This window comes from Streptomyces sp. NPDC029292 (assembly GCF_055569295.1).
This window is the reverse complement of record NZ_JBVHXR010000007.1, coordinates 56360-99305: the sequence shown is the minus strand read 5'-3', so window position 1 is coordinate 99305 and position 42946 is coordinate 56360. Positions and strand designations below refer to the sequence as shown.

The following is a 42946-nucleotide window of genomic DNA, read 5'->3' as shown; positions in this document are numbered from 1 at the left end:
CCTACCCACCAGAGAGGGGGGGGGGGGAGGGTTTTGATTTTTTTGGGGTGGGGGGACGGGGGGTGGCGGGGGGGGGGGGGGGGGGGAGGGGCCACCCCCCGGGGGGGGGGGGGGGGGGGGGGGGGGGCCCAACCCCCCCCCCCCCCCCCCCCCCTGCCCACGGACCTCGCTCACCCCCGCCCGGCCCAGGGCCCCCGCTCACCTCCGCCAGGGCAGCTCCGCCGTAATCCGCGTCGGCCCGGCCACGGGCGAATCGACCACGAGGATGCCGTCAACCGCGTCGAGCCGCTCGGCGAGCCCCGCCAGGCCGGACCCGGCGGAGACATCGGCCCCACCCACCCCGTCGTCGACGACCTGAAGCATCAGCCGGTTCTCGACCCGCCAGACATCCACCGTGGCCTGCCTGGCCCGCGCATGCTTGCTGACGTTCTGGAGCAACTCGGAGACGGTGAAGTACGCGATCCCCTCGATCGCGGGCGCGGGCCGCGACGGCAGATCCACCTCGACCCGCACCGGCACCGTGCACCGCGAGGCCACCGCGGACAGCGCCGCGTCGAGCCCGCGGTCGGTCAGCACGGCGGGATGGATCCCACGCGCCAGATCCCGCAACTCCTGCAACGCCGTCTTCACCTCGCCGTGCGCCTCGTCCACCATCCGCGCCGCGGCCCGCGGGTCCTCCGTCAGCTTCTCCTTGGCCAGCCCCAGGTCCATCGCCAGGGCGACCAGCCGGGCCTGCGCCCCGTCGTGCAGGTCACGCTCGATGCGGCGCAGATCGGCGGCGGCGGTGTCGACGACGACCCCCCGGTCGGACTCCAGCTCGACCACCCGCGTCGCCAGCCGCGACGGCCCGAGCAGCCCGAGCACCATCAGCCGGTCCACGGTCGTCAGCGCCCGCACGATCCACGGCGTGGCCATCGTGAAGAGCAGCCCCACCAGCGCGGTCACCGTGATCTCGAAGGGGTTGTTCAGGTAGATGCCGTGCGTCTCGTCCCCGTAGATCTGGAGCCCGTCCTGCCCCGCGTACATAGGGAAGACCCAGAACCACAGCGGATACGTCAGCAGCGCCCACCCGTACACCCAGAAGTTCAGCGCCACCACGAAGGAGAACACCGCCCAGGGGAACTGGAGCACCGCGTACAGCAGATGCCGCCACGACGTACCGCTCTTGAGCATCGCCCCCATCCACGCCATCGCCCCGTGCTTCTTCAGCCGCAGGGGCTCCGGCTCGGCCACCTCGACCCCGAGCAGCCCGCGCGCCCGCGCCCGCTCCAGCGCGCCGAACCCCCGGCAGCCCGCCAGGGCCGCGGCCAGCACCGGGATCCCGAGGAAGGTGACCAGCAGGCCCGCGCCCAGCGAGAACATCGTGACGGCGAAGGTGAACATGATGATGCCGAGCGGGAGGCTGAGCATCACATAGCCGAACTCACGCCAGCTGCGGGCCTCGATCGGCGCCCGCAGCGGGGCCGGGAGACGGTGCCGCCGCTCACCGGCGCCCGCCCCGTGGAATCCGGGCCCACTCCGGTGCCCGTACCCCTGTCCGTACTCCGTGGCCATCGGTCTCGTCCGTTCTACTCGTCCTGCTCGTCGGCTCGTACCTCAACCCTGCTGGCCACGGCGCGCTCCGGCCATGGAGCGGGTCGGCGTCTTGGAGCGGGGGTTTTCCCTACCTCGCGAGGGCCGGAGACCTCGAGATGGCTGGAGAACTTGAGAGGGCCGGAGACCTCGAGATGGCTGGAGAACTTGAGAGGACCGGAGACCTCGAGACGGCTGGAGACCTCGAGAGGACCGGAGCCGTCCGGACGAGGGCGGGCCGGAGCCGTCCGGACAGGGGGCGAGCCGGAGTCGTCCCGACAGAGGGCGCGCCGGAGCCGTCCGGATCGCTACCGCGTGGGTCGTATCGGCTCGTCCTGCCGGTCCCGCCACGGCAGCTCCGCCGTGATGACGGTCGGACCGCCGGCCGGCGACTCGATGATGAACAGGCCGTCGACCGCGCCGAGCCGGTCCGCGAGCCCCGCCATCCCCGTGCCGCCGTCGAGGCCGGCCCCGCCGCGCCCGTCGTCCCGGACCTGGATGAGCAGCCGGTCCTCGGCCCGCCACACGTCGACGGACGCGGACCTCGCCCCGCTGTGCTTGCTGACGTTCTGCAGCAGCTCGGAGACGGTGAAGTAGGCGATGCCCTCGATGGCCGCCGCCGGTCTGGTCGCGAGGTCGGCCGTCACCTTCACCGGCACCGTGCAGCGCGAGGCGATCGCCGACAGCGCGGCGTCCAGACCCCGGTCGGTGAGGACCGCCGGGTGGATGCCGCGGGCCAGGTCGCGCAGTTCCTGGAGGGCGAGCTTCACCTCGCCGTGTGCCTCGTCGACCATGGCCGCCGCCGTGTCGGGGTCCTCCAGGAGCTTCTCCTTGGCCAGGCCGAGCCCCATCGCGAGGTTGACCAGCCGGGCCTGTGCCCCGTCGTGCAGATCGCGCTCGATGCGCCGCAGGTCGGCGGCGGCGGTGTCGACGACGACCCCCCGGTCGGACTCCAGCTCGGCGATACGCTGCTCCAGCTCGTCGGAGGGCGACAGCAGCCCGCGCACCATGGCCCGGTCCACGTTCGTCAGCCCCCGCGCGATGAACGGCAGCACCGGCCACAGCAGAAACAGCGATATGAGCGTGACGGTGAAGGTCACGATGCCCCAGGGCAGCCGTACGAAGTCGTACAGCACCGTCCGCCAGCCCACCGGATCCTTCAGGCTCGTCCACAGCCAGGGGAAGAAGCCCGTCCGGCGCACCCGCAGTGGGCTCGGCTCGTCGATCCGCACCCCGAGCAGCACCCGCGCCCGCGCCCGCTCGGCCTTGCCCAGCTGACGCGCGCCCAGCAGACCGCCCGCGAGCAGCGGCAGCCCGATGACCGTCACCGCGAGCCCCGCGCCCGTGAACATCAGTGTGACGACGTACACGAACCCGAAGATCGAGACCGGCAGATTGGCCAGCAGATGCGCGATCTCCTTCCACGTCTGCCGGTCGAGGGCGAGGCGTGCGGGAGGCAGCCGGTCACTGTCGGACGTCCTGTCCGACGGGACGTCCGGCGGGATGTCCGACGGGACGTTGAGCGTGATGCGTTCGGTCATATCCGCTAGCGTGCCCGGCGGCGCGGCGCCGCGCCATGAGGTGGACCGCCAGGATGCACTGGGGAAAACCCCACCCCTGGGGCCGACACCTGGGGCGGACCTGGGCACCTCCGCGCGTGCCCAGCCGTGACGGGCTGCTTACCGTTTCTTTAGCAGGCCCTAGACTCCCGTCCGTACAGATCGTCGAACACGGCGCATCGCAGAGTGCGCGACGGGCGCATCATAGGGTTGAGTGTCAGGGAGCGAGGGCTGACGTGCCGGAACCGACCGTTGTCACGGCGACCGGGGCTGTCGTCGCGGCGGACTACTTCCAGTCCTACTCGGTCGTCGGACTGCTGGCCGTCGTCGGCGTGCTGTTCGTCGCCGTGGCCTTCGGGGCGGGACGCCTGCTGCGGCCCGTGGTCCCCACCCCCGAGAAACTCCTGACGTACGAGTGCGGCGTCGACCCCGTCGGCGAGGGCTGGGCCCACACCCAGGTCCGCTACTACGTCTACGCGTTCCTGTACGTGATCTTCGCCGTCGACTCGATCTTCCTCTTCCCCTGGGCGACGGTCTTCGCCGCCCCCGGCTACGGCGCCGCGACGCTCGTGGAGATGTTCATTTTCCTCGGCTTCCTCGCCGTCGGCCTGCTGTACGCATACAAGAAGGGCGTCCTGACATGGACGTGACCCCCGAGACCCCTGGGCAGCCGGTTCTTCTCCCGGAGCCGAAGCGGCTGGGCGCGCTCTCCCGACTGGCCCCCGAGCCGATGAAGGTGGTCCTGAACTGGGGCCGCCGCTACTCGCTCTGGGTCTTCAACTTCGGCCTCGCCTGCTGCGCGATCGAGTTCATCGCCGCGTCGATGGCCCGGCACGACTTCATCCGGCTCGGCGTGATCCCGTTCGCGCCGGGCCCCCGCCAGGCCGACCTGATGGTCGTCTCCGGCACGGTCACGGACAAGATGGCCCCGGCCGTGAAGCGCCTGTACGAACAGATGCCCGAGCCCAAGTACGTCATCTCCTTCGGCGCCTGCTCCAACTGCGGCGGTCCGTACTGGGACTCGTACTCCGTCACGAAGGGCGTCGACCAGATCATCCCCGTCGACGTGTACGTCCCCGGCTGCCCGCCCCGCCCCGAAGCCCTGCTCCAGGGCATCCTGAAGCTCCAGGAGAAGATCGCCCGGGAGTCGCTGGGCGAGCGGTACGGGTCGCCGCGGCCGTCGGCGGCCGCCCTGCAGAGCGGGCTGGTCCAGCCCCCGGTCCCGGGAGGCGCCCGATGACCGGCTGGCTCCCCGCCCCCGTCGAGGAACTTTTCGGCCCGGAGGCCACGGCCGAGGAGTCGTACGAGGTCCTGACGGTCGACGTCCCTCCGGCGTCGTGGATCGCCGCCCTGGAGACGGCCCGTGGCGTGCTGGGCTGCACCTACTTCGACTGGCTGAGCGCCGTCGACGAACCCGGCACGGGCTTCCGGGTCTGCGCCCACGTCGTGGCGCTGTCCCCGGTACGGCGCCTCCTCGTCCGTACGACCGTCCCGCACTCGGCCCCCGTCCTCGCGTCGGCCGTCACCGTGTACGCGGGCGCCGGCTGGCACGAGCGCGAGACCCACGAAATGTTCGGCGTGGACTTCGAGGGCCACCCCGGCCTCGACCCGCTCCTCCTCCCCGACAGCTTCGAAGGTCACCCCCTCCGCAAGGACTTCGTCCTGGCCGCCCGCGTCGTCAAGGCCTGGCCCGGCGCCAAGGAACCCGGCGAGTCCGAGCACGGCGGCCCCAAGCGCCGCCAGATGCTCCCGCCCGGCGTCCCCGACCCCAACGAGTGGGGCCCCCTCAAGGGCCAGCTGCCTCCGGCCCCGGCCCGCCCCGCCCGCGGAGCGGCCCGCACGCCCGGCGACCGCCCCGTACGCAGGGCACGAACAGCGGGGGAGGGCTCTGCAAGCCAGACACCTGGCGGTGCGGGTGCGGGTACCGCGGGTGCCAGTGCTGGTGCCGAGCCTGCCGCCCCGGCGTCGCCGCGCCGGGCGCGCAGCGCGAGCCAGGGCTCTGCCAGCCAGCAGGCCGCTGCTCCGGCTCCCGACCAGAAGGCAGCTCCGGCCCCCACCGAGCCGACGGCCCCCGCCGAGCCGACGACGCCCGCCGGAGCAACAGGCCCCGCCACCCCGCCGAGGCCCGCCGCGCCGCGCACCTCGGACGCCCCGTGGCACCGCGCCCGCCCGGCTTTCGACGAGCAGAAGCCGGAGCTGGAGCCGAAGCCAGAGCCGGAACCGAAGCCGGAAACGGAGCCGAAGCCGGAAACGGAGCCGAAGCCGGAAACGGAGCCGAAGCCAGAGCAAGGCGCCGAGGCCACTCCTCAACCCGAGGCTGCTCCGGAACCCGGGGCCACCCCGGAACCCGAGACCGCCCCGGAACCCGAGGTTGCCCGGGAACCCGAGGCCACTCCTCAACCCGAGACCGCCCCGGAACCCGAGCTTGCCCGGGAACCCGAGGCCACGCCACAACCCGAGGCCACCCCGGAACCCAAACCCGAAGCCACCCCGAACCCCCCATCCGCACCCACCCCTGACGACCCCGGAGGCACGCAGTGAACGGCGCTCTCGACGTCGCCCTGCGACTCCTCGTCGTCTTTGTCGTATTCCTGACATTCCCCCTGATCGTGGGTCAAACCGAGCACAAGGTGATGGCCCACATGCAGGGCCGCCTCGGCCCTATGTACGCGGGCGGCTTCCACGGCTGGGCCCAACTCGTCGCGGACGGCGTGAAGTTCGCGCAGAAGGAAGACGTCGTCCCCACGGGCGCGGACCGCCGCATCTTCCAACTCGCCCCCGCCGTCGCCCTCCTCCCGTACCTCCTGGTCCTCCTCGCCATCCCCATCGGCCCGAGCGAAGGCGCGGTCGGCCAGGTCGTCGACGCGGGCATCTTCTTCGTCCTCGCCGTCATGGGCGTAGGCGTCCTCGGCTCGCTCATGGCGGGCTGGGCATCGGCCAACAAGTTCTCCCTCCTGGGCGGACTGCGCACCGCCGCCCAGCTCCTCGCGTACGAACTCCCGATGCTCCTCACCGCCGCCTCGGTCGCGATGGCGGCGGGCACCGTCTCCCTCCCCGGCATCGTCGATGCCTTCGAGTGGTGGTGGCTGCCCTGGCAGATCGTCGGCGCGATCGTCTTCTTCGTGGCGGGCCTCGCCGAACTCCAGCGCCCGCCCTTCGACATGCCCGTCGCCGACTCCGAGATCATCTTCGGCGCGTACACCGAGTACACGGGCCTGCGTTTCGCCCTGTTCCTCCTCGCCGAGTACGCCGGAATCGTCGTCCTGTGCGGCCTGACCACCGTCCTCTTCCTGGGCGGCTGGCACGGCCCTTGGGGCGCGGACGGCCTCGGCTGGGTCTGGACCCTCCTGAAGAGCGCGATCCTCGCCTTCGTCGTGATCTGGCTGCGCGTCACCTACCCCCGCCTGCGCGAGGACCAGCTCCAGAAACTCTCCTGGACCCTCCTCGTCCCCCTCTCCCTCGCCCAGATCGCCCTCACCGGCATCGTCAAGGTGGTGATCTCGTAACCATGGCCCCCATTCCTGGCTCCGGCCTTGCCAAGGGCCTGGCCGTCACCCTCCGCACGATGACGAAGAAGACCGTCACCGCGCAGTACCCGGACGCCCAGCCCGAACTCCCGCCCCGCACCCGCGGCGTCATCGGCCTCTTCGAGGAGAACTGCACGGTCTGCATGCTGTGCGCCCGCGAGTGCCCGGACTGGTGCATCTACATCGACTCCCACAAGGAGACCGTCCCGCCCGCCGCCCCCGGCGGCCGCGAGCGCAGCCGCAACGTCCTCGACCGCTTCGCCATCGACTTCGCCCTGTGCATGTACTGCGGTATCTGCATCGAGGTCTGTCCTTTCGACGCCCTGTTCTGGTCCCCGGAGTTCGAGTACGCCGAGACCGACATCCACGAACTCACCCACGAACGCGACAAGCTCCGCGAGTGGATGTGGACGGTCCCGGCCCCGCCCGCCCTCGACCCCGCCGCCGAGGAACCCAAGGAGCTCACCGCCGCCCGCAAGACCGCCGAGAAGCTCGCCGCGGCGCAGGCAGCCCAGGCCGAACCCCGGACTTCCGCCCAGGCCCCCGAGCAGGGTGAACCCCCGGCCCCGGGCACGTCGGAGCCCTCCGATCCGAAGGAGGGCGAGTCGTGAGCCTCGCAGCAGCCACGGCCGTCGCGACGCGTGCCACGACCACCGCCGCCGAAAGCCACGGCTTCCTCTCCCCGACCGGCGTCGAGGTCGCCTTCCTCCTCGTCGGCCTGGTCACCTTCGGCGCCGCGATCGTCACCGTCACCACCAAGCAGCTGGTGCACGCCGCACTGTGGCTGGTGGCGACGCTCGGTGGCCTCGCCGTCGAATACCTCCTGCTCACGGCCGAGTTCATCGCCTGGGTGCAGGTCCTCATCTATGTCGGCTCCGTCGTCGTACTCCTCCTCTTCGGTCTGATGCTCACCAAGGCCCCCATCGGCCGCTCCCCGGACGCCGACTCCGGCAACCGCTGGGCCGCCCTGACCGTGGCCGTCGCCGCGGCCGCCGCCCTGGTCTGGGTCGTCGTCGACGCCTTCCGCACGACCTGGATGGATCTGGACGGCGCCGCCGCCGGCTCCACCGAGGTCACCGGAGCGAGCCTCTTCCAGAACTGGGTGCTCCCCTTCGAAGCGCTCTCCGTTCTCCTCCTCGCCGCGCTGGTCGGCGCGATCGTCCTCTCCCGCAAGGCGAAGGCGGACGCGGCGGCCACCACGAGCGTCCCCGCCGGCGGAACCGTCCCGAGCACCAGGAGCGGCCGGACCGTCCCGAGCGGCCGGAGCGGCCGGAGCGACAAGGGAGGGACCCGCTGATGCACCTCGCCTATCCCGCCGTGCTCTCCGCCCTCCTCTTCTGCACGGGCCTGTACGGAGTCCTCGCGCGCCGCAACGCGATCCTGGTCCTGATGTCCGTCGAGCTGATGCTCAACGCCGTCAACCTGAACCTCGTCGCCTTCGACATCTGGCTCTCCAAGACCGCCCGCGACACGCTCCACTCCGGCCAGGCGCTGACCCTGTTCACCATCGCCATCGCCGCCGCCGAGATCGGCATCGGCCTGGCGATCGTCCTCGCCGTCTACCGGGGCCGCGGCACCTCGGACATCGACAAGCTCCGCGACAGCGCCGAGCCGCACGGCCCCGAAGCCACCGTCACGGCAGACGAGAAGGCTGAGGCCACCGCGTGACCACGACCACCCTCGCCGTCCTCGTCCCCCTCCTTCCGTTCCTGGGCGCCGCGGCCGGACTCCTCCTCGGCCGCACGGCCCCCGGCTTCGTCCGCCCCCTCGCCGTCCTGCCGCCCCTCGCGTCGCTCGTCCTCGCCGTACTGGTCGCCGTACGCCAGGGCGGCGACCAGGCCATCGACGCCCACACAGAGCTCACCCCCACCGGCTCGGTCCCGATCGAACTCGCCCTGCACATCGACGGCTTCGCCGCCCTCGTCGCCGTCCTGGTCGGCGTCGTCGCCTCCTGCGTGCAGATCTACTCGACCGGCTACCTGCGCGACGACCCGCGCTACCCCTCGTACGCCGCTCTCGTCTCCCTCTTCACCTCCGCGATGCTGCTCGTCGTCTACTCCGGCGACCTGATCGTGCTCCTGGTCGGCTGGGAGATCATGGGCATCTGCTCGTACTTCCTGGTCGGCCACTACTGGGAGACCCCCGAGGCCCGCGCCGCCTCGATCAAGGCCTTCCTGGTCACCAAGCTCGGCGACGTCCCCTTCCTCATCGGCCTGTTCGCGCTCGCCACCGACGCCGGGTCCTTCCGCATCACCACGGTCCTCGGCACCGTCGCGAGCGGCGGACTGCACCACCCGACGCTGATCGCCCTGCTGCTCCTCGCCGGCGTGGCGGGCAAGTCGGCACTGTTCCCGCTGCACACCTGGCTCCCCGACGCGATGGCGGGCCCCACACCCGTCTCCGCGCTGATCCACGCCGCGACGATGGTCGCCGCCGGTATCTACTTCATCGCCCGGCTCCTCCCCGTCTTCCAGGCCTCTTCGGCCGCGATGCTCGTCCTCGCCGTCATGGCCGCCGTCACGATGGCGGGCTCGGCGCTCGCCGCACTCGCCCAGGACGACATCAAGCGTGTCCTCGCGTACTCGACCATCGGCCAGCTCGGCTACATGGCCGGCGCCCTCGCCGTCGGCGACCGCGGTGCCGCCGTCTTCCACCTCCTGTCCCACGGCGCCTTCAAGGCGCTGCTGTTCCTCGCCGCGGGCGTGATCATCCACGCCTCCGGCACCAACTCGCTGGCCGTCATGTCCCGTATGAAGGACCTGCGCGCCCGCGTCCCCGACGCCTACTGGACGATGACCGTGGCGCTGCTCGCGCTCGCCGCGATCCCGCCGTTCAGCGGCTTCTTCTCCAAGGAGGCCGTGCTCGGCGCCGCCGAGCACGTCGCCACCGGTCACACCGAGCACGCCCCCGTCGCCGCGGGCTGGATCGTCTTCGTCGCCGGCCTGATCACGGCCGTACTCACCGCCGCGTACGCCACCCGCCTGTGGCTGCTGGCCTTCCGCGGCCGCGGCGTCGAGGCCCCCGACCACGGCAGGCAGCCGCTCACCATGACCGTGGTGCTGTGGGTGCTCGCCGTACCGTCGCTGGCCTTCGGGCTGGCGTACGGTCCGCTGCCCCACTGGTTCGACGGCCGTGACCTGACACCGGTCCTCACCACCTCCGTCCTCGGTACGGGGCTCGCCCTCGTCGGCGGACTCGTCACCTACGGCGCCTGGCGGCACACCACCGTGATGGCCACGCGCGTACCCCTGGGTGCGGTCGTGGCCCACCCCGATGCCGACGCCGGAACCGTCGAGGCCGAGGCGATCGCGATGCACGCGCCGACCTTCGGAGATGTGGCTTCCGCGTCCGACCCGGCGGACCCGGGCCGACTGCTGCTCGGCCCGCTGCACCGCCACGCGGCCGTCGGCTTCCACCTCGACGCCGTGTACTCGGTGCTCTTCGTCCGCCCGGTCCAGGCCGGAGCCGCACTCGTACGGTTCCTCGACCGCGAGGTCGTCGACACCTACGTACGCGGCGCGGGCGCCCTACCCCGCTGGCTCGGCGCCGCCGTACGGCGCGCGCAGACCGGCAATGTGCAGACCTATGTGAGCGCGCTGCTCGCCGGCACCGTCGTCCTGGTGGTCGCCGCCCTCCTCGTCGCCACGGGAGCGTGAGCAGGCGTGATCGATATCAGTGAATCCGTGATGCAGATCCTTCTGGCATTCATCGTCGTCGGCCCGCTCATCGGGGCCGCCGCCGCTCTCCTGCCGGCCCCACCCGGGCTGAAGGGGAAGTCGCCCGAGCAGGCCGTGCTGCGGCACGGCGTGACCGTCACCGGCGCGGTGCTCATCGCCGCGATCGTCCTCGCGCTCGGCTTCGACCACGACCACCCGTCGCAGATGCAGGCCACGACGGACATCAGCTGGATCCCCGCACTCGACGTGCGGATCCACCTCGGCATCGACGGCATTTCCCTCCCCCTTCTGGTCCTGACCGCGCTGCTGACCTTCCTCTGCGCGCTGTACAGCTACTTCAAGATGCCCGCGGGACCGACCCCGAAGGCATTCGTCGCACTCGTCCTCGTCCTCGAGTCGGGCACTCTCGCGACCTTCGCCGTCCTCGATCTGCTGCTGTTCTTCCTCGCGTTCGAGATGGTGCTCATCCCGATGTACTTCCTCATCGCCCGGTGGGGCGGTGCGGAACGCCAGGCGGCTGCCTGGAAGTTCATCCTCTTCACGCTGCTCGGTTCGGTCGTGATGCTGCTGGGCCTGCTCCTGATCGGAATCAAGGCGGGCACATTCGACATGGTGGCACTCGCCACTGACAACGGCCGGTCGCTGACCACATCTGTGCAGGTCATCGCTGTTTTGGCGATCGGAATCGGGCTCGCGGTCAAGACGCCGATGTGGCCGCTGCACAGCTGGCTGCCGGACGCCCACACCGCCGCGCCCACCGTCGGCTCGGTGCTGCTGGCCGGTGTGCTGCTGAAGATGGGTACGTACGGATTCGTTCGAATTCTGCTGCCGATCGCACCCGACGGTATGCGCACCTTCGCGCCCTACCTCGCCGCCTTCGCCGTCGTCGGGATCATCTACGGATCCCTGGCCTGCCTGGCCCTCGCCAAGCAGGGCGCGAAGGGCGATCTCAAACGGCTCATCGCGTACTCGTCCGTCGGCCACATGGGCTTCGTGCTGCTCGGCATCGCGACCATGACCCCGACCGGCGTGAACGGCGCGCTGTTCGCGAATATCGCCCACGGCCTGATCACCGGTCTGCTGTTCTTCCTCGTCGGGGCGTTGAAGGACCGCACGGGCACGACCGACCTCGACACGCTCGCCGAGGAGAGCGGCGCCGCGCTCTACGGCAAGGCCCCGCGCCTCGGCGGCCTTCTCGCCTTCGGCGCCGTCGCTTCGCTCGGGCTGCCGGGCCTCGCCGGGTTCTGGGGCGAAATGCTGGCGCTGTTCGGCGCGTTCAAACCGGCCGCCGACCTCAGCCGCCCCGCGTATCTGACATTCATGTCGATCGCCGCCTTCGGCACGCTGCTCACCGCCGCGTACATGCTCGTCGTCGTCCGCCGCGTCTGCATGGGCGCCGCCCCGCAGCAGGACGCCCCGAAGCTCGCCGATGTCCAGAGCTACGAGTTCGCGGCCTGGACGCCGCTCGTCGCCCTCACCATCGTCGCGGGCCTGTGGCCCAAGGCCCTCCTCGGCCTGACCGACCCGGCCGTTCAGCAGCTCCTCGCAGGAGGCACCCGATGAGCTCCCTGGTCCAGTCCGTCGACTGGCTCGCGATCGCGCCGCCCACTCTCGCCGCGGTCGTCGGACTCGTCGTGCTCGTCGCCGACCTCTTCATCGGCGACGCGAAGAAGGCGGTGCTCGGCTGGGTGTCGGTCGTGGGACTCGCCGCGTCCGCGCTGATGTTGCTGCCCCTCCTGGATGGCGACCGTGCCACCTTCTGCCTGACCGGCAACGCGGACGTGTGCAGCTATACGGCGGACCGGTTCACCCTCGTCATCCAGTTCCTGGTCCTCGGCGGCGCGCTCCTGGCGGCCCTGCTGTCGGTCACGGCCCTCAAGGACGCCAACAGGGAACTCCCCGAAGGGGAGTTCTGGTTCCTGCTGCTCTCCTCGGCCGCGGGCGCCGCTCTGCTGCCCGCCTCCCGCGACCTCGCGACCCTCATCGTCGCCCTGGAAGTCGCCTCGCTGCCCGCCTTCGCGCTCGTCGGCATCAAGCGCGGTGACAAGAAGTCCTCCGAAGCGGCGCTGAAGTTCTTCCTGTCCTCCGTCACCGCGACCGCCGTGAGCCTGATGGGCGTCAGCTTCGTCTACGCCACGACCGGCACCCTCTACCTCACCCAGATCGCGGACAAGATCCAGCACGTCGACGGACAGTTCCACACGCTCGCCCAAACGGGCGTCGTCCTCACGCTCGTCGGCTTCGCCTTCAAGACGGCCGCCGTGCCCTTCCACTTCTGGGTGCCCGACACCTACGTCGGGGCGCCTTTGCCGATCGCCGCCTACTTGTCGGTCGTCGGCAAGGCGGTCGGCTTCTCCGGGCTGATCCTCGTCACCGTCGTCGCCTTCCCGTCGTACGCGGACGTCTGGGGCCCGGCGCTCGCCGGGCTGGCCGCCCTCACCATGACGGTCGGCAACGTCGGCGCCCTGCGGCAGCAGGCCACGCGCGCGTACAGCGCGGTACGGCTGCTCGCCTGGTCCTCCGTCGGCCAGGCCGGCTACCTCCTGGTGCCGATCGCGGCCGCCGCGTACTCCAAGGACGCCGAGAAGGCCATCGGCTCCACGGTGGCGTACGCCCTGATGTACGCCGTGGTGAACCTCGGCGCCTTCGCGGTGGCCGCCCTCGTCGCCCGCAGGAGCCCCCTGAACCGCATCAGCGACTACCGCGGCCTGTACGCGGCCAGCCCCCTGTCCGCGCTGATCCTCGGCTTCTTCCTGCTCTGCCTCGCCGGACTGCCGCCGGGCATCATCGGCCTCTTCGCCAAGGTCACCGTCTTCTCGGCGGCCGTCGACGCGGGACTCGGCTGGCTGGCCGTGATCATGGCCGTCAATGTCGTGATCGCGCTCTTCTACTACCTCCAGTGGACGACGCTGCTGTTCCGGGCCCCCGAGGGCGAGTCCGGGAAGCACCGCGTCCCGGCCCCGCTCACGGCGGCGATCGCCCTGACGGCGGTCCTGGGCGTCGCTCTCTCCGGGGCGCCCCAGCTGGTCCTGCGCTTCTCGGCCACCGGCCTGTTCTGACATTCGTGGGGCACGCGCGCGTGGAATGCCGTCCGCCATCACCCGGACGGCCCACGCCCGCCGGTGCGCGCACAAGGGAACTAGTGCTCCCCGTCTGGCGTTGACCAGTACGGGAGGGTCCACTGAAGAGTGGAAGCAGAGCATCAGCAAGCAAAGGGTTCCCCTGCCGCACCACTTGGAGGGCGTACCGTGCACCGCCGGCACAACGGGCTCAGGACCGCCGTACTCCTCGGGGGACTGTCCGCACTCATCATCGTCATCGGCAGTTTCTTCGGGCGTACCGGCCTCATCATCGCGCTGTTCATCGCGATCGGGACGAACGCGTACGCGTACTGGAACAGCGACAAACTGGCTCTACGCGCGATGCGCGCCCGCCCGGTGAGCGAATTCGAGGCCCCGGCCCTGTACCGCATGGTCCGCGAGCTCTCCACCCAGGCCCGCCAGCCCATGCCGCGCCTGTACATCTCACCGACGGAAGCGCCGAACGCGTTCGCGACGGGCCGCAACCCGCGCAACGCGGCCGTGTGCTGCACCGAAGGAATCCTGCGCATCCTGGACGAGCGCGAGCTGCGCGGCGTCATCGGGCACGAGCTCAGTCATGTCTACAACCGCGACATCCTGATCTCGTCCGTCGCAGGCGCCCTCGCCTCCGTGATCATGTTCCTGGTCAACTTCGCCTGGCTGATCCCGGTGGGCCGTTCGAACGACGACGACGGGCCCGGCATCCTGGGCATGCTGCTGATCATGATCCTGGGACCGCTCGCCGCGTCCCTCATCCAGCTCGCCATCAGCCGCTCCAGGGAGTACGAGGCGGATGCGTCCGGCGCCCAGCTCACCGGCGACCCCCTTGCCCTCGCGAGCGCGCTGCGCAAGCTCGACGCGGGCACCAAGCAGCTGCCGCTGCCGCCCGAGCCGCGCATTGAGACCGCCAGCCACATGATGATCGCGAATCCCTTCCGCCCCGGACAGGGAATGTCGAAGATGTTCTCTACGCATCCGCCCATGGCGGAGCGCATCGCCCGGCTCGAGAAGATGGCAGGTCGCCACCAGTGAAGACAATCCTGAACGTCATTTGGCTCGTCCTGAGCGGCTTCTGGCTGTTCCTCGGCTACCTGGTCGCGGGCGCGCTGCTGTGCATCACCATCATCGGTATCCCCTTCGGCATCGCCGCCTTCCGCATCGGCGTCTACGCCCTGTGGCCCTTCGGCTATACGACGGTGGAGCGCCGCGACGCGGGCGCGCCGTCCTGTATCGGTAACGTGCTGTGGCTGGTCCTCGCGGGCTGGTGGCTCGCCCTCGCCCACATCGTCACGGGCATCGCCCTGTGCATCACGATCATCGGCATCCCGTTCGGCATCGCCAACTTCAAGCTCATCCCGGTCTCGCTGCTCCCCCTGGGGCGCGAAATCGTCCGCACGGACCAGCCGTTCGCGTCGCGCTAGCGCCGCGGGGCGGGGGTGCAGCATCCGAAGTACGCGGTGGAGGCGTACAGCTCCACGAGCGCGGGGGAGCCGATCTGGGCTCTGTGCAGGGACGCCTCCGACGACATGTTCGCCGATCGGCGTCCTCCCGCGCGCACGCGCTACGAACTGCTGGGCTGCACGCCGGAGGGTGAAGCGGCCACCGCTGTCGAGCGGGCGCGGGCCGAAGGTTCAGCACCACTCGGTGACCTCACCCTGCGCCCGCTCGGAGGACCCCAAGACCGGCCCGAGAACGCCTGGCGCCTGGAGCACGTACGAATCGTGGGCGCCCGCCCCCGCTTGCCTGATGCCCCGGGGCTGCTGGACGTCACCGTAGAGGCGGCGGAGCTCCCCGCCGGCCCGCCCGAACCCCCAGGCCCGGCCCGGGGGTTCCTCCTGGTCGGCTCGGACGGTGAAGCCCGGGGCCGATGCGAGGACTGGGCGGCCGTCCCGCAGGATGTCTTCGTACCTGCCGAGCCGCCCGTCCGACTACTCGGCTGTTCCCCACGGGGAGCTCTGCGCGACGCGCTGGAGGCGGGCGAAGAGGAACTCGGCCACGCCAGGGTGTCGCGCCTCGATCGGATGGGCTGGACGATCGCCACCGTTCTGGAGGCGGAGATCACGGCGTGGATCCCCTCGGCGCACGGCCGTGGCCTCGTCGACCTCACGCTCGACCCCTGGTCGCAGCGTCTGCCGCGCGCTGCCCGCGAAGTCTGGGACCTGTGGTGGTGCGGACGCCCGACCGACCCCAATGCCTGGGCGCGCTGCAGCCCGCAGGGCCGCGAACTCTGGTTGAACAGGGCTAGGGAGGAGGACCTGCGGAGCGCCTGGGACCCCCATACGGCGCCCGGAGCCACCTATCACCTCGATGGCCGGCACATCACCGACGGGGCCGCCTTCTACTGTGCGCTCGGCGAGGCGGTGAACGGCCCGGGTGGTTACTACGGCCACGACCGCGACACGGTCGACGACTACCTGACCGGTGGGTTCGGCGCCGAACCGCCCTTCACCCTGGTGTGGCACGACGCCGAGGTCGCGCGCACCTGCCTCGGCGTGACACCGCACCGCAACGGCAGGCCCCCGACCTTCGAGGAACTCCTCGCCTTCCTCGCCGAAGAGCGCATCGACGTCCGCCTGGCCTGACCGTTTTCCCACCGCCTGGCGGTTATCCACAGGCTCGCCCGATTGTCAGTGGCGCGCTGCATCATGAATCCATGACCGAAATCGAGCAGTTGCTGGCAAGGGTCGGTACGGAGGCCCGCAACACCCGCCCGTGGGGCTGGCCTTCGCTCCCCGCGCCCGTGGACGCGGCCGCGGTCACCCGCGCCGAGGCCACCCTGGGCTTCGCCCTGCCGCCACTGCTCGTAGCGCTCTACCTGCGGATAGGGGACGGCGGATTCGGTCCGGAATACGGCTTGTTACCCCTGCTCGACAGTCCCCTGTCCGGCGAACCTGCCGCCGTCACCCAGTATCTCGCCCACCGCGAGAGCGGCCGCAAGGACCCGGACTGGCCCTGGCCCGAGGGCGTCCTGCCGATATCCCACTGGGGCTGCGGGATGTACGCGTGCGTGGACTGCCGCAGCCTCAAGGGCACGGTCCTGCTCTTCGAGCCGAACGCCGACGAGGCCGACCACGCGTGGTACGTGGACGCGCCCGACCTCGAGGCCTGGCTGCACACCTGGCTGGAGGGCTCCGGCTGGTACGAGGAGTCCAACGACGGCACGGACTTGGCCCCTTGGGCCGACTTCCGCATACGCACGGCGGCGGCGCAGGCCTCGTAGCCAACCGTCCTGCTACACGGCGGCGTCCTGCTATCCATGGGCGCGCCCCCACCCCGCGTCCGCGGCTACCGCGAAGCCGCCCACCGTCGTACGCCGTACGCCGCCGCGCCCACGCCCAGCACAGCCGCTCCCACGACCACCGAGACCCCCGGCAGCGCGAACGCCAGGACCACGCACCCGACCAGCCCCACCACCGGCAGGACCCGCGATGCCGGAGCCGAACTGAGCGTCCAGGCAGACGCGTTGGCCACTGCGTAGTACGCCAGCACACCGAAGGAGGAGAATCCGATCGCGCCCCGCACATCCACCGTCGCGGCCAGCGCGGCCACCACCGCGCCCACGGCCAGCTCGGCCCGATGCGGCACCTGGAAGCGCGGATGTACGGCGGCCAGGGCGCCCGGGAGATGACGGTCGCGGGCCATGGCCAGCGTCGTCCGTGACACGCCCAGGATCAGGGCGAGGAGCGAGCCGAGCGCGGCCACCGCGGCACCCACCCGCACCACCGGCACAAGCCCCGGTGCACCGGCCGCCCGCACCGCGTCGGCCAGCGGTGCCGCGGCATGCCCGAGCCCACCCGACCCCAGCACGGAAAGGACAGCCACCGAGACCGCCGCGTACACCACGAGCGCGATGCCCAGAGCCAACGGGATCGCGCGGGGGATGGTGCGCGCCGGATCCCGTACCTCCTCACCGAGCGTCGCGATGCGCGCGTACCCGGCGAACGCGAAGAACAGCAGTCCGGCGGCCTGAAGCACCCCGCCCACGCCCTCGGAGACCCCTACATCCAGCCGCCCGGCATCGGAGGCGTCCGAGCCGAGGCACACGACCACCACGGAAGCGAGAACCGCGAGGACCACCGCCACGATCACCCGCGTCAGCCAGGCCGACTTCTGTACGCCGCCGTAGTTCACCGCGGTCAGGGCCACGACGGCCGCGACCGCCACCGCGTGCGCCTGTCCCGGCCAGACGTACGCGCCCACGGTGAGCGCCATCGCCGCACAGGAGGCCGTCTTGCCGACGACGAACGACCAGCCCGCCAGGTACCCCCAGAAGGCCCCGAGCCGCTCGCGCCCGTACACATACGTGCCGCCGGAGGCCGGATACAGGGCCGCCAGCCGTGCCGAGGCCATCGCGTTGCAGTAGGCGACCACGGCCGCGACCGCGAGTCCGAGCAGCAGCCCGGACCCGGCCGCCCGTGCCGCGGGGCCCAGGGCCGCGAAGATCCCGGCGCCGACCATCGAGCCGAGGCCGATGATCACGGCGTCCCCGACGCCCAGGGTGCGCCGCAATTCGGAACCGGCCTGTGTCATGTGCCGCACCCTACTGATCGGTGCAACCGGCGGGCGCCGCGGTGACGTCCTGTTCATCAACACGCCACTGACACGCGCGCGACCCGCAGTGGGCGAGACGAACACAAGCACAGCCCGGCCCGAGGGAAATCACGGGGCCGGGACAGTGCAGGCACAGCACGAAAGGGCAGGTTCAGGGCATGGGCATCATCAGCTGGATCATTCTGGGGCTGCTGGCCGGAGCCATCGCCAAATTCCTGCTGCCGGGCCGCGACCCGGGCAGCTTCATCGGTACGACCGTCATCGGCATCACTGGCGCGTTCATCGGCGGCTGGATATCGGCCCGTTGGCTGGACCACCCCATCACCAAGCAGTTCTACGACGGCGCCACCTGGGCCGCCGCGATCGGCGGTTCGCTCGTCCTGTTGGTCATCTACCGCATCCTGTTCGGCGACTCGCGCCGCTGAGCGCGTCCCCCCGAGACCGCAGCCAGCAGGCGAGAAGGGTGGGCACCCCGGGTGCCCACCCTTCTTCGTACGCGCAACGAACCGACCACTGCCGACTGCCGCCAGGTGTACCGCCGACGGACGCAGCGACGGCTACCGGTAGTTCACGAACTGCAGCGCGAAGTCGAAGTCCTTGCCCTTGAGCAGCGCCTGAACGGCCTGCAGGTCGTCACGGCTCTTCGAGCTGACGCGCAGCTCGTCGCCCTGCACCTGGGCCTTCACGCCCTTCGGACCCTCGTCGCGAATGATCTTCGCCACCTTCTTCGCGTTCTCCTGGGAGATGCCCTCCTCGATCGAGGCGAAGATCTTGTACTCCTTGCCGGAGAGCTGGGGCTCACCGGCGTCCAGCGCCTTCAGCGAGATGCCGCGCTTGATCAGCTTGGTCTCGAACACATCGAGGATGGCCTTGACCCGCTCCTCGGAGTTCGCCTCCATGAGGATCTTCTCGCCGGACCAGGAGATGGAGGCCCCGACGTTCTTGAAGTCGTAGCGCTGGGAGATCTCCTTGGCGGCCTGGTTGAGGGCGTTGTCGACCTCCTGCCGCTCGACCTTCGAGACGATGTCGAAACTGGAGTCGGCCATGTCCTGTGGCTCCTTGTATCGGGGTGCGTAGGGGCGGCCGTCGAGCCCGGCGTAGGTCCCCGGCCGCATCCGCATAAGCCTAGCCACCCCCTCGCCTCCGAGCGCAGATCAATCGGGTGGCGAAGCACCCCCGAGCATCGGGTATCGTTTACGTCGTTGCCACGGAGCGCCGCAGAAAAGCGGTCCTCACGGCAGCAACCCCGGCGGTGTGCCCGAGCGGCCAAAGGGAGCAGACTGTAAATCTGCCGGCTCAGCCTTCCCAGGTTCGAATCCTGGCGCCGCCACACGGGAACAAAGGCCCCGTGACCTGCCCTCTACGCAGGTCACGGGGCCTTTGTCATGCGTTCCGCTGAGGGACGTACTGTCTCGCGTTGTCTCGCATTCGAACGCCCTGTCTCGGAGTGCGTGGACGGGCCGTGGACGGGATTTCTGGCGCCTCAGGTGGGCTTCCCTAGGCGGGCGGAGATCTTGGCGTTGGCGGCCTCATCTCCGTCGCTGAGGAACTTGGCGTAGACCCGGAAGAGGACGGCGACGCTGTGGCCGGCGCGCTTGGCCACGAGCTGAGGTTCCACGCCAGAGCTGAGCCACGTGGAGACCGCCGTATGACGAAGGTCATACGGTCGCTTGGCCAGCGGGGATTCCTGCTGCGCGGGTGTCAGGGCGCGCGATCGGGCTTCGGCCCAGACTTCGCCGTAACCGGTGTCCTGGATCAGCCCACCGCGCTGGGTCTGGAACAGTCGGCCGTCGGGCGCCGTGCCGTACGCGGTGACGTGCCACCGCAGCAGGGCGACCAGCTCAGGCGGGATCGGGACTGGTCGGACCGCCTTCCGCGAGCGATGCTTCAACCCTCGCCTGTCGTGTGCCTCACCGTTGTCCGTCCAAGCTGAGCCCGACCGGGGCCGTGTCTCCCTGAGCCGCAGCATGCCCCACCCACGGCGCGGTAGGTCGCAGTCCTGGAGCCGTAGCCCGATGACTTCCGCCGGCCGCGCCGCGGCGTAGTACATGCAGCCGAAGAACGCGATCAGACGGCGCCCACGGGGGCTCTGGTCCCGCACGGCGGCCAAGAGCTTGGCGGCTTGCTCGGGGTCCGGCACACAGGCCGGGTCCAACTCCTCTTCTACTTGCTCTGGCGCTTTCCACTTGAGGCGGGTGAGCGGGTTCTCGGTGAGGAGATCAGCCTCCACCGCGTACTCCAGGGAGTTGTGGAAGATTGCTCGCTTCCTCCGAATCGTTCCTGCCGCCGCGGTCTTGCCGTCCAGCTTCTTGGAAAGGGCGGTGAGGGTACTCCGTACGAGCACGCGGTCGGAGAGAGCGGAGGTGGGCAGAGACTTTCGCTTGAACCAGTCCAGCGCCTTTGCGACGTCGTCCGGGGTGTCTTCCACCCAACGGTTCTTGTTGAATGCCCAGCTATAGAGGGCGGTACGTACGACCCTGGCGTCCGGCATGCCCTTGGTGTCCTTCACCAGCGTGGGCGTCACGGTCGCCATGGCTTCGGCCAGCGTCCGCCGTGTCGAGGCGGGGGAGTCATCCCATTTCATCTCGATGTAGTTCCGGGCGTGCTCGTACCACGAGATGTCCCGCTCCTTGGCGACCAGGGACTTCGGTAGTCCGCTGTCCACGTCGAACGGCTCGCCCTCGCGGGCCGCGGTGATGAGCTGGGCCCGACGACTCTCCGCCAGGCCCGACGTGAGGAACGACTCCGAGTGCGGGCGCGTGCCCACTTTCCAGCGGAGTTGGTAGGGCTTCCGGTAGTCGCGCTTGCGGATAGCCCAGATCTTTACGGTGTAGCTCCACTCAGTCACGCGGCGTCCAGTTCTTCGAGGAAGGCGTCCAGGGCACTGCGGCGCACACGCACGCGACCGGTCGGCGTGAGCTTCGCCTCGGGACCGAGTCCGCGATTGCGCCAGCGGTACCAGGTGGCGCGGGTGATGTTGAGTTCTTCGAGTACGTCGGTCAGCGGCAGCCACTCGTCTACGGGGGAGCGGCGCCGGCGGGCAGCCGTGGTCATCCGGGGACTCCTTGGAGCAGAAGGAGGGGACGGGGGCTCTTGGGCCCCTTCTCTGAAGTCCGCTACCTCCGCTACCGCCGCTACGACGCAGGTCAGAGGCCTGTTCGAGGTAGCGGGAAGGGGTAGCGGTAGCGGCGAGGTAGCGGCAACCCAGGCCGGTTCCCGCTACCTCGTTGTTGCTGGTCAGGCCACGTTTTCCGTGCCCGGTAGCGGAGGTAGCGGACTTTCCGGGGGTGGGGGGCAGTAGCGGGCCCACGCGTCCCACAGATCAGCGGCGTAGTAGCCCTTGAGGACGCTCCCTGCGGTCTTGATGTTCCGGGATGCGATGGGCTCGTTGTCGGCCGTCATGTACTCCGCGAGCATCTTCGACAGCCGCCGGTTGTCGAGCGGCTTGCCGTGCAGGTCGGCCCAGGGGGCGTCATCGAGGGCGTTGAGCCGGTCGAGGATGGCGACGGTGGGCAGACGGTCGATGCCGACCAAGACGTGGTCGCGCAGGTCGGTCAGCAGCCGGACCCCGAGGCTGCCTTTGTCGTTGGCCTTGGACGCGGTCACCAGCGTCACGCATGCCTCACGCGCCCGCCAGGGCCACTCTCCGCCGGCCGCGTCGGCGATGGCGAGCAGGGGTTCCCATACGTCCGCCGGGCGGTCGGTGACGCCGTCGGGCATGTCGGGCCACGCGCCCATGACGAATCCACGGGCGTGTTCGGCCCATTGGGCGAGCTGGTCACGCAGCCTGTGCCCCTCGGCTTCGTGGATGCGGGCGCGGAAGGCTTCGATGCGTTCGTTGCGTGCCCGTCGGCGCATGCGGATGATGATGGAGCGGGTCATGATCGTGTCCGGTAGTGCACCGAGTCCGGCGACGGCGACCCCGCAATACGAGGGGAATGCCTGAACGGTCTGGTTGCCGCCGTCGCCAATGCACCGGTAGGTGACCCCAGTACGGCGGTGACCAGCGTTCAGGAAGCCGCGTAGCTCCTCGTTGTCGCCTGCCTTGGGGCCAAAGATCGTGTCGATTTCGTCGAACAGGATCGTGGGCCGTCCGTTCGCGCTGGACACGGACCGGAACAGGGCGGCGGCGGATGCGTTGACGGCCGTCATGGGCTGGGGAACGAGGGTTTCCACGATCTCCAGCGCCCGTGACTTCCCCGACCCCGGCTCCGGGGACAGGAAGGCGAGCCGCGGGGTGGAGTCGAAGCAGTCGAGCAGGTGGGCGTGTGCGTCCCAGAGCGCCACGGCGACGTACGCGGCTTCGGTGGGGAAGACGTTGAAGCGGCGGTGGAAGGCTTCCACCTCGTTGAGCAGCGCGGCCCCGTCGATGACGTCGGTCATGCGGCGGTCCTCCCTTCCTGGGTGGTGCGGAGCGGGCAGGTGTCGCGGTGTGCTTCGTGGTCGGTGATCAGGGCCAGTACGCGAGGCTTGCCGACCGCGCTGCGGTCCCTGCCGCACAGGCACTTGGAGGTCGCGGTCGGGATGGTGCCGCGCGGGGCGCAGATGGTGAGCCACGCGACGAGGTAGCGGCCGTCGCCCGGGTGCGGGTCAGGGGGAACAGCGATGGGGACGCCTTCGGCGACGCCCTTCGGGTCGCCCACGGTCGTTGTGTCCACAGGCTGTGCGGCGGCGCGCGGACCGTCAGGGGTGCTGATGCTCTTCAGGGGGAGATGGCGGTGGGTGCTCATGCCGCATCCCGGCGGCGCTGGTTGTGGGCGATGGACCAGTCGAGCGCGCTGCGCAGAGTGGAGCGGCACTCGGACGCGGACAGTCCAGCCGCCTCGCCCCCTTCCTGAAGAGCCTGCTCCACCACGTGCCGGGGGAGGTCGCCCCACGCGACGAACCGTCCCAGGGCGCGTGCGGCACGGAACAACTTCGCTTCCCGCTCGCCGACTTGAGCCGCAGCGACGTTCCGCGTCTCAGCAGCGAGCGCTACGTCCGCGTATCGGCTGGATTGCCCCGCTACGTCCACAGAAGGAGCCTGAGGGCGCTTGGGGGCCGGTTGCAGGATGCTTTGGAGCCACGAGGGCAGACAGGCCGTCTCAGGGCCGCACAGCGGCTCGTACGCTCCTGCCGGGGTGGTGCTTCCGGCGGCGACCACGTATCCGCCCCAGGCGCGGGTGTCGACCGAATCGGCAACCGTGCCTTGGGTGTTGGTCATCCGGACGCCGGGCGGCGTGTTGAAGTACAGGTGTGTTCCACCGCTCGCGGTCCGCACACGGTAGGTGTCGGGGACGGCGTGCCCGGCGCGCTCGCAGAGCGCCGCGAAGGTCGCCGCGCCGTCAGGCGCGTCCGAACTGCCCTTGTGCTCCGGCGTGTCCAGATCGACGACCAGCAGCCCGGAGGGGCCGGTGGCGATGCCGACGTTGAACGGTCCGTGCGACCAGGTGGCGTGGATGCGGTCGGGGTCGGTCGTGGCGCGCTGCTCCCACTTCCGGTGCCCTCCCGCGCACGGGCCCGTGCCGGTGCATGTCCGCTCCCCGTGCAGGGCGGGCAGCTTGATGCCGGGGCGGAGCGGGAAGACGTGCCAGCCGCGTTCCGCGGCGGTGAGGGCTGCGGCGAGTAAGGCCTCTCGCCGAATGTCGGTGGGTTGCGTCATGCTGGGTGACCTCCAACAGGTCTGTTGCGGACTGGTTGGCAAGGGCGGTCCCGGACTTTGGCGAGACGGGGACCGCCCTTGGCGTAGCTAGCTGTGGAAGTGGTTGCGCTTGATCACGGCCTTGCGGATGTTGACCGTGGTCCCGCTCTTGGGGCCGCTCGCGGAGAAGATCTGTACGGCGATCCATCCGCCGAAGATGACGGCGGCCAGGGTGATCAGTTGGGTGATGAGCGCGGTGAGTGCGGCGATGAACGTCGTCAGCAGCAGCAGACCGCCGCACACCGCACCGAACCCGATACCTCCCAGCGCGATGTTCACGGCCGCGCGGGAGACGGGCGGCTTGACCGCGACCGGTTCGGGCTGGACGGGGTTGATCGCGTAGCCGGTGACGACCCGCCCGTCCGGAAGAACGATGCTCGCCACGGCCGGGACACTGCCGGGCTGCATGGGCACGAGGGGCGCCGGCGTCACGACGGCGGGGACGATCGGCGTGGGCTGGTGGACTTCCACGGCGGTCACGGGGTGGCTGTGGGTGGGGTGGTCGGGGTACATACGGAATCCCTTCCGGAGCACGGTCAGGGAGGCGGAACCACCGCCTTAGGGGTGGGCTGTGGAGGGGGTTTCGGGGGTCTGACCTGGGGCGCCTCCCTGACTCCCTGATGGATCATCAGTACAGGTCAGGGCCAGGGAGGCGGGTCAGGGAGGGGGTCAGGGAGTTCTCCCTGCCTCCCTGACCCGTCGGGGGTCGGCTCCCTGTCATCCGTCGGCGGAAGCGGAACCGTCTCCATCGCGGTTGGCGAGGGCGCGGGCGACGCGGTCGCGGCCGACGACCATGCGTCCGTCGGACTTGTACGGCTCCGCGCCGGCGTCCTCCAGCACGCGCTTGAGGTCCAGGAACGACCAGCCGCCGTAGGCGTCCTCGTTCAGCGTGGCGAGCCGCTTGAGGACGTCCTGTGTCTTGAGTCGCGGCTTGTCGCCGAGGACGGCGGCGATGTCGGCGAGCGGGTCACGCTCTGCGCCGCACTCGATGACGTGCAGGGTGGTGACTCCGTCCCGCAGGGCCTTGGCACGATCGGCGATGGCGACCGCTTCGTCGTCGTCGATGTAGTGCGTGCGGACCGTGATGGACGCTTGCCCGGCGGGAATGGCGATCCCGTCGCTCGCGACGACCAGGGTTCCCTTGTCCAGGCCTTGGCGCAGCAGGTGCGGGGCGGCGCCGCCTTCCACGGCCTTGTCACCGAGCGCCATCTTGGCCTGGGACTCGGTGCCGAGGACCAGGGAGGCGCGGGTGTGGGCGCCCTCGCGGACCAGCTTGGGGAGGTTCTGGTCGGTCGGGTCCTGGGTGCCCTCCCACAGCGTCACGTTGACCGCGCGGCCCTGGTTGTGGACCTTGCGGACGGCCATGAAGTACCGGGAGGTTGCCTTGGATCCGCCGTAGGGGTTCTTGTCGGCGTCCTTGACCGGGCACATGAAAGCAACCTGGGCTTCGTCCACGATGCCGACCAGCGGCGGGAACACGGTTCCGGGAGGCGCCTGGAGACGGCGTTCCATCTCGGCTACCAGGCCTTCCACCATCTCGGTCGCTTCGATGACGTGCTCATCCGTGGGCCCCTGGATCAGCAGGGTGGCGAGCCCGTCGAACATGGCCCAGTCGCCGGCGCCCTTGAGGTCGGCGATCCGGAATTCGACCGTGCGGTCCAGGGCGAGCCACAGGGCGAGGGCGCGCAGGGCGGCGGTCTTGCCCTGGTTGGACAGACCCGTGATCAGAAGGTGGCGCTGGTAGACGCTCAATGCGGCAGCGTCGCCGCGCAGGTCCTGTCCCCAGGGGGCGCGGCCCTTGGCGTAGTCGGCGGTCATCGTCTCGTCTGTGACCAGCGGAGACGGGCCGATCGGCTCGTCCAGCGCCCCGGAGTCGGCCACCCACAGCCGGACCGTGCGGGCCGCTTGCGGGATGGTGATGAACACCTCGTGCTCGTGACGGGTCAGGTTCTCGGCGAGCTTGCGGCGCTTGCCCTGCACCTCGTTCGTCGCCACCCCGGACGGGAGGGTGACGTCGACTTCCACGCCGCATCCGGCGATCCGGATCGGTCCCAGCATCGACGCGCCGGCGTCCCCCATCTCCTTGATCGCGTTGCGGAGTGCGGGCACTCCGAGGTCGCGCAGGGCCTTGACCACGATCGAGGGGGTGATCGGCTCGCCCTCGCTGTTGCGGACGTTGGCGGGCAGGGCCCATGCCGGTGCTGCTTGCTGCTTGCTGCCGATGGCCCACAGGGCGAGCAGGGCGAGGAACGGACCGATCATGAGAGCGGGGCCCCACACCACCTGAACGATGGTGATGAGCAGGTTGATGAAGTCGACCGTGGCCATCAGCGGGGTGACGACGTCGGTGACGTCCTTCGTCGCGATGGCCATCACGACCCCGAGGGCGACCAGGGCACCGATGCCCATGCCGGTGCTGACCGCAACGCCCTTGGCCGCGTCGACCGGGGAGTGCAGCAGGTCCATGCGCCGACGGTGGCGTGCCTCGCGGAAGTGCTGCCCGCGCTCCTCCCACTCCGAGGCCATCTCATGGTTCCCCGCGGCTTCCGCCGCGCGGAACATCCGCTCGTACCGGGAGGCGGTCCGCCCGTCCCACGTCCGCTTCGCTGCGATCTTCGCGCCGCCGGCCACGTACAGGGTGTGGCGGGCGACAGCGCGGGCGGTCGTCTTTGTGGTCTCGTGCGTGACCACGGTCCTTACCGCCCGTCCCGAGCGCACCCACAACGGAACGGGCGCGGCCGGGGCCGGGTCGGGGACCACGGTAAGGGTGGTCGCGGTGGTCGGCTCGGGAGCCGGTTCGGTGTTCTTGTGCAGGTGAACGATGTTCTCGCTCATGGTGGGAGACACTCCTGACTGCCCCGTGTCCGGGGTGAAGGCGAAGGGGGGCCAACCCCCGCCCGGCAGCGGTGCGGGCGAGGGGTCGCGCTGATCAGTGGCTGTGCCGGGCGCGGTTTTCGGCGCAACTGAGCTGGGACGGGTCGATGCGCGGGCCGTCCAACCAGCAGAACGGGCGGATGCCGTCGGCAGCGGTGAAGGTGCGGACGGCGGCGCCGGCCGCGGCGTCGGGCAGTGCGTAGACGCGACCACCATCGAGAGAGGCCAACAGACGGGCGGCGTGGTGCTCGCACCCGTCGGCCCCGGCGTTGAAGGCGTCCAGCACGGTCACCGCGACCGGTCCGACGCAGGGCGTGGGGTCTTCGGGGTGAGCAGCGGGACAACGAGGGGCCGCCGGCGCCACGGTCACCACCAACCCGAGGACTTCTTGGCGGCCTTGGCCTGGGCGGCTTCGGTGATGAGTCGCTGGCGCTCGATCTGCAACGCGGTGATTTCCGCGATCAGCCGTGTCTCGGCGGAGCTGGACACGGATTCGATGCGGTTGTCGGCGCGGGTGGTGCTCTTGCCGCGCGCGATCCGGTACGTGCCGCCGGCGAGGGCGGCGAGCATCGCGCGGCGTTCGGAGCCGGTGAGCGGCCACAGCTCGCCCTGGCGGACCGCTTCGAGCTTGCGGTTCGTCTCACGGATCGCGCGGTCCAGGCGGCGGGTGTCGGGCTTGCCCATGGTCAATCCCTCCTTCAGACCTGCGGGGTGAGCTGGAGGGAGATGTCGGCGAGCCGGCCGGTGACGCCCTGCGCACCGAGCCAGGACCCGACTTCGCGGGTGACGCGGTTCCAGCAGTAGTCGAGCGGGACGGTGATGGTGCCGTGGGCGAACGCGCGGCCCTGACCGGGCACGGTTACCCAGGCGTGCCACGCGTAGGTGAGGGTGCGGGGAGCAGCGTTGGTGCTGGTCACAGCGGAACTCCTAGGCAGGGTGGGAGGGTTCAGGCGGCGCGCTGGTTGTCGGGGTAGGCGCAGGTCACGCAGGTCCCGAGCGAGGCGGGGATGACGTATCCGGCGTCCGTGCGGCACTGCGGGCAGGTGCGGCGCGCGAGCATCGCCTTGGCGAGCGCGGCCCGCTTGCCCGGGGTCATCGGCCGGACGGGCTTGGCCTTGTCGAGGCGGTAGAGGTAGGCGACCAGCGGGCCGCGCCGGTAACGCGGGCGCAGGATCTGCGCCGCGATCGGCTGACCTCCGGGCCGCAACCCGCGGGCGCGGAGTTGGCGGCGGGTCGCAAACCCGTCGGGGGCGTAGCGCCACGGGTAGGTGGGGAGGCCGTAGCGGGCGCCGTTCGGGTCGAAGCACTTGCCGAACGAGCCGCCCATCACGCTGCCGGGGCGGCGCGCTCAGTGAGCAAGGTGTCGCGCAGCATCCGGGCGTTCGCCGGTGACGTGCGGACCGTGCGGCGGATGCCCTCTGCCGTGATCTGCGCGTCCGGCCAACCGGCCGTCGCGGTGCGGGCCTCATCGAGCAGTTGAGCCGCCGTCCGGCGCGGCTGTGCCGATCGGGCCGCCTCGGGAACGCGTCCCGTGGCGCGGCGCGGTCGGGTCGACTCCGCAGCGACCGGGCGGCGCTTGATCGCAGCGACCGGAGCGAGCGCGGGAGTCGGGAGCGGCTTGAGGAGTTGAGTCGACTTCAGGAAGTCGACCGTCACCGGGTCGGGCATCCGCAGCGGCACGGAAACGGCGGGCGCAGGGGTCGATACCGGGAGGTCAGCCGTAGACCGAATCCTTGTGATCTCGGTGGATTCCTCCGCATTCGCGTCCGGCGCCGGGATCGGGGCGGGGCGGTGGTGGAGGACCTTGGCGACCAGATCGGAACCGAAGTAAATCGACCCGACCGGAAGCGACGTCGCCAGCAGGACCAGGGCCCAGTTCGCGGGGTCCCAGTCGGCGAGGCGTGTCCAGTCGAGTTGAGCGTCGTGCAGCTTGGGGACCAGGCCGTGCACGTAGTTGAGGACCAGCGAGGCGAGCGTGTAGGTGCCCAGCACCCGTAGCGCGAACGTCCGGTCCCGCCCCGCGAGGACGAGGGTGGCGACCAGGGCCAGGGCCATCAGGCCATCGACCACGAACGGGTACAGCGTCGCGGCCGTGCTGTCCGCGCCGACCGCGTTGGCGATGTCCCGCAACGCGTTCCACGAGACCCGGAACGCCATGGCGACCACCGCGACCAGGGCCAGCACCAGGGCGGTCCTGCCTTTGCGGTGAAGGTTCATGCCGCACCGCCCGTCGTGCTCGCGCCGGCGGACCGGTTGGCGAGCTCGCGGCGGGCGACCAGCACCCGACGGTGGGCCCGGCGGATACGCCGCGCGTCCATCTCCGTCGGCGTGCGGTCCAAGGTGATGATCTGCGCGTCCAACAGGTCGATGTCCGCCGTGATCGCGGGCATCTCCTGCTCGATCGCGTCCAGCTCCGCGTCCGTCGGCTCCATGAAGTCGGCGAACGCGGTAACAGCATCCTGAACAGTGACGATGGGGTTCATTGGGTCGTGTTCCTCTCACAGGGTGAACGGCCCGAACAGCGGCCCCGGTGTTCGAGCACCGGGGCCGCGCGCCGTTGAAGCCGGAAGCGCCAGCTCCCCGCACCCCGCCCGTACGACCACCGCACGAAAGCGCCGGCCGGACGGGCGAGGGAGGCAACCGGCCGCAGCGTCGGCGACGCTGCGGCGCCACTCCCGGCGCGACGGGTGACACCGGACAAGCCGGGGCACCCGCGCACGAGAGGGCCGTAGTGACTCAGTGGGCGGCGCCGTCCGTGTCGGTCCCACACGGCGGCGCCAAACGATCTCGTCGAAGCTCGAAACTCCTCTGTTGAGGGGACCCAGTCCCCGGGGCACGGAACAGCACTGCAAGGGGGACCAAGTCCCCACCCTCCGGCCGTTGCTCGCGGTCACCGGGCCACCTCGCCAGTCGGGCCGAAGCCCTGTCCCCTGGCCTTTAGCGGGATTGCAGCGTCCCCGCCCTCTGCTTTGCACACCGCGAATCGGATGCGACTCCGTCATCTGGTGCGCACCAGAAGGAAAGCATCTGGTGCGCACCAGAGTCAAGGACTCTCGCCGTATCGAGCGGCGGTTGCCCGCCTCGGTGCATCTCTAGAAGACCCGCCCAGGTGGGGGAGTCGGTAGCCAACAGGCCTTAACTCCCGCCCTGTTAACACCTGTTGACCTGCGGCGATGTGAGGCATGCTGGGAAGGTCAGTGAATGGACCTATCGCCGGACGGTGGTCGTGAGCACAGGACTGCGGAGCGCGCGAACGGCGCGAGGCTGGTCTCAGGAGCGACTGGTTCGCGAGATCGAGCAGTACGCCCGACGGCATGTCACGGACGTTGCGTCGACCGCGAGTTTGCGGGTGTACGTGTCCGAGTGGGAGAACGGCAAGCGCAACATCTCGGATCGCTACGCGGTGATCCTGCGACAGCTCCTCGGCGTCACGGACACAGAGTTGAGGGGCGGACCGCTCACGCTTCCTCCGTCGGTTGCCGACGGGTACGACGAACTGCTGAGCAGGATCGATTCAGCCAGCAGTGTCAGCCAGTCCATGGTGAAGGCGTTCAACGACCAGACCGAGATACTGCGGACCATGGACCGACAGAGGGGCGCGTCCAGTCTCGTGGACCAGATGGCGGGGCACCTTGGTGCCCTCGAAGACGCGCTGAACTTCGCGGTACTCCCGAATGCCCGGCGACCCGTGGCGCTCGCGCTTGCGGGGGCGTCCACGCTCGCGGCGTGGCAGGCGATCGACTCAGGAGCGGTCGAAAGGGCGTGGCGGCACTACGAACTAGCGAAGCGAGCCGCACGCGACGCTGAGGCTCCGATGTACCTTGCGCACGCGATGGCTGAGCAGGCGTACGTGCTGTGCGAGGCAGGGCGGCCGGCGCTCGGTGTCGACCTGGTCCGCGATGCCCAACTCACCCTTGGTCAGGCTGGATCGCCCCGCCTTCAGGCGTGGCTGTACGCCGCTGAAGCGGAGTTGTGCGCCCACGCGGGAATGTCCGACGACTGCCGACGGGCACTCGATGCGGCCATGGCGACCATTCCGCCCGGCTCCGAGGACCGAGACCCGGACATGCTGAGCATCTTCCTGAACAGCGCCCATCTGACCCGATGGCGTGGCAACGTCCTGGCCCTGCTCGGTGACGGCGACGCGGTGACCAGCCTTTATGACGCGCTGGAAGTGGCGGACCCGACCTTTGTCCGAGCGCAAGCCGGACTGCACGCCGACCTCGTACAGGCGCACTTGGCGCGAGCCGAGTACGACGATGCGCACACACACTTGAGGCAGGCACGACTGTTGGCGAGCCGCACCGGTTCGGTGCGGCAACGACGTCGTGTCGACCTTCTCAGTGCGAGGCTGTGACCCCCTGCTTGCCCCGGCTCGCGAGGATGTGGAGTAGGGCCACGAGGGTCCCGGAACCCATCAGCTCACCGCGTGCCATCAGGCCAGGGATGTCGGCCAGCGGGACCCACTCGATGTGCCCCGCCTCTTCAAGGTCCGTGGGTGAGCCGACTTGCTCAGCTCCGTGTCCCACGAAGATCTCGTGGGGGGAGTCGACCATTCCGACCATGGGCTGATAGGTGACGACGTGTTCCACGGACTTCGGGCGCCACCCCGTCTCTTCCACGACCTCCCGCAGCGCTGTGTCCGGCGGCTCTTCCCCTTCGTCGACGATCCCGCCGGGAAGTTCCCAACCCCACTGCCGTGGAACGAAGCGGTAGCGCCACATCATCAGTACGCGGTCCTGGTCGTCCAGAACCGCGGTGACGGCGACGTGGTGCAGCTTCACCACGTGGTGCTCGAATCGCTCCACGCCAGGCGGCTCCACGTCCCAGAGCTGGAGCTTGACCCATTGGCTGTCGTAGACGTCCCGCTCACCATGGATGCGCCATGGCTCCAGACCCTCAGGCGTCTTGACGCTCACGGTGCCGGGAACTCGGTAGGAGCTTCGGCCGCGGACTTCCAAGGAGCCTTCCGACACCAGACGCGCCAACACTTGCCGGAGCGCGGTCCGACCGATGCCCAGCTCCTCCACGAGCGTTCGCTCTGAAGGCATCTTGCCGCCCGCGGCGTACTCGCCTGAAACGAGCCGCGCACGAATCGTCTCGTAGACCTTGGCTGTCTTCGGTCCCATCCGTGGAGCACTCTCCGTTCTGAGGTGGTGCGTACCAGCGTACTAGTAGGGCATCGAGCTAGGAGCCGCTCTTAGGCGATCCGGACGTTCGGTTAGAGAAATCGAATCTGAAGCCGAATAGACCGCCGTCATCGAATGCGTCAGTCAGATGCGGTCGAATGATGTCTTCGTCGGGTTCCAGGCCGTAGCTGCGAGCATTATCCAGCACGTCAGAGTTAAGTGTCGCGATGTACTGCATGCCTTCAGATGCGGTAACGGTGCGTGCCAGGTCGAGTGCGCGGGCCACCTGCCTTTCGTCTACTCCGTCGAATAGGTGGCTGTCGTGAACAAGGAAATCAGGTCCTCTATTCTCACGGTGAGCAATGACAGCAAGGGTGAGATCGAAACAGAAGATCTTCATTTGCCCAATGCCTCGACTCCCGTCGCTAGCAATGTGAGGTTCAATCTGAAGGCTCTTCTGTCCAGCGCTGATAGAAAGCCATGCGTCACGCATGTCGCCGTAGATTTGCTGGGCGTACGTCGAGAACAGGCGGATCGCTCGATCTATCCGAGCATTCCTTTCGGATAGATCCTGAGACACGTCGCGACGTAGTTGAGCCCGCTGCGCTTCGATCTGTAGTTTGCTGGACTCAAGGGTTTCCGCTGCTTCGAACCGATGCTTTAGAGTATCCAGACGAGATTGCTCTGTGGCGAGGGCCTGCTGCAAAACAGTCAAGGATTCCAGAGCGCCACCTTCATTTAGCTCACGAAGGATCTCGGACTGTCGCGTGCCAAGCGATTCCCGCTCAGCCCCACGAGCGTGTAGCCTCCCTTCGATTTCTTGGATCTCTTCCGTCAAATATTTTCGGCGGTTTCGGACCACGGTCTCGTGGAAAGTGCGAACCTCGTCATATCGCCTGAGGACGAGGTCTGGCAGCGTAATACTCAGTTCGTCGAAGGCCGGCTGAAGGTATTCGCTGCTTGTATCAGATGTTTCTTCTACGGAGCGACGTAGGTCTTCGGCGTTGGCTCTGTCGATTGAATCAAGGTTAGCCAGGTCTCGTAGTCGCTGTGTAATGGTGTCGGCTTCAGATGCTAGCCGTTCGTACTCTGGGACGACGCGAAAGTTGGCAACCTGAGTGCGCAGTTGCTCGATTCTCTGGCGTGCCAAGTTCATTTGGCCACGCAGATCTGCTGTGCTGCCGACCAACCGTCCGAGAGTCGGGTCTTTGGCTGCTTTCTGCAGTTGGGTTCTGGCGTTCTCCCGCTGCGCTACTTCCTTGTATTTATTAACTAGCTCGGAGTCGAGGCCGAGGAGATAGGAAACGTTAGTTGTGGCGTCGATTTGAGATTGTCGACTATGTGAGGCCCGGATGGCTTCGTTGAAGGCGTTTGACCCTACTCGCCGAATATAGAAAGAAAGGAGACTCCTTCCGGAAACGCCCGGGTGGTCCCCGCGCAGACTAAATAGTTGTTCCTCGATCAGGGAATTCCATTGGGGCAGGGTAATGGTTGCAGAGTCGCTAGGGCTATCGAAGAGGAACTCATCTTGGCGGAGGGCAATGTTCGGAGTAACGCCGATCACGTCCGCGCGAGATCCTGAGCGCGAGACAGCCACGCGAGGGTAGGTCCTGTTCCAGTCAAGCTCTAGACTGAACGTAATGTTCTTCAGGGATTTACTTGCCGCCAAGTGGCCACTGGGTCGGGAGCCGAGCAGGAAATGAAATAATTCCAGCAGGCTAGATTTTCCTGCACTGTTACGGCTATCCGTATCCCGTGAATCTGTTGTCTTGTTAGCGATAACAAGATTCAACCCTGGGTGAAATTCCATCCGCTTGAACCGGCCGTCTGAGGCCGAGATCTTACGCAACATTAGTGGACCTCCGCGTCAAAAGGTCATCGGTGATTGCTACTGCATCCATTGCATAAAGTACATCCAAGGCCAATACGAACCATCCAAACGGGATGGGGGATCCGTATCCGTTCTCTGTTCTCCAGGCTTTCATTCTTGCCCAAGCCTGGCTCACGGTACGGGGCTCCTCTAGTTGCAGCAGAATCTGCGCGCCAACAGATAGCAGGGCTCGATCTGGCGCAATGCTCCGAGTGGGAGTAATCACCGTGCCGGCTCTCTTTCTCTATGGCTGGAAACCCAATCCGGAGGCGGATTCTCGAAAATGTGACACCTTTCGAAAAAGTATGCCAACACCACCCACATGGCGCGCAATTGACGCTCGTTTGCGAGTCTGTTCCCGATAACGTACCACTTTAGTCGCTCGATGATGAGATCCGGGTCACTCGCTTCAGTTTTAACCTCAAGGTATTCGTCCCTGAAACCTTGTGCCGTGTTCGCCTCTTCGAGCGGGAAATAGCGCATGTCGTAATACTGTCGAACTAGTGGCGAGTGCTTCATGCCAAGGACCAAAGCTTCTTGGTTGTCCTCGTCTAGTTTGCTAAATTCCAGCTTCTCTTGGCTCGGCATCGGGGGTGGGCCTGTCTCGTTGTCCCGTCGCCGATGTTCATTAACATGGTCAAGAAGCGGCTTCAGATCGTCTACACCTATCCCGTAAACCGCATCGCTTACGGGTATCTCGCAGCCAAGAAGTTCCTCTATGTCATCGAGATCCAGCTTACGGAATACCCTCCATAGTCCGACCGGATCCATAGTCTCAAAAGTTAGATCCGTGTGCGCCTTCTGGGCACTCCGAAGCGTAGTTCCGAGATCCGGATGAAGGCCGATGCGATCATTGTGAACAAAGACGAATGTGTCGAACTCTCCTGGGCGCTGCTCAAGCGCACTTGCAAGGTCCTTCGCGAACTTCCGCCGAAGTCTCTGGACGTTTGGGACTCTTGGGCCGAAGCATGCGTACAGCTTTCCACCACACAATGCCATGGCGTCGGCGCCGCGGTCCCCGATATTTCCGTACGCGCGAATGGGGGTGTAGTCAGACGAGGCTGCCTGCATCATGCCGTGAAAGAAAATCTCGAAGGCGTTTTCTTCTAGTTCGTATAATTTTCGATAGAAGAGCACCTGTGCGTACATTCGTTGCTCGAATGGCATTCGCGTCATCGGCGCCCCTCCCGGTACCAGCATGCGTATCGGACAGTATCCGTTGCGTCACCTTGCGCTGGCTAGATCGTCGCTGCGTTCGATCGAGCGCTGAGGGTGTGAGTGGGGCTTGTATGCCAACGGTCAAGCTGTTGTTCGGACGATGGACGAGGCGTGGACGGGAAGAGGGGCAGTGCGCGCGACATGAACCAACACTGCAGCTCAGGTGCGTGGCATGGGCTGTCGTATTGGGGGACTGTAAATCTGCCGGCTCAGCCTTCCCAGGTTCGAATCCTGGCGCCGCCACGCTGAGGGAGACCCCCTCCGAACTGTGATTGAGCAGTTGGGAGGGGGTTTCTTCGTGTTCGGGGGCAGACTCGGTTCCAGGCGGTGGTGGCCCCGCACACTGCGGGAGCGCGGTGGCAAAGGGCTCGGCTCCCGCCGAATCGCCGTCGCCGATGCCATGCGCCGCCCACGGGGCACGCGGATACGAGCCGGCGCCCACGGGGCACACTGGCCCCATGTCGTCGCGTCGCAGGAACTGCCCCGAGTGCCGTCGGGAGATCGCCGTCGTCGCGGGGCGGTTCGCTCGGCATGATCCGCCGGGTGCGCGGGGGAGCGGGGAGCAGCTGATCTCGTGTCCCGGGTCGCGCAGGCAGGCGCAGCTCGGGGCGGCTCAGCCGGCGCTGGACGGGTACGCCGTTCCGGAGTTCCCGGGGCAGCTTCCGCTGTTCTGACAGGGGAATGGGGCCCCGGCATGCCGATCTTCGACCAAACGACCGACCGGTCGGCCGGCTGGCCAGGCAGGGTTCTGTCAGCACCCCGCGCGCCCGCCCCCCTAGTTCCCCGCCCCCCTAGTTCCCCGCCCCCCTAGTTCCCCGCCACCGCCTTGACCGACACCGAGATCGGCGTCGAGCCGCTGATCAGTTCCAGTGTCAGACCGGTCGTCGCCGGGGTGTCCAGCAGTTCCGCGAGGACCGCGGCGACGTCGTCGCGCGGGATCGCGCCGGGGCCGGTGGAGGCCTCCAGGCGTACGAGGCCGGTGCCGGCGTCGTCGGTCAGGCTTCCGGGGCGCAGGATCGTCCAGTCCAGGGCCGTACGACCACGCACGTACTCGTCGGCCTCGCCCTTGGCGCGCAGATAGGCGTCGAAGACGTCGTCGCCCGGGTGTGCCGGGTCCGCGCCCCTCGACGACACGACGATGTGGCGGCGTACGCCGGTGCGTTCCGCCGCGTCGGCGAACAGGACCGCGGCGCCGCGGTCCACCGTGCTCTTGCGAGCCACCCCGCTGCCCGGGCCCGCACCCGCAGCGAAGACGGCCGCGTCCGCGCCCTGCAGATGCGCGGCGACCTCCTCCACCGAGGCCGACTCCAGATCGCACAGGACCGGCTCGGCGCCGGCCGCCCGCAGATCGTCGCCCTGTTCGGCGCGGCGAATGATCCCCGCGACCTCGTCGCCGCGCGCGGCGAGCAGCCGCTCCAGCCGCAGCGCGATCTGACCATGACCTCCAGCGATGACAATGCGCATGTTTCCGACCGTACGCCCGGATGAACGCGTTCGCCGCACAACCCTGTGGGCAACTCACGAGTCACATGGGTGATCACTCTGAACGAGGGGATGTCGTGCGTGTCGCGCGGCGTCGTAAGGAGACCACCATCACCGCCATACGCAAGACCGTCACCGCGGCCGGCTGCGCCGCCGTCCTCCTCGCCACGGCGGCCGCCTGCGGCACGGTCCAGAACCTCACCGCAGGGCAGAAGGTGGACCACGCCGTCGACCGGCTCGGCGAAAAGAAGTCGCTCGCCTTCGAGTTGGACCTCGACGCCGACTCCGACGCCCTGGCCGCGCTGGCGGGCGACTCCGGCTCCGGGTCTGGCTCCGGCGAGGGCATTCCGCCGGAGTTCGCGAAATTCCTCAGCGGCCTGCGCGTCGACGTCGCCGTCAAGTCCAAGAAGCCGCTCGCGGATTCGGGCGAGAAGGACCTCGTCGGTACGAGTGTCAAGATCGCGGGAGCCGACGGCGTCCTGGTCGAGTACCGGATCGTCGGCGACTTCGCGTACTACCGCGCCGACATGAAGGCCCTCGGCAAGACGATGGGCATCCCCATGCCCACGGCCGACCAAATCCCGGACAGCAACAAGGAGTTCAGGAAGGTCTTCGAAGGTGACTGGGTGAAGTTCGACACCAGTGATCTGACCAAGGGCCAGAAGTCTCAGAAGTCCGCGAAGGGGACGGACGGCGCCGGGGACATCGACGCCAAGACCCAGCAGAAGATCATCAAGGCCGTACGCGGTGTCATCGCGCACGATGTCACCTTCCGCGCCAAGGACGGCGGCGACGGCACCGAACAGATCGTCGCCAAGGCCAACTTCCGGGACCTGATCAGGGGACTCTTCGACAAGCTCCGGCCGCTGGAGGGCGACCTTCCCTCGGGTGCCGGCCTCCCCACGGACAAGGACCTGAAGGACGCTCCGAACAAGAAGGTCGCGGTCGACTTCACGCTGAAGAACGGCGACCTGACCCAGGTCAAGGTCGACCTCGCCGTCCTCGCCGACGACGCGAAGGGCACGAAGCTGCCGCTGGTCCTGAAGTTCTCCGAGGCGGGCGACGTCAGCGCTCCGTCGGGGGCCACGGAGATTCCCGCGGACGAACTGCTCGGTGGCGGCCCGTTCGTCAATGGCCTGTTGGGCGGCGGCGAGCTCTGAGCGGCGCGCTCTGAGGCGAGCTCCAAAACGCATCCCACGCGCGCGTGCTGCACGAATACGTCCGCCACGCGCGCGTGGTGCACGAGCACGTCCCACGCGCGCGTGTTGCGGGGGCCGATTACGACGGTTCCTGACGCCCCTGCCGAGGCAGGTCCAACCCCGCTGCGGCAGCCGAGTTGCAGTACTCCCGCACCGCGCTGGTCCGCGCCACCACGCGCCCCCGGTGCACCACGATCCGGCTGTACGCCAACGACAGCGCGCCCGCGAGCCGGTCCCCGCGTACGGCGAGCAACTCGGCCGGGAATCCGGCCTCCACGCGCACCTCGGGGAGCCCGAGGGCGGCCCGCGCGGCACAACTCACGGCGTCGTACGCGTCCTCGGGCCGCAGTCCGTACCGCGAGGCCAGCAGATACGCGGCCTCCAGCGGGTCCCCGCGTCCCACCGGGTTCGACACATCGCGCAGGGCACCGCTGCCCGCCGCGACCCGTACCCCGGCCGCCCGCAACAGCCGTACCGGAGCGACCCCGCGCCGGTCCACGCCCCCGCAGCCACCCTGCGGCAGGCACATCACGGTCACCCCGGCCGCGGCGAGCTGGTCCGCCGCTCGGGAGGCCGCCTCGACGGGCAGCCGGCCGAGCGCGCCGCACGGGCCGAGCGTCACCCCGGGCCGCAGCCCGCCCGCCATGGCCGCGAGGCGCCCGAGCCGGGCCGGGTCGGCGCCGTCCGTGTGCAGGTCGACCGGGCAGCCGTGTTCGGAGGCGAGCTCCAGGACCGCCTCCGCGTACCCCGTCGGATCGGGGTCGGCGTCCGGGCAGCCGCCCACCACGGAGGCGCCCATCTTCAGGGCGTCCCGCAGCATCGCGAGCCCGTCGGCCCCGGCGACTCCGGTCAGCACCCGGGGCATCGCCACCGCCGTCACCTCGGCGAGCCCGCGTAGCGCCCGCCGCGCCTGGAGCACTGCCTCCAGCGCGTCGAGCCCCTGTACGTCGCCGACGCGCACGTGCGAGCGCAACGCCGTCGCCCCGTGCCCCAGTTGCAGCAACGCGGCCTCGGTGGCCCGGCGCTGGACCTCCTGGGCGTCGTACGAGAGGGGGCCGTAGCCGTCGGCCGTCAGGGCCGTGTCGCCGTGGGCGTGCGGCTCGACCGGGGCCGGCAGGAGGAGGTAGCCGTCGAGGTCCACCTTCGCGGCGAGGACCCCGGGGGCACCCGTCGCCAGGCTCCCGGCGGTACCGACCGCCTCGATGCGCCCACCGCCCAGCCGTACGTCCACGGTCCGGCCGTCGGTGAGCCGTGCCCCGCACAGCAGGAGGGCGGCCGTGTCGGTCTGTCCCGACGAGGAGTGGTGCGGCTGCGGCTGACTGTCGGGCATCGCGCTCCTGGGGTTCGGGGGCGGCTGCGGGGAGGGGTGGCTGCGGAGAGTGAGTACGGAGAGTGAGTACGGAGAGTGGGGACACAAGATCACGCAGCGTGAGTCGAGCCTAGGGCGGCGATCCGTCCGCGTCGGGGAGGAGCGCAATAGTCGTACCGGTGTGGTCCGGCCAGGAGAGGTCGTAGGCGCGGAGGCGATGCTGGTTGGGGCGCGGAGGGGATGCGGGAGGGGGCGCGGAAGGGATTACGGCTGTGATCTGTGGTGCGGGAGGGGCGTCAGGAACGCCCGGGGAAACGGTGGGGAACAGGCCGGAGCGGGTGCCGCGAAACGGATTTGGGCGATCGGCGGCCGACCGTGTAATGTCTTCATCGCTCGCCCCAATAGCTCAGTCGGCAGAGCGTCTCCATGGTAAGGAGAAGGTCTACGGTTCGATTCCGTATTGGGGCTCTGGTGTGAGAGGTTCCCGCCGTAAGGCGGGGCCCGATCGCATCACAGCGGTGTAGCTCAGTCGGTAGAGCAAGCGGCTCATAATCGCTGTGTCACCGGTTCAAGTCCGGTCACCGCTACTGACAGTAGCCGATTGTGGGGTCGGTCCTTCGATCGGCTACTCTTCTATGCGTTAATCGTCCCATCCGTTCGTCAAGGAGCACTCCTGTGGCTGCCACCGACGTCCGCCCGAAGATCACGCTGGCCTGCGTGGAGTGCAAGGAGCGGAACTACATCACCAAGAAGAACCGGCGTAACGACCCGGACCGACTGGAGATGAAGAAGCACTGCCCGCGTTGCAATGCGCACACCGCGCACCGCGAAACGCGATAATTCAGGCTCGTACACGAGGCCGTCCCCTTTGCGGGGGGCGGCCTCGCGTCGTTATCGAGTGAAGACGTCAGCCCAACCAAGACGTCAGTCCAACAAGGACAACCAGTCCAGCGAAGACAACCAGGAGGTGCCGAGCCCATGGCGCTCGACCAGTCCTTCGTGGGGCGGTCCTACCCGCCCACCGACCCCTATGAGGTCGGCCGGGAGAAGATCCGCGAGTTCGCCGAGGCCGTGGGGGACACCAACCCCGCGTACACGGACCCGGAGGCCGCCAAGGCGCTCGGGCACGCCGATGTGATCGCCCCGCCGACTTTTGTGTTCGCGATCACGTTCAAGGCCGCGGGGCAGGTCATTCAGGACCCGCAGCTGGGCCTGGACTACAGCCGCGTGGTGCACGGCGACCAGAAGTTCGCGTACAGCCGCCCGGTGCGCGCGGGTGACCGGCTCACGGTCACCTCGACCATCGAGTCGATCAAGTCCCTGGCGGGCAACGACATCCTGGACATCCGCGGCGAGGTCCACGACGAGGCGGGCGAGCATGTCGTGACGGCCGTCACCAAGCTCGTGGCGCGCGCGGCGGAGGAGGGCTGACATGACGGCGAAGATCTCTTACGCGGACGTCGAGGTCGGCACCGAGCTGCCGGCCCAGACCTTCCCCGTGACCCGTGCCACGCTCGTGCAGTACGCGGGCGCCTCAGGGGACTTCAACCCGATCCACTGGAACGAGAAGTTCGCGGTCGAGGTCGGCCTCCCCGACGTCATCGCGCACGGCATGTTCACCATGGCCGAGGCGATCCGCGTCGTCACCGACTGGGTCGGCGACCCGGGCGCGGTCGTCGAGTACGGCGTCCGCTTCACCAAGCCCGTCGTCGTCCCGAACGACGACAAGGGCGCGACCGTCGAGGTCAGCGCCAAGGTCGCAGCCAAGCTCGACGACAACACCGTCCGCGTCGACCTCACCGCGACGAGCGCGGGCCAGAAGGTCCTGGGCATGTCACGAGCGGTCGTACGACTGGCCTGACGGGCAGCGGCAACAGATCAACAGGTCACGGGCCAGCAGGTCCCGGGCCGACAGATAAGGGGCGCTCGCTATTGCGGGCGCCCCTTACTCGTGCGCCCTGGAGACCCGCAGTAACTTCCACTCGTACGCCCCACGCCCAGGGGGCACTCACAGTGACTGCGACCCGTACGCCCGAGAGGCGCCCCAGTGACTTCCCTCACCCCTTGACGTAGTTAGTGATTGAGTACTAACTTACTCGCATGGTGAGGATGAGTGCAGAGGAGAGGCGCGAGAGCGTCATTCGTGCGGCGGTGAGCGAGTTCGCCCGGGGCGGCTACTACGGCACGTCCACCGAGGCGATCGCCAAGCGTGTGGGTGTCTCGCAGCCGTACCTCTTCCGGCTCTTCCCGGGCAAGAAGGCGATCTTCCTCGCGGCGACCGAGCGCTGCATGGAGCTCTTCCGGCGCACCTTCGAGGAGGCCTCGGAGGGGCTGGAGGGTGAAGAGGCCCTGCATGCCATGGCCAACGCGTACGTCAAGGTCGTCGAGGAGGAGCCGGAGCGGCTGCTCATGCAGATGCAGACGTACCTGGCGGTGGCGGCGGCAGAGGAGGCCGGTGACCGCGAGTTCGGCGAGGTGGTGCGGGCCGGCTGGATGCGGCTCTGGGACACCGTCCACGTGCCGCTCGGGGCGGACGTGGACGAAACCGCGACCTTCATGGCGTACGGAATGCTCTTCAACTGCCTGGTGGCCATGGGCTTCCCGTCCGAGCACCGGGTCTGGGAAGGGCTCTACCCGTCGGCGCGGGTCACGGGTCGGCTGGAGAAGTAGGACAGGGAAGGCGGAAGCCGGCGCCTTTTCATGAGCGCGCAAGTTAGTCATCAATAACTAACCATCGAGAGCGAATCACTCTCTGGGGGAGCGATGTCACAGCAGACCGCACGTCGCGGGGGAGCCGTCTGGGCCCTCGTCATCACCAGCGTCGCCGGATTCATGGCGGCCCTCGACAACCTCGTCGTCACCACCGCCCTGCCCTCCATCCGCAAGGACCTCGGGGGAGCGCTGGACGACCTGGAATGGACCGTGAGCGCGTACACGCTCACCTTCGCCGTGCTGCTGATGTTCGGCGCGGCCCTCGGTGACCGGTTCGGCCGCCGTCGGCTCTTCCTCGTCGGCCTCACCGTCTTCACCGGCGCGTCCGCCGCCGCGGCCATGGCGCCCGGCATCGACTCGCTGATCGCCGCCCGCGCGGTCCAGGGCGTCGGCGCGGCGATCATGATGCCGCTGACGCTGACCCTGCTGACGGCCGCGGTCCCGGCCGCCAAGCGCGGGATGGCGTACGGGATCTGGGGCGCCGTCAACGGACTCGCGGTCGCCTCCGGGCCGCTCATCGGTGGCAGCCTCACCGAGCACGTGTCCTGGCAGTGGATCTTCTGGCTGAACGTCCCGCTGGGCCTGGCCGTGCTGCCGCTCGCCCGGCTGCGGCTCGCCGAGTCGTACGGCACCGGCGCGCCCCTGGACATCCCCGGCACCCTGCTCGCCAGCGGCGGTCTCTTCGGCATCGTGTACGCCCTGATCCGCGGCAACATCGACGGCTGGACCAGCGGCCCCGTGCTCACCGGCCTGATCGCGGGCGGCGCGCTCCTCGCCGGCTTCGTCCACCACGGCATCCACAACAAGAACCCGATGCTGCCGATGCGCCTCTTCCGCAGCCGCGCCTTCTCCGCGATCAACGCCGCGAGCCTGCTGATGTTCGTCGGGATGTTCGGGTCGATCTTCCTGCTCAGCCAGTTCCTGCAGGGCGTCGTCGGCTACTCGCCCACCGAGGCGGGCCTGCGGATGCTCCCCTGGACCGGTATGCCGATGATCGTCGCCCCCATAGCGGGGTACCTCTCGGACAAGATCGGCGGCCGCCCGGTCGTCACCGTGGGCCTCGCCCTGCAGGCCGTCGGGCTCGGCTGGTTCGCCCTGGTCGTGGCTCCCGACGTGTCGTACGCCGCGCAGCTCCCCGCCCTCATCATCAGCGGGATCGGCATGGCGCTGTACTTCGCCCCGGCCGCGAACCTCGTGATGTCCAGCGTCCGCCCGTCCGAGCAGGGCATCGCCTCCGGTGCCAACAACGCCCTCCGCGAGGTCGGCGGCGCCCTCGGCATCGCGATCCTGGCCTCGGTCTTCTCGGCCCAGGGCGGCTACGAGTCCGCGCAGCGCTTCGTGGACGGGCTCTCGCCCGCGCTGTGGGTGGGCGCGGCGGTGGTCGGCGCCGGAGCGGTGGCCGCGGCGCTGCTGCCCCGGCAGCGGCCGGTGACCGCGACCCAGGTGGAGACCGCCCCGGAACAGGCCCAGGCCCTTGCGAGTGCCTCGAAGTAAGCCCGGGTAAGTC

The 42946-nt window shown here is 68.9% G+C and carries 46 protein-coding genes and 3 tRNA genes; 26 read left to right on the top strand and 23 right to left on the bottom strand.

Going from position 1 to position 42946, the window contains the following annotated elements; genetic code table 11:
• Window positions 1-198: 198 nt before the first annotated feature.
• Together ACZ4WS_RS17495 and ACZ4WS_RS17490 are read right to left on the bottom strand one after the other, a co-directional pair.
• Window positions 199-1554, bottom strand: coding sequence for a sensor histidine kinase (locus ACZ4WS_RS17495; RefSeq protein ID WP_467981266.1), 1356 nt, complete (start codon window positions 1552-1554; stop codon window positions 199-201).
• Window positions 1555-1880: 326 nt separating this feature from the next.
• Window positions 1881-3113, bottom strand: a complete 1233-nt coding sequence (locus ACZ4WS_RS17490) for a sensor histidine kinase (protein ID WP_467981264.1) — start codon at window positions 3111-3113, stop codon at window positions 1881-1883.
• A gap of 254 nt (window positions 3114-3367) precedes the next feature.
• Here ACZ4WS_RS17490 and ACZ4WS_RS17485 point away from each other — a divergent pair, with 254 nt between their 5' ends.
• From ACZ4WS_RS17485 to ACZ4WS_RS17420, 14 genes are all read left to right on the top strand, one after another.
• A complete protein-coding gene (locus tag ACZ4WS_RS17485; protein WP_095936005.1) occupies window positions 3368-3781 on the top strand; it encodes an NADH-quinone oxidoreductase subunit A in 414 nt (137 codons plus the stop codon).
• Window positions 3772-4371: an NADH-quinone oxidoreductase subunit B gene (locus ACZ4WS_RS17480; RefSeq protein WP_467981262.1), complete on the top strand. Its 600-nt coding sequence runs from the start codon at window positions 3772-3774 to the stop codon at window positions 4369-4371. Before ACZ4WS_RS17485 ends, ACZ4WS_RS17480 begins: the two co-directional genes overlap by 10 nt.
• Window positions 4368-5672 carry an NADH-quinone oxidoreductase subunit C gene (locus tag ACZ4WS_RS17475; RefSeq protein ID WP_467981260.1) on the top strand — a complete coding sequence of 435 codons (1305 nt, stop codon included), beginning with the start codon at window positions 4368-4370 and terminating at the stop codon, window positions 5670-5672. Before ACZ4WS_RS17480 ends, ACZ4WS_RS17475 begins: the two co-directional genes overlap by 4 nt.
• Window positions 5669-6637, top strand: a complete 969-nt coding sequence (locus tag ACZ4WS_RS17470) for a complex I subunit 1/NuoH family protein (RefSeq protein ID WP_467981258.1) — start codon at window positions 5669-5671, stop codon at window positions 6635-6637. Before ACZ4WS_RS17475 ends, ACZ4WS_RS17470 begins: the two co-directional genes overlap by 4 nt.
• A 2-nt stretch (window positions 6638-6639) precedes the next feature.
• On the top strand, window positions 6640-7269 hold the full coding sequence (locus ACZ4WS_RS17465) for a NuoI/complex I 23 kDa subunit family protein (protein WP_467981256.1): 630 nt from the start codon (window positions 6640-6642) through the stop codon (window positions 7267-7269).
• A complete protein-coding gene (locus ACZ4WS_RS17460; protein WP_467981254.1) occupies window positions 7266-7955 on the top strand; it encodes an NADH-quinone oxidoreductase subunit J family protein in 690 nt (229 codons plus the stop codon). Before ACZ4WS_RS17465 ends, ACZ4WS_RS17460 begins: the two co-directional genes overlap by 4 nt.
• On the top strand, window positions 7955-8326 hold the full coding sequence (nuoK, locus tag ACZ4WS_RS17455) for an NADH-quinone oxidoreductase subunit NuoK (protein ID WP_467981252.1): 372 nt from the start codon (window positions 7955-7957) through the stop codon (window positions 8324-8326). The genes ACZ4WS_RS17460 and nuoK overlap by 1 nt, the downstream gene beginning before the upstream one ends.
• Window positions 8323-10314: an NADH-quinone oxidoreductase subunit 5 family protein gene (locus ACZ4WS_RS17450; protein WP_467981250.1), complete on the top strand. Its 1992-nt coding sequence runs from the start codon at window positions 8323-8325 to the stop codon at window positions 10312-10314. The genes nuoK and ACZ4WS_RS17450 overlap by 4 nt, the downstream gene beginning before the upstream one ends.
• Window positions 10315-10320: 6 nt before the next feature.
• On the top strand, window positions 10321-11898 hold the full coding sequence (locus ACZ4WS_RS17445) for an NADH-quinone oxidoreductase subunit M (RefSeq protein ID WP_467981248.1): 1578 nt from the start codon (window positions 10321-10323) through the stop codon (window positions 11896-11898).
• On the top strand, window positions 11895-13394 hold the full coding sequence (locus ACZ4WS_RS17440; RefSeq protein WP_467981246.1) for an NADH-quinone oxidoreductase subunit N: 1500 nt from the start codon (window positions 11895-11897) through the stop codon (window positions 13392-13394). Before ACZ4WS_RS17445 ends, ACZ4WS_RS17440 begins: the two co-directional genes overlap by 4 nt.
• 189 nt (window positions 13395-13583) lie before the next feature.
• Window positions 13584-14447, top strand: coding sequence for a zinc metalloprotease HtpX (gene htpX, locus ACZ4WS_RS17435; protein ID WP_467981244.1), 864 nt, complete (start codon window positions 13584-13586; stop codon window positions 14445-14447).
• A complete protein-coding gene (locus tag ACZ4WS_RS17430) occupies window positions 14444-14836 on the top strand; it encodes a YccF domain-containing protein (RefSeq protein ID WP_467981242.1) in 393 nt (130 codons plus the stop codon). Before htpX ends, ACZ4WS_RS17430 begins: the two co-directional genes overlap by 4 nt.
• Window positions 14837-14851: 15 nt before the next feature.
• Window positions 14852-15997 (top strand): barstar family protein, encoded by a 1146-nt coding sequence (locus ACZ4WS_RS17425; RefSeq protein WP_467981239.1) that lies wholly within the window; start codon window positions 14852-14854, stop codon window positions 15995-15997.
• A 71-nt stretch (window positions 15998-16068) separates the two neighbouring features.
• On the top strand, window positions 16069-16635 hold the full coding sequence (locus tag ACZ4WS_RS17420; RefSeq protein WP_467981237.1) for an SMI1/KNR4 family protein: 567 nt from the start codon (window positions 16069-16071) through the stop codon (window positions 16633-16635).
• A 65-nt stretch (window positions 16636-16700) separates the two neighbouring features.
• On the opposite strand, the gene ACZ4WS_RS17415 is transcribed toward ACZ4WS_RS17420, so the two are convergent.
• Window positions 16701-17945 (bottom strand): APC family permease, encoded by a 1245-nt coding sequence (locus ACZ4WS_RS17415; protein WP_467981235.1) that lies wholly within the window; start codon window positions 17943-17945, stop codon window positions 16701-16703.
• A 179-nt stretch (window positions 17946-18124) separates the two neighbouring features.
• Here ACZ4WS_RS17415 and ACZ4WS_RS17410 point away from each other — a divergent pair, with 179 nt between their 5' ends.
• A complete protein-coding gene (locus tag ACZ4WS_RS17410) occupies window positions 18125-18391 on the top strand; it encodes a GlsB/YeaQ/YmgE family stress response membrane protein (protein WP_467981233.1) in 267 nt (88 codons plus the stop codon).
• A 132-nt stretch (window positions 18392-18523) separates the two neighbouring features.
• On the opposite strand, the gene ACZ4WS_RS17405 is transcribed toward ACZ4WS_RS17410, so the two are convergent.
• The gene (locus tag ACZ4WS_RS17405) at window positions 18524-19012 is read right to left on the bottom strand and encodes a YajQ family cyclic di-GMP-binding protein (RefSeq protein ID WP_028805132.1); all 489 of its coding nucleotides are present in this window, start codon (window positions 19010-19012) and stop codon (window positions 18524-18526) included.
• A gap of 202 nt (window positions 19013-19214) precedes the next feature.
• Here ACZ4WS_RS17405 and ACZ4WS_RS17400 point away from each other — a divergent pair.
• Window positions 19215-19296 (top strand) — tRNA-Tyr (locus ACZ4WS_RS17400).
• A 153-nt stretch (window positions 19297-19449) separates the two neighbouring features.
• Here the strand turns inward: ACZ4WS_RS17400 and ACZ4WS_RS17395 are convergent.
• The 13 genes from ACZ4WS_RS17395 to ACZ4WS_RS17335 all read right to left on the bottom strand — a co-directional run bounded on the left by ACZ4WS_RS17395 (window position 19450) and on the right by ACZ4WS_RS17335 (window position 29003).
• Window positions 19450-20814: a tyrosine-type recombinase/integrase gene (locus ACZ4WS_RS17395; protein WP_467981230.1), complete on the bottom strand. Its 1365-nt coding sequence runs from the start codon at window positions 20812-20814 to the stop codon at window positions 19450-19452.
• Entirely contained in the window at window positions 20811-21020 is a 210-nt protein-coding gene (locus ACZ4WS_RS17390) for a helix-turn-helix transcriptional regulator (protein WP_467981228.1), read from the bottom strand. The genes ACZ4WS_RS17395 and ACZ4WS_RS17390 overlap by 4 nt, the downstream gene beginning before the upstream one ends.
• Window positions 21021-21203: 183 nt before the next feature.
• Complete coding sequence (locus tag ACZ4WS_RS17385) at window positions 21204-22349, bottom strand: DUF3631 domain-containing protein (protein ID WP_467981226.1); 1146 nt, start codon at window positions 22347-22349, stop codon at window positions 21204-21206.
• Entirely contained in the window at window positions 22346-22696 is a 351-nt protein-coding gene (locus ACZ4WS_RS17380; RefSeq protein WP_467981224.1) for a hypothetical protein, read from the bottom strand. Before ACZ4WS_RS17380 ends, ACZ4WS_RS17385 begins: the two co-directional genes overlap by 4 nt.
• Window positions 22693-23607: a bifunctional DNA primase/polymerase gene (locus ACZ4WS_RS17375; protein ID WP_467981222.1), complete on the bottom strand. Its 915-nt coding sequence runs from the start codon at window positions 23605-23607 to the stop codon at window positions 22693-22695. Before ACZ4WS_RS17375 ends, ACZ4WS_RS17380 begins: the two co-directional genes overlap by 4 nt.
• An 87-nt stretch (window positions 23608-23694) precedes the next feature.
• The gene (locus tag ACZ4WS_RS17370) at window positions 23695-24159 is read right to left on the bottom strand and encodes a hypothetical protein (RefSeq protein WP_467981220.1); all 465 of its coding nucleotides are present in this window, start codon (window positions 24157-24159) and stop codon (window positions 23695-23697) included.
• A 204-nt stretch (window positions 24160-24363) separates the two neighbouring features.
• Window positions 24364-26481 (bottom strand): FtsK/SpoIIIE domain-containing protein, encoded by a 2118-nt coding sequence (locus ACZ4WS_RS17365; protein ID WP_467981218.1) that lies wholly within the window; start codon window positions 26479-26481, stop codon window positions 24364-24366.
• A gap of 94 nt (window positions 26482-26575) precedes the next feature.
• Window positions 26576-26812 carry a hypothetical protein gene (locus ACZ4WS_RS17360; protein ID WP_467981216.1) on the bottom strand — a complete coding sequence of 79 codons (237 nt, stop codon included), beginning with the start codon at window positions 26810-26812 and terminating at the stop codon, window positions 26576-26578.
• A gap of 74 nt (window positions 26813-26886) precedes the next feature.
• A complete protein-coding gene (locus ACZ4WS_RS17355; protein WP_467981215.1) occupies window positions 26887-27204 on the bottom strand; it encodes a hypothetical protein in 318 nt (105 codons plus the stop codon).
• 14 nt (window positions 27205-27218) lie between these two features.
• A complete protein-coding gene (locus tag ACZ4WS_RS17350; protein WP_467981213.1) occupies window positions 27219-27437 on the bottom strand; it encodes a hypothetical protein in 219 nt (72 codons plus the stop codon).
• 29 nt (window positions 27438-27466) lie between these two features.
• Window positions 27467-27847, bottom strand: a complete 381-nt coding sequence (locus ACZ4WS_RS17345; protein ID WP_467981212.1) for an RRQRL motif-containing zinc-binding protein — start codon at window positions 27845-27847, stop codon at window positions 27467-27469.
• Window positions 27847-28737, bottom strand: a complete 891-nt coding sequence (locus ACZ4WS_RS17340) for a DUF2637 domain-containing protein (protein WP_467981211.1) — start codon at window positions 28735-28737, stop codon at window positions 27847-27849. The genes ACZ4WS_RS17345 and ACZ4WS_RS17340 overlap by 1 nt, the downstream gene beginning before the upstream one ends.
• Window positions 28734-29003, bottom strand: a complete 270-nt coding sequence (locus tag ACZ4WS_RS17335) for a DUF6284 family protein (RefSeq protein WP_467981210.1) — start codon at window positions 29001-29003, stop codon at window positions 28734-28736. The genes ACZ4WS_RS17340 and ACZ4WS_RS17335 overlap by 4 nt, the downstream gene beginning before the upstream one ends.
• Before the next feature lie 866 nt (window positions 29004-29869).
• Between ACZ4WS_RS17335 and ACZ4WS_RS17330 the strand changes: the two genes are divergently transcribed.
• Entirely contained in the window at window positions 29870-30877 is a 1008-nt protein-coding gene (locus ACZ4WS_RS17330; protein ID WP_467981209.1) for an XRE family transcriptional regulator, read from the top strand.
• Here ACZ4WS_RS17330 and ACZ4WS_RS17325 read toward each other — a convergent pair.
• The 4 genes from ACZ4WS_RS17325 to ACZ4WS_RS17310 are packed head-to-tail and all read right to left on the bottom strand — an operon-like array spanning window position 30861 to window position 34686.
• Entirely contained in the window at window positions 30861-31649 is a 789-nt protein-coding gene (locus tag ACZ4WS_RS17325; protein WP_467981207.1) for an NUDIX domain-containing protein, read from the bottom strand. The two genes, ACZ4WS_RS17330 and ACZ4WS_RS17325, sit on opposite strands and share 17 nt — an antisense overlap.
• A 58-nt stretch (window positions 31650-31707) precedes the next feature.
• Complete coding sequence (locus ACZ4WS_RS17320) at window positions 31708-33501, bottom strand: ABC-three component system protein (protein WP_467981205.1); 1794 nt, start codon at window positions 33499-33501, stop codon at window positions 31708-31710.
• Complete coding sequence (locus ACZ4WS_RS17315; RefSeq protein WP_467981203.1) at window positions 33491-33745, bottom strand: ABC-three component system middle component 6; 255 nt, start codon at window positions 33743-33745, stop codon at window positions 33491-33493. Before ACZ4WS_RS17315 ends, ACZ4WS_RS17320 begins: the two co-directional genes overlap by 11 nt.
• Window positions 33742-34686: an ABC-three component system protein gene (locus tag ACZ4WS_RS17310; RefSeq protein WP_467981201.1), complete on the bottom strand. Its 945-nt coding sequence runs from the start codon at window positions 34684-34686 to the stop codon at window positions 33742-33744. Before ACZ4WS_RS17310 ends, ACZ4WS_RS17315 begins: the two co-directional genes overlap by 4 nt.
• A gap of 509 nt (window positions 34687-35195) precedes the next feature.
• On the opposite strand from ACZ4WS_RS17310, the gene ACZ4WS_RS17305 reads away from it, so the two are divergent.
• Window positions 35196-35411: a hypothetical protein gene (locus ACZ4WS_RS17305; RefSeq protein ID WP_467981199.1), complete on the top strand. Its 216-nt coding sequence runs from the start codon at window positions 35196-35198 to the stop codon at window positions 35409-35411.
• Window positions 35412-35544: 133 nt separating this feature from the next.
• On the opposite strand, the gene ACZ4WS_RS17300 is transcribed toward ACZ4WS_RS17305, so the two are convergent.
• Complete coding sequence (locus ACZ4WS_RS17300; RefSeq protein ID WP_467981197.1) at window positions 35545-36201, bottom strand: SDR family oxidoreductase; 657 nt, start codon at window positions 36199-36201, stop codon at window positions 35545-35547.
• Between the two features lie 95 nt (window positions 36202-36296).
• Here ACZ4WS_RS17300 and ACZ4WS_RS17295 point away from each other — a divergent pair, with 95 nt between their 5' ends.
• Entirely contained in the window at window positions 36297-37379 is a 1083-nt protein-coding gene (locus ACZ4WS_RS17295; protein WP_467981196.1) for a hypothetical protein, read from the top strand.
• 118 nt (window positions 37380-37497) lie between these two features.
• Here the strand turns inward: ACZ4WS_RS17295 and ACZ4WS_RS17290 are convergent, their stop codons facing one another.
• Window positions 37498-38748, bottom strand: coding sequence for an amidohydrolase family protein (locus ACZ4WS_RS17290; protein ID WP_467981194.1), 1251 nt, complete (start codon window positions 38746-38748; stop codon window positions 37498-37500).
• Window positions 38749-39122: 374 nt separating this feature from the next.
• On the opposite strand from ACZ4WS_RS17290, the gene ACZ4WS_RS17285 reads away from it, so the two are divergent.
• The 7 genes from ACZ4WS_RS17285 (at window position 39123) to ACZ4WS_RS17255 (ending at window position 42933) form a co-directional block, all read left to right on the top strand.
• A tRNA-Thr gene (locus tag ACZ4WS_RS17285) sits at window positions 39123-39195 on the top strand.
• A gap of 46 nt (window positions 39196-39241) precedes the next feature.
• Window positions 39242-39314, top strand: a tRNA-Met gene (locus ACZ4WS_RS17280).
• A gap of 88 nt (window positions 39315-39402) precedes the next feature.
• Complete coding sequence (gene rpmG / locus ACZ4WS_RS17275) at window positions 39403-39567, top strand: 50S ribosomal protein L33 (protein ID WP_004571794.1); 165 nt, start codon at window positions 39403-39405, stop codon at window positions 39565-39567.
• Between the two features lie 138 nt (window positions 39568-39705).
• Window positions 39706-40158, top strand: coding sequence for an FAS1-like dehydratase domain-containing protein (locus tag ACZ4WS_RS17270; protein ID WP_467981192.1), 453 nt, complete (start codon window positions 39706-39708; stop codon window positions 40156-40158).
• Between the two features lies 1 nt (window position 40159).
• Complete coding sequence (locus ACZ4WS_RS17265) at window positions 40160-40588, top strand: MaoC family dehydratase (RefSeq protein ID WP_467981190.1); 429 nt, start codon at window positions 40160-40162, stop codon at window positions 40586-40588.
• Window positions 40589-40827: 239 nt separating this feature from the next.
• A complete protein-coding gene (locus ACZ4WS_RS17260; protein WP_467981189.1) occupies window positions 40828-41397 on the top strand; it encodes a TetR/AcrR family transcriptional regulator in 570 nt (189 codons plus the stop codon).
• A gap of 93 nt (window positions 41398-41490) precedes the next feature.
• Window positions 41491-42933: a DHA2 family efflux MFS transporter permease subunit gene (locus ACZ4WS_RS17255; protein ID WP_467981187.1), complete on the top strand. Its 1443-nt coding sequence runs from the start codon at window positions 41491-41493 to the stop codon at window positions 42931-42933.
• The last annotated feature ends 13 nt before the right edge of the window (window positions 42934-42946 follow it).

What these genes read in the sequence shown, in the direction of transcription:
- ACZ4WS_RS17495 (WP_467981266.1), bottom strand. Translation starts at nt 1,554, where the DNA reads ATGGCCACGGAGTACGGACAGGGGTACGGGCACCGGAGTGGGCCCGGA.
- ACZ4WS_RS17490 (WP_467981264.1), bottom strand. Translation starts at nt 3,113, where the DNA reads ATGACCGAACGCATCACGCTCAACGTCCCGTCGGACATCCCGCCGGAC.
- ACZ4WS_RS17480 (WP_467981262.1), top strand. Translation starts at nt 3,772, where the DNA reads ATGGACGTGACCCCCGAGACCCCTGGGCAGCCGGTTCTTCTCCCGGAG.
- ACZ4WS_RS17475 (WP_467981260.1), top strand. Translation starts at nt 4,368, where the DNA reads ATGACCGGCTGGCTCCCCGCCCCCGTCGAGGAACTTTTCGGCCCGGAG.
- ACZ4WS_RS17465 (WP_467981256.1), top strand. Translation starts at nt 6,640, where the DNA reads ATGGCCCCCATTCCTGGCTCCGGCCTTGCCAAGGGCCTGGCCGTCACC.
- nuoK (WP_467981252.1), top strand. Translation starts at nt 7,955, where the DNA reads ATGCACCTCGCCTATCCCGCCGTGCTCTCCGCCCTCCTCTTCTGCACG.
- ACZ4WS_RS17440 (WP_467981246.1), top strand. Translation starts at nt 11,895, where the DNA reads ATGAGCTCCCTGGTCCAGTCCGTCGACTGGCTCGCGATCGCGCCGCCC.
- ACZ4WS_RS17420 (WP_467981237.1), top strand. Translation starts at nt 16,069, where the DNA reads ATGACCGAAATCGAGCAGTTGCTGGCAAGGGTCGGTACGGAGGCCCGC.
- ACZ4WS_RS17415 (WP_467981235.1), bottom strand. Translation starts at nt 17,945, where the DNA reads ATGACACAGGCCGGTTCCGAATTGCGGCGCACCCTGGGCGTCGGGGAC.
- ACZ4WS_RS17410 (WP_467981233.1), top strand. Translation starts at nt 18,125, where the DNA reads ATGGGCATCATCAGCTGGATCATTCTGGGGCTGCTGGCCGGAGCCATC.
- ACZ4WS_RS17405 (WP_028805132.1), bottom strand. Translation starts at nt 19,012, where the DNA reads ATGGCCGACTCCAGTTTCGACATCGTCTCGAAGGTCGAGCGGCAGGAG.
- ACZ4WS_RS17390 (WP_467981228.1), bottom strand. Translation starts at nt 21,020, where the DNA reads ATGACCACGGCTGCCCGCCGGCGCCGCTCCCCCGTAGACGAGTGGCTG.
- ACZ4WS_RS17385 (WP_467981226.1), bottom strand. Translation starts at nt 22,349, where the DNA reads ATGACCGACGTCATCGACGGGGCCGCGCTGCTCAACGAGGTGGAAGCC.
- ACZ4WS_RS17380 (WP_467981224.1), bottom strand. Translation starts at nt 22,696, where the DNA reads ATGAGCACCCACCGCCATCTCCCCCTGAAGAGCATCAGCACCCCTGAC.
- ACZ4WS_RS17375 (WP_467981222.1), bottom strand. Translation starts at nt 23,607, where the DNA reads ATGACGCAACCCACCGACATTCGGCGAGAGGCCTTACTCGCCGCAGCC.
- ACZ4WS_RS17370 (WP_467981220.1), bottom strand. Translation starts at nt 24,159, where the DNA reads ATGTACCCCGACCACCCCACCCACAGCCACCCCGTGACCGCCGTGGAA.
- ACZ4WS_RS17365 (WP_467981218.1), bottom strand. Translation starts at nt 26,481, where the DNA reads ATGAGCGAGAACATCGTTCACCTGCACAAGAACACCGAACCGGCTCCC.
- ACZ4WS_RS17355 (WP_467981215.1), bottom strand. Translation starts at nt 27,204, where the DNA reads ATGGGCAAGCCCGACACCCGCCGCCTGGACCGCGCGATCCGTGAGACG.
- ACZ4WS_RS17345 (WP_467981212.1), bottom strand. Translation starts at nt 27,847, where the DNA reads ATGGGCGGCTCGTTCGGCAAGTGCTTCGACCCGAACGGCGCCCGCTAC.
- ACZ4WS_RS17340 (WP_467981211.1), bottom strand. Translation starts at nt 28,737, where the DNA reads ATGAACCTTCACCGCAAAGGCAGGACCGCCCTGGTGCTGGCCCTGGTC.
- ACZ4WS_RS17335 (WP_467981210.1), bottom strand. Translation starts at nt 29,003, where the DNA reads ATGAACCCCATCGTCACTGTTCAGGATGCTGTTACCGCGTTCGCCGAC.
- ACZ4WS_RS17325 (WP_467981207.1), bottom strand. Translation starts at nt 31,649, where the DNA reads ATGGGACCGAAGACAGCCAAGGTCTACGAGACGATTCGTGCGCGGCTC.
- ACZ4WS_RS17320 (WP_467981205.1), bottom strand. Translation starts at nt 33,501, where the DNA reads ATGTTGCGTAAGATCTCGGCCTCAGACGGCCGGTTCAAGCGGATGGAA.
- ACZ4WS_RS17310 (WP_467981201.1), bottom strand. Translation starts at nt 34,686, where the DNA reads ATGCCATTCGAGCAACGAATGTACGCACAGGTGCTCTTCTATCGAAAA.
- ACZ4WS_RS17305 (WP_467981199.1), top strand. Translation starts at nt 35,196, where the DNA reads ATGTCGTCGCGTCGCAGGAACTGCCCCGAGTGCCGTCGGGAGATCGCC.
- ACZ4WS_RS17300 (WP_467981197.1), bottom strand. Translation starts at nt 36,201, where the DNA reads ATGCGCATTGTCATCGCTGGAGGTCATGGTCAGATCGCGCTGCGGCTG.
- ACZ4WS_RS17290 (WP_467981194.1), bottom strand. Translation starts at nt 38,748, where the DNA reads ATGCCCGACAGTCAGCCGCAGCCGCACCACTCCTCGTCGGGACAGACC.
- ACZ4WS_RS17270 (WP_467981192.1), top strand. Translation starts at nt 39,706, where the DNA reads ATGGCGCTCGACCAGTCCTTCGTGGGGCGGTCCTACCCGCCCACCGAC.
- ACZ4WS_RS17265 (WP_467981190.1), top strand. Translation starts at nt 40,160, where the DNA reads ATGACGGCGAAGATCTCTTACGCGGACGTCGAGGTCGGCACCGAGCTG.
- ACZ4WS_RS17260 (WP_467981189.1), top strand. Translation starts at nt 40,828, where the DNA reads ATGGTGAGGATGAGTGCAGAGGAGAGGCGCGAGAGCGTCATTCGTGCG.
- ACZ4WS_RS17255 (WP_467981187.1), top strand. Translation starts at nt 41,491, where the DNA reads ATGTCACAGCAGACCGCACGTCGCGGGGGAGCCGTCTGGGCCCTCGTC.